Annotated in this window: 53 protein-coding genes, 1 pseudogene and 1 riboswitch (1 of these 55 cut by a window edge); of the genes and pseudogenes, 27 read left to right on the top strand and 27 right to left on the bottom strand. The window is 70.5% G+C overall.

Annotated elements, in window-relative coordinates; genetic code table 11:
* A protein-coding gene (gene fxsT / locus ABT342_RS28625; protein WP_351579993.1) for an FxSxx-COOH system tetratricopeptide repeat protein crosses the window boundary here: on the bottom strand, positions 1-2,584 show its 5' portion. The gene continues 1,253 nt to the left of window position 1, outside the view; the window shows 2,584 of its 3,837 coding nt (coding positions 1-2,584); it begins with the start codon at positions 2,582-2,584; its stop codon lies off the left edge, out of view.
* A 321-nt stretch (positions 2,585-2,905) separates the two neighbouring features.
* Between fxsT and ABT342_RS28620 the strand changes: the two genes are divergently transcribed.
* The 3 genes from ABT342_RS28620 (at position 2,906) to ABT342_RS28610 (ending at position 5,001) form a co-directional block, all read left to right on the top strand.
* Complete coding sequence (locus ABT342_RS28620) at positions 2,906-3,088, top strand: DUF6104 family protein (RefSeq protein WP_003961784.1); 183 nt, start codon at positions 2,906-2,908, stop codon at positions 3,086-3,088.
* A gap of 142 nt (positions 3,089-3,230) precedes the next feature.
* Positions 3,231-4,082 carry a DUF4097 family beta strand repeat-containing protein gene (locus ABT342_RS28615; protein WP_351579990.1) on the top strand — a complete coding sequence of 284 codons (852 nt, stop codon included), beginning with the start codon at positions 3,231-3,233 and terminating at the stop codon, positions 4,080-4,082.
* Between the two features lies 1 nt (position 4,083).
* Positions 4,084-5,001: a PadR family transcriptional regulator gene (locus ABT342_RS28610; RefSeq protein ID WP_351579987.1), complete on the top strand. Its 918-nt coding sequence runs from the start codon at positions 4,084-4,086 to the stop codon at positions 4,999-5,001.
* Positions 5,002-5,078: 77 nt separating this feature from the next.
* Here the strand turns inward: ABT342_RS28610 and ABT342_RS28605 are convergent, their stop codons facing one another.
* The 5 genes from ABT342_RS28605 to ABT342_RS28585 form a co-directional block, all read right to left on the bottom strand.
* Positions 5,079-6,458: a glycoside hydrolase family 5 protein gene (locus tag ABT342_RS28605; protein ID WP_351579984.1), complete on the bottom strand. Its 1,380-nt coding sequence runs from the start codon at positions 6,456-6,458 to the stop codon at positions 5,079-5,081.
* 64 nt (positions 6,459-6,522) lie between these two features.
* Positions 6,523-7,488, bottom strand: coding sequence for a zinc-binding dehydrogenase (locus ABT342_RS28600; protein WP_351579981.1), 966 nt, complete (start codon positions 7,486-7,488; stop codon positions 6,523-6,525).
* Positions 7,489-7,692: 204 nt separating this feature from the next.
* Positions 7,693-9,258: an alkaline phosphatase D family protein gene (locus ABT342_RS28595; protein WP_351579978.1), complete on the bottom strand. Its 1,566-nt coding sequence runs from the start codon at positions 9,256-9,258 to the stop codon at positions 7,693-7,695.
* Complete coding sequence (locus ABT342_RS28590) at positions 9,255-9,833, bottom strand: phosphoesterase (protein ID WP_351579975.1); 579 nt, start codon at positions 9,831-9,833, stop codon at positions 9,255-9,257. Before ABT342_RS28590 ends, ABT342_RS28595 begins: the two co-directional genes overlap by 4 nt.
* A gap of 106 nt (positions 9,834-9,939) precedes the next feature.
* Positions 9,940-10,539 carry a TetR/AcrR family transcriptional regulator gene (locus ABT342_RS28585; protein ID WP_351579972.1) on the bottom strand — a complete coding sequence of 200 codons (600 nt, stop codon included), beginning with the start codon at positions 10,537-10,539 and terminating at the stop codon, positions 9,940-9,942.
* 182 nt (positions 10,540-10,721) lie between these two features.
* Between ABT342_RS28585 and ABT342_RS28580 the strand changes: the two genes are divergently transcribed.
* Together ABT342_RS28580 and ABT342_RS28575 are read left to right on the top strand one after the other, a co-directional pair.
* The gene (locus tag ABT342_RS28580; RefSeq protein WP_351579969.1) at positions 10,722-12,071 is read left to right on the top strand and encodes a hypothetical protein; all 1,350 of its coding nucleotides are present in this window, start codon (positions 10,722-10,724) and stop codon (positions 12,069-12,071) included.
* A gap of 285 nt (positions 12,072-12,356) precedes the next feature.
* On the top strand, positions 12,357-13,292 hold the full coding sequence (locus tag ABT342_RS28575) for a hypothetical protein (RefSeq protein WP_351579967.1): 936 nt from the start codon (positions 12,357-12,359) through the stop codon (positions 13,290-13,292).
* Between the two features lie 87 nt (positions 13,293-13,379).
* Here ABT342_RS28575 and ABT342_RS28570 read toward each other — a convergent pair whose 3' ends face one another.
* A complete protein-coding gene (locus ABT342_RS28570) occupies positions 13,380-14,582 on the bottom strand; it encodes an NAD(P)-dependent malic enzyme (RefSeq protein WP_351579965.1) in 1,203 nt (400 codons plus the stop codon).
* A 521-nt stretch (positions 14,583-15,103) separates the two neighbouring features.
* Here ABT342_RS28570 and ABT342_RS28565 point away from each other — a divergent pair.
* From ABT342_RS28565 to ABT342_RS28555, 3 genes are read left to right on the top strand one after another with little or no spacing between them, the layout of a single operon-like run.
* A complete protein-coding gene (locus ABT342_RS28565; protein ID WP_351579963.1) occupies positions 15,104-16,075 on the top strand; it encodes an ABC transporter substrate-binding protein in 972 nt (323 codons plus the stop codon).
* Between the two features lie 44 nt (positions 16,076-16,119).
* Complete coding sequence (locus ABT342_RS28560) at positions 16,120-17,064, top strand: amino acid ABC transporter permease (protein WP_351579960.1); 945 nt, start codon at positions 16,120-16,122, stop codon at positions 17,062-17,064.
* A complete protein-coding gene (locus tag ABT342_RS28555; RefSeq protein WP_351579957.1) occupies positions 17,061-17,828 on the top strand; it encodes an amino acid ABC transporter ATP-binding protein in 768 nt (255 codons plus the stop codon). Before ABT342_RS28560 ends, ABT342_RS28555 begins: the two co-directional genes overlap by 4 nt.
* A gap of 102 nt (positions 17,829-17,930) precedes the next feature.
* On the opposite strand, the gene ABT342_RS28550 is transcribed toward ABT342_RS28555, so the two are convergent.
* Positions 17,931-18,740, bottom strand: a complete 810-nt coding sequence (locus ABT342_RS28550; RefSeq protein ID WP_351579954.1) for a class I SAM-dependent methyltransferase — start codon at positions 18,738-18,740, stop codon at positions 17,931-17,933.
* 50 nt (positions 18,741-18,790) lie between these two features.
* Between ABT342_RS28550 and ABT342_RS28545 the strand changes: the two genes are divergently transcribed.
* Complete coding sequence (locus tag ABT342_RS28545; RefSeq protein WP_351579951.1) at positions 18,791-19,420, top strand: CGNR zinc finger domain-containing protein; 630 nt, start codon at positions 18,791-18,793, stop codon at positions 19,418-19,420.
* On the opposite strand, the gene sodX is transcribed toward ABT342_RS28545, so the two are convergent.
* Positions 19,324-19,743, bottom strand: coding sequence for a nickel-type superoxide dismutase maturation protease (gene sodX / locus ABT342_RS28540; protein WP_351579948.1), 420 nt, complete (start codon positions 19,741-19,743; stop codon positions 19,324-19,326). The two genes, ABT342_RS28545 and sodX, sit on opposite strands and share 97 nt — an antisense overlap.
* A 168-nt stretch (positions 19,744-19,911) precedes the next feature.
* On the opposite strand from sodX, the gene sodN reads away from it, so the two are divergent.
* A complete protein-coding gene (sodN, locus tag ABT342_RS28535; RefSeq protein WP_351579945.1) occupies positions 19,912-20,307 on the top strand; it encodes a superoxide dismutase, Ni in 396 nt (131 codons plus the stop codon).
* A gap of 140 nt (positions 20,308-20,447) precedes the next feature.
* Here the strand turns inward: sodN and ABT342_RS28530 are convergent, their stop codons facing one another.
* From ABT342_RS28530 to ABT342_RS28520, 3 genes are all read right to left on the bottom strand, one after another.
* The gene (locus tag ABT342_RS28530; RefSeq protein ID WP_351579942.1) at positions 20,448-21,188 is read right to left on the bottom strand and encodes a class I SAM-dependent methyltransferase; all 741 of its coding nucleotides are present in this window, start codon (positions 21,186-21,188) and stop codon (positions 20,448-20,450) included.
* A 265-nt stretch (positions 21,189-21,453) separates the two neighbouring features.
* Complete coding sequence (locus tag ABT342_RS28525; protein WP_351579940.1) at positions 21,454-21,915, bottom strand: hypothetical protein; 462 nt, start codon at positions 21,913-21,915, stop codon at positions 21,454-21,456.
* Positions 21,916-21,987: 72 nt separating this feature from the next.
* On the bottom strand, positions 21,988-22,887 hold the full coding sequence (locus ABT342_RS28520) for a nitroreductase/quinone reductase family protein (protein ID WP_351579937.1): 900 nt from the start codon (positions 22,885-22,887) through the stop codon (positions 21,988-21,990).
* Between the two features lie 756 nt (positions 22,888-23,643).
* Here ABT342_RS28520 and ABT342_RS28515 point away from each other — a divergent pair.
* On the top strand, positions 23,644-24,099 hold the full coding sequence (locus ABT342_RS28515; protein ID WP_351579934.1) for a group II truncated hemoglobin: 456 nt from the start codon (positions 23,644-23,646) through the stop codon (positions 24,097-24,099).
* A 12-nt stretch (positions 24,100-24,111) separates the two neighbouring features.
* Here the strand turns inward: ABT342_RS28515 and ABT342_RS28510 are convergent, their stop codons facing one another.
* From ABT342_RS28510 to ABT342_RS28500, 3 genes are all read right to left on the bottom strand, one after another.
* A complete protein-coding gene (locus ABT342_RS28510) occupies positions 24,112-24,552 on the bottom strand; it encodes a DUF6304 family protein (protein ID WP_351579931.1) in 441 nt (146 codons plus the stop codon).
* Between the two features lie 62 nt (positions 24,553-24,614).
* On the bottom strand, positions 24,615-24,836 hold the full coding sequence (locus ABT342_RS28505) for a hypothetical protein (protein ID WP_351579928.1): 222 nt from the start codon (positions 24,834-24,836) through the stop codon (positions 24,615-24,617).
* A gap of 51 nt (positions 24,837-24,887) precedes the next feature.
* The gene (locus tag ABT342_RS28500) at positions 24,888-25,472 is read right to left on the bottom strand and encodes a dihydrofolate reductase family protein (protein WP_351579925.1); all 585 of its coding nucleotides are present in this window, start codon (positions 25,470-25,472) and stop codon (positions 24,888-24,890) included.
* 147 nt (positions 25,473-25,619) lie between these two features.
* Here ABT342_RS28500 and ABT342_RS28495 point away from each other — a divergent pair, with 147 nt between their 5' ends.
* On the top strand, positions 25,620-26,195 hold the full coding sequence (locus ABT342_RS28495) for a TetR/AcrR family transcriptional regulator (RefSeq protein ID WP_351579922.1): 576 nt from the start codon (positions 25,620-25,622) through the stop codon (positions 26,193-26,195).
* Here the strand turns inward: ABT342_RS28495 and ABT342_RS28490 are convergent.
* The 3 genes from ABT342_RS28490 to ABT342_RS28480 form a co-directional block, all read right to left on the bottom strand.
* Positions 26,179-26,793, bottom strand: a complete 615-nt coding sequence (locus tag ABT342_RS28490) for a GNAT family N-acetyltransferase (RefSeq protein WP_351579919.1) — start codon at positions 26,791-26,793, stop codon at positions 26,179-26,181. The genes ABT342_RS28495 and ABT342_RS28490 overlap by 17 nt on opposite strands.
* Positions 26,794-26,884: 91 nt before the next feature.
* Positions 26,885-27,928 carry a family 2 encapsulin nanocompartment cargo protein polyprenyl transferase gene (locus ABT342_RS28485; protein WP_351579916.1) on the bottom strand — a complete coding sequence of 348 codons (1,044 nt, stop codon included), beginning with the start codon at positions 27,926-27,928 and terminating at the stop codon, positions 26,885-26,887.
* Positions 27,929-28,024: 96 nt separating this feature from the next.
* Positions 28,025-29,443, bottom strand: a complete 1,419-nt coding sequence (locus ABT342_RS28480; RefSeq protein WP_351579913.1) for a family 2B encapsulin nanocompartment shell protein — start codon at positions 29,441-29,443, stop codon at positions 28,025-28,027.
* A gap of 310 nt (positions 29,444-29,753) precedes the next feature.
* Between ABT342_RS28480 and ABT342_RS28475 the strand changes: the two genes are divergently transcribed.
* Entirely contained in the window at positions 29,754-30,344 is a 591-nt protein-coding gene (locus ABT342_RS28475; RefSeq protein ID WP_351579912.1) for an N-acetylmuramoyl-L-alanine amidase, read from the top strand.
* 54 nt (positions 30,345-30,398) lie between these two features.
* Complete coding sequence (locus ABT342_RS28470) at positions 30,399-31,295, top strand: 1-aminocyclopropane-1-carboxylate deaminase/D-cysteine desulfhydrase (RefSeq protein ID WP_351579909.1); 897 nt, start codon at positions 30,399-30,401, stop codon at positions 31,293-31,295.
* 48 nt (positions 31,296-31,343) lie between these two features.
* On the opposite strand, the gene ABT342_RS28465 is transcribed toward ABT342_RS28470, so the two are convergent.
* On the bottom strand, positions 31,344-32,945 hold the full coding sequence (locus ABT342_RS28465; RefSeq protein ID WP_351579907.1) for a Na+/H+ antiporter: 1,602 nt from the start codon (positions 32,943-32,945) through the stop codon (positions 31,344-31,346).
* Between the two features lie 90 nt (positions 32,946-33,035).
* Here ABT342_RS28465 and ABT342_RS28460 point away from each other — a divergent pair, with 90 nt between their 5' ends.
* The 3 genes from ABT342_RS28460 (at position 33,036) to ABT342_RS28450 (ending at position 34,927) form a co-directional block, all read left to right on the top strand.
* The gene (locus ABT342_RS28460) at positions 33,036-33,296 is read left to right on the top strand and encodes a UBP-type zinc finger domain-containing protein (RefSeq protein ID WP_351579903.1); all 261 of its coding nucleotides are present in this window, start codon (positions 33,036-33,038) and stop codon (positions 33,294-33,296) included.
* Positions 33,297-33,539: 243 nt separating this feature from the next.
* A complete protein-coding gene (locus tag ABT342_RS28455; RefSeq protein ID WP_067163834.1) occupies positions 33,540-33,953 on the top strand; it encodes an ATP-binding protein in 414 nt (137 codons plus the stop codon).
* Entirely contained in the window at positions 33,950-34,927 is a 978-nt protein-coding gene (locus ABT342_RS28450; protein WP_502965632.1) for an RNA polymerase sigma factor SigF, read from the top strand. The genes ABT342_RS28455 and ABT342_RS28450 overlap by 4 nt, the downstream gene beginning before the upstream one ends.
* Before the next feature lie 146 nt (positions 34,928-35,073).
* Here ABT342_RS28450 and ABT342_RS28445 read toward each other — a convergent pair whose 3' ends face one another.
* Positions 35,074-35,517 (bottom strand): hypothetical protein, encoded by a 444-nt coding sequence (locus tag ABT342_RS28445; RefSeq protein ID WP_351579899.1) that lies wholly within the window; start codon positions 35,515-35,517, stop codon positions 35,074-35,076.
* 81 nt (positions 35,518-35,598) lie between these two features.
* Here ABT342_RS28445 and ABT342_RS28440 point away from each other — a divergent pair, with 81 nt between their 5' ends.
* Entirely contained in the window at positions 35,599-36,567 is a 969-nt protein-coding gene (locus ABT342_RS28440) for a diacylglycerol/lipid kinase family protein (RefSeq protein ID WP_351579896.1), read from the top strand.
* Positions 36,568-36,882: 315 nt separating this feature from the next.
* Positions 36,883-37,140 (top strand): WhiB family transcriptional regulator, encoded by a 258-nt coding sequence (locus ABT342_RS28435; protein WP_003953983.1) that lies wholly within the window; start codon positions 36,883-36,885, stop codon positions 37,138-37,140.
* Between the two features lie 212 nt (positions 37,141-37,352).
* Here the strand turns inward: ABT342_RS28435 and ABT342_RS28430 are convergent, their stop codons facing one another.
* Positions 37,353-38,819, bottom strand: a complete 1,467-nt coding sequence (locus ABT342_RS28430) for a sensor histidine kinase (protein ID WP_351579893.1) — start codon at positions 38,817-38,819, stop codon at positions 37,353-37,355.
* A gap of 355 nt (positions 38,820-39,174) precedes the next feature.
* Positions 39,175-39,765 (bottom strand): TetR/AcrR family transcriptional regulator, encoded by a 591-nt coding sequence (locus tag ABT342_RS28425; protein WP_351579890.1) that lies wholly within the window; start codon positions 39,763-39,765, stop codon positions 39,175-39,177.
* A gap of 81 nt (positions 39,766-39,846) precedes the next feature.
* On the opposite strand from ABT342_RS28425, the gene ABT342_RS28420 reads away from it, so the two are divergent.
* Positions 39,847-40,599 carry an SDR family oxidoreductase gene (locus ABT342_RS28420; RefSeq protein ID WP_351579887.1) on the top strand — a complete coding sequence of 251 codons (753 nt, stop codon included), beginning with the start codon at positions 39,847-39,849 and terminating at the stop codon, positions 40,597-40,599.
* Between the two features lie 187 nt (positions 40,600-40,786).
* Here ABT342_RS28420 and ABT342_RS28415 read toward each other — a convergent pair whose 3' ends face one another.
* On the bottom strand, positions 40,787-41,857 hold the full coding sequence (locus ABT342_RS28415; protein WP_351579884.1) for an SIS domain-containing protein: 1,071 nt from the start codon (positions 41,855-41,857) through the stop codon (positions 40,787-40,789).
* A 161-nt stretch (positions 41,858-42,018) separates the two neighbouring features.
* Between ABT342_RS28415 and nagB the strand changes: the two genes are divergently transcribed.
* Positions 42,019-42,804: a glucosamine-6-phosphate deaminase gene (gene nagB / locus ABT342_RS28410; protein WP_351579881.1), complete on the top strand. Its 786-nt coding sequence runs from the start codon at positions 42,019-42,021 to the stop codon at positions 42,802-42,804.
* 404 nt (positions 42,805-43,208) lie between these two features.
* Here nagB and ABT342_RS28405 read toward each other — a convergent pair whose 3' ends face one another.
* From ABT342_RS28405 to ABT342_RS28390, 4 genes are all read right to left on the bottom strand, one after another.
* Positions 43,209-44,720, bottom strand: a complete 1,512-nt coding sequence (locus ABT342_RS28405) for a glycoside hydrolase family 3 protein (protein WP_351579878.1) — start codon at positions 44,718-44,720, stop codon at positions 43,209-43,211.
* A gap of 10 nt (positions 44,721-44,730) precedes the next feature.
* The gene (locus ABT342_RS28400; RefSeq protein WP_351579875.1) at positions 44,731-45,564 is read right to left on the bottom strand and encodes a carbohydrate ABC transporter permease; all 834 of its coding nucleotides are present in this window, start codon (positions 45,562-45,564) and stop codon (positions 44,731-44,733) included.
* Positions 45,561-46,571, bottom strand: coding sequence for a carbohydrate ABC transporter permease (locus tag ABT342_RS28395; RefSeq protein WP_351579872.1), 1,011 nt, complete (start codon positions 46,569-46,571; stop codon positions 45,561-45,563). The genes ABT342_RS28400 and ABT342_RS28395 overlap by 4 nt, the downstream gene beginning before the upstream one ends.
* Before the next feature lie 92 nt (positions 46,572-46,663).
* Positions 46,664-47,947 (bottom strand): extracellular solute-binding protein, encoded by a 1,284-nt coding sequence (locus ABT342_RS28390; RefSeq protein WP_351579869.1) that lies wholly within the window; start codon positions 47,945-47,947, stop codon positions 46,664-46,666.
* A gap of 223 nt (positions 47,948-48,170) precedes the next feature.
* Here ABT342_RS28390 and ABT342_RS28385 point away from each other — a divergent pair, with 223 nt between their 5' ends.
* The 6 genes and pseudogenes from ABT342_RS28385 to ABT342_RS28360 form a co-directional block, all read left to right on the top strand.
* Positions 48,171-48,938, top strand: a complete 768-nt coding sequence (locus ABT342_RS28385) for a GntR family transcriptional regulator (RefSeq protein ID WP_351580038.1) — start codon at positions 48,171-48,173, stop codon at positions 48,936-48,938.
* Between the two features lie 135 nt (positions 48,939-49,073).
* Positions 49,074-49,346 (top strand): DUF3311 domain-containing protein, encoded by a 273-nt coding sequence (locus ABT342_RS28380; protein WP_351579866.1) that lies wholly within the window; start codon positions 49,074-49,076, stop codon positions 49,344-49,346.
* A complete protein-coding gene (mctP, locus tag ABT342_RS28375) occupies positions 49,343-50,968 on the top strand; it encodes a monocarboxylate uptake permease MctP (protein WP_351579863.1) in 1,626 nt (541 codons plus the stop codon). The genes ABT342_RS28380 and mctP overlap by 4 nt, the downstream gene beginning before the upstream one ends.
* Positions 50,969-51,137: 169 nt before the next feature.
* Positions 51,138-51,268: riboswitch (cobalamin riboswitch) on the top strand.
* 132 nt (positions 51,269-51,400) lie between these two features.
* On the top strand, positions 51,401-53,758 hold the full coding sequence (locus ABT342_RS28370; RefSeq protein WP_351579861.1) for a ribonucleoside-diphosphate reductase subunit alpha: 2,358 nt from the start codon (positions 51,401-51,403) through the stop codon (positions 53,756-53,758).
* The gene (locus tag ABT342_RS28365) at positions 53,758-54,774 is read left to right on the top strand and encodes a ribonucleotide-diphosphate reductase subunit beta (RefSeq protein WP_351579859.1); all 1,017 of its coding nucleotides are present in this window, start codon (positions 53,758-53,760) and stop codon (positions 54,772-54,774) included. The genes ABT342_RS28370 and ABT342_RS28365 overlap by 1 nt, the downstream gene beginning before the upstream one ends.
* 213 nt (positions 54,775-54,987) lie before the next feature.
* Positions 54,988-55,149: pseudogene (locus ABT342_RS28360) on the top strand (AraC family transcriptional regulator); the annotation flags it as partial.
* Positions 55,150-55,786: the final 637 nt, after the last annotated feature.

The following is a 55,786-nucleotide window of genomic DNA, read 5'->3' as shown; positions in this document are numbered from 1 at the left end:
TACGGTAGTCGCCGCCGTGGACGCAGTAGCGCAGGCAGTCGAGGACGAGCGCCATCGTGCGTGGTTCGAGGCTCTCCAGAGCCCCCGAGGGCTCCAGATGCGTCAGCAGCTCCGCGTACCGGGGCCATCGCTTGGGCTTCTGCGGCCTGCCCGGGACCGCCGCCACCAGCAGGCGGTTCGCCGTCCGGCGCAGTGCGTGGCCGTCGTCGGCGAGATGGTGGGTGACGAGGCTGTGGACGAACGGGTGCATGGAGACCATGCCGTGGTGCGCGTCCTCCTCGTCGCGTGTGATCAGCGACGAGTCGACGAGGTGGTGCAGCGCCGCCGACCACGCCGCCGAGTCGGTGATCCAGCCCAGCTCGGCCGGGAGTTCGGCCTCCGGAAGGTCACGGAGGCGGCCGAGAGGTATCCGTCCCGGGGCGAAGTCGGTGCACAGCCGCAGCAGCTGCGCGGCGTGCGGGGATGCTTCGTACAGCCGGCCGACGAGGACGAAGTCGGGCCACCTGTCGCCGAGGGCGCGCTCGGACCAGAGGCCGCCCTCCTCCAGTGCGCGCAGGAAGTCCGCCGCGCCCGTCCGCGACTCCGCCAGCCGGTCCACGGCCAGCGCCAGGGCCGCGGGCACGTCGAAGAGTCCGTCGGCCAGCCGCTCGGTCTCATTGGCGGAGAAGTGCGGGAAGGCGCGCCGCAGGACGCCGATGCTTTCGTCACGGTCGAAGACCGGCACCTCGCGCAGGTCGGCGTGGTCCGCCCAGGACCGGTTGCGCGAGGTGATCAGGACGTGGCCGAGGCCCTCGGGGAGGACGGCGGGGTCGATGTCGTCGTCCCAGCCGTCGAAGACGATCAGCCATCTGCTGTACGGGATGCCCCGCCGCAGCGCTTCACGCACCGCCCGGATCTGGTCCCGGTGATCGGCACCGGGCGGCAGCTTCCATGCCTGTGCCAGTTCCCCGAACTCCTGGCGCAGCATGACAGGGCGCCGGGCGTCGACCCACCACACCATGTCGTAGTCGTCGCCGAAGCGGTGCGCGTACTCGGCGGCCAGCTCGGTCTTGCCCACGCCGGGCATCCCGGCGAGGACGCGCACGGGGGTGCCGTCACGGAAGGATCCGCGCAGCTCGTCCAGCAGACTCTCGCGGCCCGTGAAGCGCGGGTTGCGCAGGGGTACCTGTCCGAAGACGGAAGCCCGGCCGGGCGGAACGGCCGGGACCCGGGCGGGCACGACCGGGGCGGGCGCGGCGGGTTCGGCCGGGGCCGGTCCGGCCGTCGTCCAGGATTCCAGCGCCCGCAGCATCCGCACCTTCGCCTCGGCCTCGTCGGCGCCCGCGAGTCCGACCCGCCCGCTCCCGGCCGCGGCCAGGGACAGCCGGCTGTCGTCGAGGCACACCGTCAGGAACCGGTCGGGCCGCCCGCGGACGATGCCGCTCACCGCCGCTTCCCAGCTCAGCTCCTCGGGCCCGTACGCCGCGAGGTTGCGACTGAGCACCAGCACGACCTTGGCGCCGGTCCCGAGGAGGCGGCTGAGTGCTTCCTCGGGCGGCTCCTTCCCGACCGGGGCCCAGCGGTACGCCGTGACCTCGTGGCCGCGGCTCTCGAGCAGCTTGGTGATCCAGCTCGCCGAGGGCCCGTCCGCCCGTGCGTAGACGACGGCGTAGGGCTCGTCGGCGGGAGCCGGGCCGCTGGCCGGACCCGGGGGGAGTCCGGTCAGCACCTCGTGGAGGGGAACCATGTCGGCCACCTCCTCCGCGAGCAGCCTCTCCTCCAGCAGCCGGTCGAGCTCGGCCCGCAGCCGGTCGCGTTCCTCCCGCAGTTCGGCCTCCACGGCGGAGCCGCCGGACCCCGCGTCGGCCGTGACGACCACCTCGGCCGTGCCCTCGTCCTCCTCCGCCTCGACCACCTCCTCCGCCGCGACCAGCTCGCGCTCCAGCTCGTCGCAGCGCCGTTCCGCCGCCTCCACCCGCCGCTGGGCCGCTTCCAGAGCCTGCTCCAGCTGTTCCACACGCTCCCGCAACTGGTCGCGCTCGGTGCGGACGCGGTGTTGCTCGGCATGCAACACCTCCATCGCCGCGTCGCCGTCGGCGCGCTCGGTGATGACGACGGCCTCCAGCCGCTGCCGCTCGGCGTCGGCCTCCACGACGGCCTGTTGCGCGGCCCGCAACGCCATGGCCATCGCGTCCGCGCTCGTCCTGGCCAGCTGGGCCTCCTGGGTGGCCCCGACGAGCCGGTCCTCCAGGTCCTGGATCCTCCAGCCGGTCTCGTTGGTGACGCGCAGCGCGTTGCGTTGCAGTGCGATCACCCGCGCGTGGGCCTCGGCGGACAGCGGCCGGTTCAGCTCGCGGGCGGCGTCGTTCATGAGGGTGACGACGAAGTCGTCCGGCGCCACCCAGCTTCCGCTGAGGTAGCGGCTCACGCTGCCCGCGCTGCGGTGCTTGAGGGCCGCGTAGCGCCGTACGGACATCCTCAGCGCGGCGAAGAGCCGGCGCAGTTCCAGTGCCAGCGCACGGCACTCGTCCCCGACGTCGTCGGGGATCGGTTTCAGCGGATGGCTGCCGTCCCCGCCCTCGTACGGCACCAGCTCGTCGTCCAACGCCCTGCCTCCCCCTGCCGCGACCCGTGTTGCACAGCATCCGCAACGCGTAGCGCTTCGTGCAACACCCTTCGGCACGCCGAGAGTTGGTGACGGACAGTCGTGCCGCACCACCAGCGGGAAGGGACCCCGACCATGAAGCGCAGGATCTCTCCGAAAGTCGCTCTGACCCTGGCCGCCGCCGCGGTCTCCGGGGCCGTCCGGGCCGTCGTGGCCTGGGCCCTGAAGGGGGTCGTATCACCCTTGGACTGAGTGCCCCGGGGCGGCGCATACGCTGGAGTGAAAGCCTCACCGGCACGCACCACCGACCAGGAGCATGTCTTGTACTTCACCGACCGTGGCATCGAGGAGCTGGAGAAGCGGCGCGGCGAGGAGGAGGTCACTTTCGAGTGGCTCGCCGAGCAGCTGCGTACGTTCGTCGATCTCAACCCGGACTTCGAGGTCCCGGTCGAGCGGCTGGCCACGTGGCTGGCCCGGCTCGACGACGAGGACGAGGACGAGTAGGCACACCGACTCGCACCGGGGGCACCGCCGGTGCGCTGTCCGCCGGGCCCCGCGACGCCCTTGACGTGAGCCAGCCGCGATATATCGTGTCCACAAAGGACGCGATATATTGCGTCAGGGCAGGCCCGGGGAGGTCAGCACCATGCCAGACTCGACGTGGACGGTCGCGGAGCCGAAGAAGCTCACCTTCGACGAGCCCGTGACGGCCCTCAGCGTCCGCATCGCCAACGGAACGGTGAACGTCGTCGGTACCGACGAGAGCTCCGCGCGCCTGGAGATCTCCGAGATCGACGGCCCGCCGCTGATCGTGACGCGTACGGGCTCCACGCTGTCCGTCGCGTACGACGACCTCCCCTGGAAGGGCTTCCTCAGCCTGCTCAACCCCAAGAGCTGGAAGCACCACGCCGTGGTGTCCCTCGCCGTCCCCGCCGATGCGGCCGTCGAGGTCGGCGTCGTCGGGGCCGGGGCCGTCGTCTCCGGGATCCGCGGGCGTACGGACGTACGCGGCGTCAGCGGCGACACCACCCTCGTCGGGCTCTCCGGCACGGTCCACGCCGAGACCGTCTCCGGCAGCCTGGAGGCCCAGTCGCTCACCGGTGATCTGCGCTTCGACTCCGTCTCCGGCGATCTGACCGTCATCGAGGGCGCGGGCTCGTCGGTGCGGGCGGAGTCCGTCAGCGGCGCCATGGTGATCGACCTCGACGGGACACCCACGGACATCCGCGTCACCAGCGTCTCCGGCGAGGTCGCGATCCGGCTGCCGCACCCGGCGGACGCGCGCGTCGAGGCCAACACCACCACCGGGGTCGTGTCGAACGCCTTCGAGGACCTGAGGGTCAGAGGCCAGTGGGGCGCCAAGAAGATCACCGGCACGCTCGGCACGGGCAACGGCACGCTCAAGGCCACGACGGTGTCCGGCTCGATCGCCCTGCTGCGCCGCCCGGCGCGGGAGGACGAACCCTACGCGGACGCCCCCACCGGGAAGGTGCTCTGACATGCCACCCGTCTTCGCCCACGGCCGCCTGCGCCTGTATCTGCTCAAGCTCCTCGACGAGGCCCCGCGCCACGGCTACGAGGTGATCCGCCTGCTGGAGGAGCGCTTCCAGGGGCTGTACGCGCCGTCCGCCGGCACCGTCTACCCCCGGCTGGCCAAGCTGGAGGCCGAGGGCCTCGTCACGCACGCCACCGAGGGCGGCCGGAAGGTGTACTCGATCACCGACGCCGGTAGGGAGGAGTTGGCGGGCCGCAGCGGGGAACTCGCCGACCTGGAGCTGGAGATCCGCGAGTCGGTCGCCGAGCTCGCCGCCGAGATCCGCGACGACGTGCGGGGCGCGGCGGGGCAGCTGCGCAGCGAGATGCGGGCCGCGGCCTCGCAGAGCCGCAGCGCCGGGCCCGACGACTCGTGGCAGGCGACGAAGGACGAGTTCCGCCGCGCCAAGCAGGAATGGAAGGAGCAGGCCCGCCGGGCCAAGGACGAGTCGCGCCGGGCCCGGGAGGACGCCCAGGCCGCGCGCCGTCAGGCCAAGGAGGCGCAGGACCGGGCACGCGAGGAGGTCCAGCGGATCGCCCGTCAGGTCCAGGACCAGGTGCAGGGGCACTTCACGCGGGACGGGCTCTCGGATCTGCTCTCGCAGCTGGGCCTGGGGAACATGACGCGGGGTACGACGACGGCCCGGCCGCCCCGGGCCGAACCGGATGCCACGGCCGCCGCCCCGGACTGGGCCGATGACACCGCGGCGACCGGCGACCCGGCCCGCGACCTGGAGCGTCTGCTGGACCGCTTCCGCGACGACATCCGCGACGCGGCCCGCGACCACGGCGTCACGGCGGACCAGCTGTCCGAGGCCCGCCGCCACCTCTCGACGGCGGCGGCCCACATCGCGGCCGTGTTCCACCCGAAGCCCACCGACTGACCGGGAGCGGCCGCGCGAACGCCGCACCCCGAAGCGGTCGACGGCAGCCGGCCCCGCCCGACGCCCCGTCCCCGTTCCTATCCGGCGGCCCGCGTCACCGACACCTCCACGCGGGCCCCCGGCAGGGCGTGGATGCGGACCGGGCCGCTGTCGGTCCAGGTCCGCGGGCGCGGACCGGCGCCCCGCACCGTGACGCGCCAGCCCGTCGGGCTCGGCGGCAGCGACAGTTCGGTGACGCGCGAGCCGCGGCGGGCGGCGTCGTAGACCAGGCGGTACGCGTCCGCGCTGCCCGCCTCCTCCCGTACCACTCCCGCGACCGCCGACGCGTACGGCGCCGCCGTCTGCTCCTTGTTCGTACGGAAGCGGCCCTCCGCGTCCACCGCGCAGTACCCGCCCCCGTAACACCACACATAGCCCGCCCACCCCGAGCTGTAGCGCCCCAGCGAGACGAGCGCGTCCCGGTAGAAGCGGCCCATGTTGGGCAGGGAGTTGTTCAGCGGCCCCCACTCCCCCACGACCACCGGCACCCGGTACTCCTTCGGATACGCGGTGACCGCGGCCTCGTACGACTCGACCCAGCCGGCGGCGGGGTCGTAGTCGGCTCCCGCCTCCATCGCGGTGTTGTAGAAGTGCGGGGCGTAGACGATCTTCGGGTCCTTGATCTTCCCGAGCCCGGTCGGCACGCCCTCGCCGACGATCGGGGTCGGTTCGACGAAGATCCAGTTGTCCCGGTCCACCGAGCGCACCGCGTCCGCGAGCCGGTTGTACATCGCGGTCAGCTGCTCGCGCTCGATGCGGCGGGCGGCCGTCGGGAGGTCCTCGCCCTCCCGCAGCTCGCCCATCGGTTCGTTGATCAGGTCGTATCCGAGGACGGCCGGATGGTCCTCGAACCGGTCGGCGAGCACGCGCCACATCCGCGCCTGGGCGCGCCTCAGGTCCTCGTCCTCGTAGAGATGGGTGAACGCTCGCTGCACGGCGGGCTCGAAGTACTCGGCGAACCAGTCGTCCGGATGCGGGGTGAAGGGCAGCCCGTCCGTCCGTGTCGCCCACCGCGGGATGCCGCGGTGCCCGAAGGCCGGCCCGAAGACGTCCTGGTGGGCGTCGATGAGGACCTGGACGTCGTACTTCTCGGCCCAGTCCAGCACGCGCTCGATCTTGCGCAGGTACGCCTCGCTGTAGCGGCCGCGCACCGGCTCCAGGTCGTCCCAGAAGACCAGCAGCCGGGCGAAGTTGAACCCCTGGGCGCGCATGTCCCGGAAGTGCCGCTCGGTGATCGCGGACAGGGCCTGTTCACCGCGGTGGGTCTTGTCCTCGACGTTCCAGCCGCGCAGGGTGAGGACCCGCCCACGGTCGTCGGTCAGCCGGGGTATGTGCTCCGGCGGCCCCTCGGCGGCGTGGGTGGGCGTACCCACGGCGAGTACGGCGGAACAGGCGACAACAGCGAGAACGCGGCGCATCGGTGACCTCCGGCACGATCGTCTGACCAGTGCCGGAGATCCCATCAGCGGACCTGACGGTCCATCAAGAGTTCGTCAGGACAATCTTTCCGAAGAGGTCCCCGGACTCCATCTTCTCGAAGCCCTCCCGCGCCCGCTCCAGCGGCAGCACCTCGTCGATCACCGGCCGTACGCCCGTCGCCGCGCAGAAGGCGAGCAGGTCCTCCAGCTCGTCCTTCGTCCCCATCGTCGATCCGACGACCTTCAGCTCCAGGAAGAAAATCCGGGTCAGCTCGGCGTGCGAGGGCCGGTCGCCGCTCGTCGCGCCCGAGATCACCAGCGTGCCGCCGGGGCGCAGCGACTTCACCGAGTGCGACCAGGTGGCCGCGCCGACCGTCTCGATGACGGCGTCCACACGCTCCGGCAGTCGCGCCCCGGGCTCGAATGCGTCGACCGCGCCCAGCTCGACCGCCCGCTTGCGCTTGGCCTCGTCGCGGCTGGTGGCGTACACCCGCAGCCCCGCCGCCCTGCCGAGGACGATGGCCGCGGTCGCGACGCCACCGCCCGCACCCTGCACGAGCACCGAATCCCCGGGGCGTACGCCCGCGTTGGTGAACAGCATCCGGTACGCCGTGAGCCATGCGGTCGGCAGGCAGGCGGCCTCCGCGAACGACAGCTCCTTGGGCTTGCGCAGCACGTTCCACGCCGGGACGGCGACCTGCTCGGCGAAGGTGCCCTGGTACTTCTCGGTGAGGATCGAGCGGGGCTCGCGCGGACCGACGCCGTGCCCGGTCTGTCCGATGACCGAGTGGAGCACCACCTCGTTCCCGTCCGCGTCGATCCCGGCGGCGTCACAGCCGAGGATCATCGGGAGCTTGTCCTCGGACAGGCCCACACCCCGCAGCGACCACAGGTCGTGGTGGTTGAGGGAGGCGGCCTTGACGTTGACGACCGTCCAGCCGGGGGGTGCCTCCGGGGCCGGGCGTTCGCCCAGTTCGAGGCCGGTCAGCGGCTGGTCGCGATCGATGCGTGCGGCGTATGCGGCGAACATGACCTTGACGATAGGGCGGCACCGGTGCGCGGCGGAACCACGCACCGGTGTGACACACGACCCCTTTTCTTTGGCGTGCCCGGTTCTCCTCCGGGGCGCCTCAGCCTGTGCCGACGGTCGATCGTGCTCGGCCGCTCGCTCCTCGCTGCCTCCGCGCGGTCTCCCTTTCGGCACAGTCGCGCCCCTTCGGCTCACTCGCAGCTGCTAGTCCCGCCGGTACTGCGCCGGGGAGCCCTTCGTCGCCGGGTCCTCGTACGAGCCGGCCTTGCCGCGGTCCACGTGGAACGTGGTCAGCGTCGTCACGGGCGAGAGGGGATCGCGGCGGTCGGCGATGACCCGCATGTGCGCGCTGAAGCGCTGCGGCGTGACCTCGTAGACGTCGTAGCCGTAGCGGTTGCCCTCGAAGTACTTCAGGTGCGGGTTGGCCGCGCCCATGACCGGGCCGTTGGTGGCGTTCCAGCTCGCGGAGTACGCGCCCGAGGTGACGGAGTGCGCGGTGAACTCCGTGCCGATGACCGGCGACGAGGTGTCGTCGTAGTCGGGGCGGATGTCGTCGACGAAGGCGGAGTGCCAGTCGCCGGTGATGACGACGAGGTCCTCCATGCCGGTGCTGTGGACATGGCCCAGGACCTCCTTGCGCTCGGCGAGGAAGCCGTCCCACTGGTCGGTGAACATGTACGAGCCACCGGGGCGGCCGCGCAGCTGGCTGAGCATGATCGAGTTGGCCCAGACGTGCCAGGTGTCCGGTGCGCGGTCGATGTTCTGCTTCAGCCATGCCTTCTGGCCGGCGCCGAGGATCGTCCCCTGGCTGAGATTCTGGGCCGAGCGGTAGGAGCGCAGGTCGAGGACCGTGAGTTCCAGCAGATCGCCCCAGCGGCGGGTCCGGTGGATCTCGGGGTCGGGCAGCGCGGAGGCTCCGGCGTCGCGGTGCGGCATGTTCTCGTACCAGGCCTGGTACGCGGCCGCGCGGCGCTGCATGAAGGGGGCGCCGCCGCCGGTGCCGGAGTAGTCGTTGACGACCTCGTGGTCGTCCCAGGTGAGGAACCAGGGGTGGGCGGCGTGGGCCTCGCGCAGGGAGGCGTCGCCCTTGTAGAGGGCGTGGCGGCGGCGGTAGTCGGCGACGGTGAAGACCGAGGGGCCTTCGTGGTCGCGTACGTGGTCGGCGGGGACGCCGCCGACCTGGCCGTGCTCGTAGATGTAGTCGCCGAGGTGGACGACGAAGTCGACGTCCTCGCGGGCGATGCCGCGGTGGGCGGCGTAGAAGCCGTCGTGGAAGGCCTGGCAGTTGGCGGCGGCGAACCGGACCGCGCCGATGGTGCCGACGGGCGCGGTCTTCGTCCGCCCGACGCGGCTGGTCCTGCCCAGGGCCGTGAAGGCGTACCAGTACCGGGTGTTCGCACTCAGCCCGGAGACGGGGACGTGCACGCTGTGGCCGAGCGTGGCGGAGGCGGGGGCGGTGCCGCGGGCGACGACGCGCCGCAGCTGGGGGTCGGTGGCGACGACCCAGTCGACCTCCACGATCTCGGGCAGCTGCTGCTCGGCGGCGAGCGGCTCGGGCGCGAGGCGGGTCCACAGCAGGACGCTGCCGGGCTGCGGGTCGCCGGAGGCCACGCCGAGCGTAAACGGCGCGGGCTCGTAGTCCGCGCCGAGCGCCTCGGCGGCCTCGCGGGCCTGGGCGGGCGAGAGGCCGGCGCTCAGCGGCCAGACGACGTTCAGGGCACCGGCGGCGCCGGCGGCCTTGAGCAGATCGCGTCGGTTGAGCCTGGTCACTTGCGTCCCCCCGGGGCGGTCAGCGTGAGCGATATGGCGTCGGCGTAACCATCGTTGGAGGTCCCGCCACCGCTACGGGTGAACACGAGCAGCAGCCGCGCGCTCCGTGCGCCGGGCGGCACGGTGGCGGACGCGGTGCGCTCGACGAGTCCGGTACGGGACTGACGCTCGGCCGCCGTCACCGGGCCGAGCACCGACAGCGCCACTGGGGTGCCCTTGGCGTCCCGGAACTCCACGGACAGCCGGGCGCCGTCCTCCTGTGCGGCGTACCCGCCGAGCCATCCGGCGAGCGTGTACCGCACCCGCCCGGCGTCCACGGCCCGCCGCCCGGTGGTGCCCTGCTCGGGCAGGGCGATGTCCTGGACGAGGGCGGTGCGCGGGCTGTTGCCCCCGGAGAAGAACCGGCTACCTCGCGCGGGCGGACCGGGATCCGCGGGGGTCGGATACCCGCCCCCGTTGCTGTACGCGATCAGGGCGGGCGCCCCTTCCCGTACGTTCCATCCGGTCACACTCCCGACCGGTTCGGCGGACCCACCGGGTCCGGTCTCGGCATCGCCGTTGATGACTAGATTCACGGGGGCATCCCAGCAGCCGCCGATGAACCGGGAAAGACCGCGCGGCAAACACCCACCGGAACAACTCCCGGTCGGTGTCGGCGCTTTACCGGCCGGGACGCGGGGACTACTGGCCGGAGCGCAGGGAGCGCCAGATCCTGTCGGGCAGGGCGCGTGCGGCCTGGTCGAGGTCGAAGTCGTCGCTGTCGGACAGCCAGCGGCGCGCGGTCTCGGCGACGGGCCCCAGCACCAGGGCCTCGATCACGGGGGCGGGGACGGGGGCGATCTCGCCCTTCTCGATGTGGGTGCCCAGCCAGTCGGTGATGATCGCCATCTTGGCGGCCTTGGCGGCGCGGATCTCCTCGGCGTGCGTGGCCAGGTAGCCGGTGTAGGCGGAGGCGTGGAGGAAGAGGGCGATGTCGCGGTGCTCGGCGGTGAAGCGCAGGTAGGCCTGGACGAAGGCGCGCAGACCGCCGCGTGCGGTGCGGGACCGCTTGAGCGCGGCGATCATCGTGTCGCACTCCTGCTCCATACACCGGGTGTACAGGACGGCGGCGAGGCCGTCGAAGCTGCCGAAGTGGTGGTAGAGGCTGCCGAGGCTGACTCCGCTGGCCGCCGTGACGGCACTGACGGTGAAGCCCTGCTGGCCCGACTCGACGAACACCTTCAGTGCGGTGGTCAGGAGCAAGTCGGCGGTCGCTGCACCGCGGTGTTGCTTAGGCGACATGGCCGGACTCCATGTCGCAAGTGTATGGCAGGGCACTGATCTAAAAGGCTTTTCTAGAAATTAACTTCACATCTCAAGCCGTTTGGTCGAGTCCTGGTCGGAACCTGGGCGATCCCTTGCCGTGCACATGACGACATGCCTTACTGCCACGGAGAACCGCCGGCCACCAAGGGGAGCGAGCCATGACCGAACCGGAATTCACGCCACCGAAGCCCTCCTTACCGCCCCAGCCCTCCTTACCGCCCCAGGCCTCCGCCGAGCCGCCGCCCCGCCGCAAGAAGGTCGTGCTGATCGGCGGCATCGGCGCGGTGGTCCTGGCGTTACTGGCCGGCCTCACAGCCGTACTGACCGGGACGGATGCCGACGACTCGGCATCGAAGGCGTCGCAGCAGAACCGGGCACCCTTCGAGCAGGCCCTGAGCGACCTGGCGGCGGCCCAAGGCCTGCGCTACCAGGACAAGGTCGTCGCCGACCTCTGGAGTCGGGACATCACCGTCACTCCGTCCGGCACGCAGTTCGGCAGCACCGATTCGCGCCTCGACATGGAGGTCCTGCGGATCGGAGGCAAGACCTACACGAGGGACACCAAGCCTCCGGCATCCGGCGTGGACGGGAAAAAACCGGAAGGGCCCGGCAGGTGGACCTTCGGGGGGTACTGGAGCAGCTCCCGCCACAAGACACTCCAGCAATTCCTGCCCCCGGCGCAGCTCGCGGCCCAACTCCGCAGCGCCCTCGACGCACAGGCCGAGCTGCCCGGCCCGGGCAGCCCGGACACGCCACCGTCCAGCGTCAACGGGGTGCCCGCACTGCGGGCCGACACCTCCGCCGGCAGCATCCTGGTCACGAAGAAGCCTCCGCACCGGGTGCTGCGCCTGGAGCGGTACGAGCTGGGTGATCTAGCCGAGCGGCTGCGCAACACGGCGGCTCCGCTGCCCGACATCCCCCCGGTGACCACCGGGCCGCTGGCCCAGGGCGACTCCACGGGAATGGACCTGTCGCCGCTCGTGGGCGAGGCGGTCGACAGGATGTACGACACGCTGGAGGCCTACGCCAAGCAGCTCGCCAACGCGGTGGACGACGACGTCAAGTTCTCGCTCGACCTCGGCGGCTCGCTGAACTGCGGCAACGCGGGCTGCACCGTCAGGGAGAACTTCAGGGGAACCCTGACCACCGCCGCCAAGGCCCGCATCACCCAAGGCACGGTCACCGCCGTCATGACGGCCGACGTGACCGTCGACGGACAACCCGCCGGCTCGTGCGTCACCCCGCCCAGCGTCGTCCGCTTCAACGGCAACTCCGCGTCCGGAAACCTTTCCTGCCGAGTCCCCTCGGCCGGGCCGGTCTTCGCGACGGCGATGGCGACGAAGAAGGCACGGGCCGAGGCCCAGTCCAGGGCCTCCGGCGGCAGTCCGGTCCCCTATCGGGTCTCCACCCGCGCCTGGGCCGAGATCGACGCACAAGCCCTGGCCGTGGGCGAGGTGAACCGGCTCGTCGAGCAGGTCCGGCAGGAACGACGCAGCCCTCATCGATGAGCGGGTGGCCATGGACACGGCCAGGGCGAGGGCCGAGGCCCGGAAGACCGGTAAGTCCGAGGCCGAAGCGGCCGCGGATGCGAAGCGAAGGGGTGCCTCGAGGTGTGCAGGCCTCTGACCAACAGCGCCGGCGGCAAGGTCGACGGGGCGTGATGCCGGGCAAGGGTGCGGGTGTGCGAACCTTCTGGTTCCCGGACGGCGGCGAGTTACCCCCCGGCACTGCGTGAGGGACGGCTCCTACACTGCGCACCCTGGACGTACGCAGGCGGGACGGAGTGACGTGGCGTGAGCGGGGAAATGCCGAAGAGCGTGGAGACCTTTGCCTGCTCGGCGTCCTTCGCCCGGGCCAGAGCATTCGTGGCCGCTTGTGTGGAGCGTACGGCTGGAGTCCTCTTCTGGGCCGCGGCGGAGTCCGGGGCGGAGGCTGCTCCGGAAGCCTGTTTCCAGGCGCTGGACCTGCTGTGGGAAAGCGGCCCGGTGGATGAGGAAAGGGTGAGCGAGCTCTACGACGCCCTGGGGGAACTGCTCGAGGAGGCATCGGAAAGCCCGGTCGAAGGGGCGGAGGCGATTGCCGCCGAAGGCACCGATGTGCTGCGGACAGGCTTGGGATTCCTCTTGTGGGGCAATCCCGAGGGGGCCTCTCAGATCTCCCTGGCGGTACGGGAATTCGTGAGCGAACTCGGCGAGCGCTGCGACGTCGATCTGCTGGAGAGGGAGGACGAGGCGCAGAACCGGGACGTCGTGACGCTCACGTCCTGGGGCGACGGATCCGCGTCGCCCGACGCGCCGTCCTCGCTGCGCGCGGCGGCGTCCGAGGTCGGGCGGGAGTATCTGGCGGCTGCTGTGGCCCGGTACCGGGGCGGTACGGGGAGCGCCGGTGCGCCGGAAGCCTCCCTCAGGGTCTACGCGGTCCTCGACCGGTCGGCCGTCATCGCCAAGCACGCGGCCGCCCCACGGCACTACGGCGTCGTGGGGCGCATCGTCGCGGGCCGGGGCGCGGGACGGTACCTCCGGGTGGACCGGCAGGCGGACCTGGCCGAGACGCCTTATGAGCCCGAGGAGCTCGGGGAGCCGCCCGCGGAGCTCACGGGAGTCTCCATCCGCGTGGCCGACGATCCCGCGATGGAGAGCAACTGCGTCGGGGAGTGGGTCGAGGACTGGGCGGCCGTCGAGGAGACCTTCGAGCGGGACGGCCGTCGGGTGGACTGGCCCTCCCGCTGACGCCCCGCTCCGCCGAACGCGACGGGCCGCGCCCCGCACCCCCGAAGGGTGCGGGGCGCGGCCCGTACACGATCATGGCTCGCGGCGTCAGGCGCGCGCCACGCCCTCCGCACGAGCGGCGGCGGCGACCGCGGCGGTGACCGCCGGGGCCACGCGCTCGTCGAACGGCGACGGGATGACGTAGTCCGCGGCGAGGGCGTCGCCCACCACGTCCGCCAGCGCGTTCGCCGCGGCGATCTTCATGCCCTCGGTGATCCGGGAGGCCCGGACCTGGAAGGCGCCCGCGAAGATGCCCGGGAAGGCCAGCACGTTGTTGATCTGGTTCGGGTAGTCGCTGCGACCCGTGGCCACGACCGCGGCGTACTTGTGCGCCACGTCCGGGTGGACCTCCGGGTTCGGGTTGGCCATGGCGAAGACGAACGCGTCCTTCGCCATCGACGCGACCGCCGGCTCCGGCACCGTGCCGCCGGACACTCCGATGAAGACGTCCGCGCCGGCCAGCGCGCTCTCCAGCGAGCCGGTGAGCCCGGCACGGTTGGTGAGCTCGGCGAGCTCCCGCTTGACCGCCGTGAGGTCCTCACGGTCCCGGCTCACGATGCCCTTGCGGTCGGCGACCGCGACATCGCCGATGCCGGCCTCCAGCAGGAACTTCGCGATGGCGACACCCGCCGCGCCCGCGCCCGAGATGACCGCGCGCAGGTCACCGAGACCCCGCCCGGTCAGCTTGGCCGCGTTGCGCAGGGCCGCCAGCGTCACCACGGCCGTGCCGTGCTGGTCGTCGTGGAACACCGGAATGTCCAGGCGCTCCTGGAGCTTGCGCTCGATCTCGAAGCACCGCGGCGCCGAGATGTCCTCCAGGTTCACTCCACCGAAGGACGGGGCGAGCCGCACGACGGTGTCCACGATCTCGTCCGTGTCCGTCGTCGCGAGCGCGATCGGCACCGCGTCCACGCCGCCGAACTGCTTGAACAGGATCGCCTTGCCCTCCATCACGGGGAGCGAGGCCTCCGGGCCGATGTCGCCGAGGCCGAGCACGGCCGTACCGTCCGTGACGACGGCGACGACCTTCGATTTCCAGGTGTAGTCGTGGACGAGCTCCGGCTGCTCCGCGATCGCGGTGCACACCTTGGCGACGCCGGGCGTGTACGCGAGGGACAGGTCGTCCTTGTCCCGCACCGGCACGGTGGCCTGCACAGCCATCTTGCCGCCGCGGTGCAGCGCGAAGGCCGGGTCCAAGTCCAGACCGGACTCCCCGACGTCGCTGCGAGGATTGACGATCTCCGCTGCCATTTTCGTTTGACCCCTTAGGTCTTCATCAGTTGAGGGTGGCCACTCCTGGTTGAGGAGGGGTGGGCGGGCACCGCGTCCGTTACGTACTCGACGTCCGTTACGTCCGCGCGGGCGCGCCGCACAACGCGCCCTGAGCCCCGGATGAGGGGTGTAAGGATCCTTCTTACCGGACAGACGGCACCGCCGACGAGTCGATATCCGCACGGTGACGCGACTCATAGCGGACTATGGGGACAAGTCCGCACGACATCGCATCGCACTCGTCCACGGTACGAAACCGTCCACATCGCGAGAGTCACCGAAGATTTTCCGGCTGGAGGAAGGTGTCTCCACAGAAGGTCCGGTCTCGGTGGACCGGATGGTTGAGGTTCGGGGGTCACCCGTTATCCGATTTTGACATGCGCGGCCCCCTGATTGCGCCCGTCCGAATGGCAAGATGCCGTAATCACACAAGGTCGCGGCACCCGAAGAGGTGTGCACGGCCCACTGGCAACTCCCACACCCGCCGGAGGAACCCGACCATGACCGCAAGCACCACCCACCGCCCCACCGCCGCGCGGACCCGGACGTCCCGCCTCGCCGCGGCCGGCGCGATCGCGGTCGCCGGCGCCCTGCTGCTGACCGCCTGCGGCGACCAGACCGCGGGCAACGGCGCCGCGCGGACGCCCGACGCGGCCGGCGCCCCGCTCGCCGAGATGCTCCCCCAGGCGATCCGCGACAAGGGCGAGATCAAGGTCGGCTCCGACATCGCGTACCCGCCGGTCGAGTTCAAGGACGGCTCCGGCAAGACCGTGGGTATCGACCCGGACATCGCGGACGCGCTCGGCAAGCAGCTCGGTGTGACGTTCAAGTTCGAGAACGGCACCTTCGACACGCTGATCACGGGCCTGCGCTCCAAGCGGTACGACATCGCCATGTCGGCCATGACGGACACCAAGGACCGCCAGGAGGGTGTCGACTCCGAGACCGGCAAGAAGGTCGGTGAGGGCGTCGACTTCGTCGACTACTTCACGGCCGGTGTCTCGATCTACACCAAGAAGGGCGACGACAAGGGCATCAAGACCTGGGCCGACCTGTGCGGCAAGAAGATCGTCGTGCAGCGCGGCACGGTCTCCGAGGACCTCGCCAAGGCCGAGAGCACCAAGTGTGAGAAGGCCAAGAAGGGCAAGATCACGATCGAGGCCTTCGACAACGACCAGCAGGCCCAGACCCGGCTGCGCGCCGGTGGCGCGGACGCCGGCTCCTCCGACTTCCCGGTCGCGGCCTACGCCGTGAAGACCTCGGGCGGCGGCAACGACTTCCAGATCGTCGGCGAGCAGGTCGAGGCCGCTCCGTACGGCATCGCCGTCGCCAAGAACAACACCGAGCTGCGCGACGCGCTCAAGGCCGCGCTCGACGCGATCATCAAGAACGGCGAGTACAAGAAGATCGTCGACAAGTGGGGCGTCGACGCCGGCGCGGTGACCGAGGCCAAGATCAACGGCGGCTCCTGACCACACACGGTCAGGACTCCGACTCGGGCACTGAAAGGCTCATTGTGACTGTCGACATCGAAAAGACGGGCCCGGAGGACGCACCGCCGCCGCCACCCGCCGGACCTGAGGCCATCAAGGCCATCCCGGTCCGGCACTACGGCCGGTACGTCGCCGCCGTCGTCGCGATCGCGCTGTTCGCCGCGATCGTCTACGCCTTCTCACAGGGCAAGATCAACTGGGGCGTCGTCCCGGACTTCTTCTTCGACCAGCGCATCCTCGACGGCGTCGGCCAGACGCTGCTGCTGACCGTCCTGTCGATGGCCATCGGCATCGTCGGCGGCGTGCTCCTCGCGGTGATGCGGCTCTCGCACAACCCGGTGACCTCGTCGATCGCCTGGTTCTACATCTGGTTCTTCCGCGGTACCCCGGTCCTGGTCCAGCTGTTCGTCTGGTTCAACCTCGGCCTGGTCTTCGAGTACATCAACCTCGGACCGTTCTACAAGGACGAGTGGTCCGACTTCATGACGCCGTTCCTGACGGCGCTGCTGGGTCTGGGCCTGAACGAGGCCGCCTACATGGCGGAGATCTGCCGGGCCGGTCTGCTCGCGGTCGACGAGGGCCAGACCGAGGCCTCCCACGCCCTCGGCATGAGCCACGGCAAGACCCTGCGCCGGATCGTGATCCCGCAGGCGATGCGCGTGATCGTGCCGCCCACGGGCAACGAGGTCATCAACATGCTGAAGACGACCTCGCTGGTGGCCGCGGTGCAGTACCCCGAGCTGCTGCGCTACGCCCAGGACATCGGCCAGACCTCCGGCGCACCGGTCGAGATGCTGTTCCTCGCCGCCGCCTGGTACCTGATCCTGACCTCGGTCCTGAGCGTCGGCCAGTACTACCTTGAGCGGTACTACGCACGCGGCAGCAGCCGTAGCCTGCCGCCCACCCCCTGGCAGAAGGTCAAGGCAAGCGTGTTCTCGGTGCGTCGCCCGAAGGGAGTCACGGCATGACCGCCATCCCCATGGTCAAGGCCGAGGGCGTCCACAAGTCCTTCGGCCACGTCGATGTCCTCAAGGGCATCGACCTGGAGGTCGCCCCGCGCGAGGTGTTCTGCCTCATCGGGCCCTCCGGTTCCGGTAAGTCGACCTTCCTGCGGTGCATCAACCACCTGGAGAAGATCAACGCCGGCCGGCTGTACGTCGACGGCGATCTCGTCGGCTACCGCCAGAAGGGCGACAAGCTGTACGAGCTCAAGGACAGCGAGGTGGCCCTCAAGCGCCGGGACATCGGCATGGTCTTCCAGCGCTTCAACCTGTTCCCGCACATGACGGCCATAGAGAACGTCATGGAGGCCCCGATCCAGGTCAAGAGCGAGGCCAAGGCCGTGGCGCGCGAGCGGGCCGCCCGTCTGCTGGACCGGGTGGGCCTGGCCGACAAGGCCGGGAACTACCCCTCCCAGCTCTCCGGCGGTCAGCAGCAGCGCGTCGCCATCGCCCGCGCGCTGGCGATGGAGCCGAAGCTGATGCTCTTCGACGAGCCGACGTCGGCCCTCGACCCGGAGCTGGTCGGCGACGTCCTCGACGTCATGCGCGGCCTCGCCGAGGACGGCATGACGATGGTCGTCGTCACGCACGAGATGGGCTTCGCCCGTGAGGTCGGCGACTCGCTGGTCTTCATGGACGGCGGCGTGGTGGTCGAGTCCGGGAATCCGCGTGATGTCCTGACGAACCCGCAGCACGACCGTACGAAGTCGTTCCTGTCGAAGGTGCTGTAGCCAAAACCCGAACAGGGCGGGTGCGGGGCGCGTCACGGGCCCCGCACCCGCCCTGTTCGTATGCCGGAGACACGGCGGGTGCGGCAGGTGCGGAGGGTGCGGCTACTTCACCGCGAGTACGAGGGAGTCGCTCGGGGACGCCCAGACGGCCCGCGACTCGGCGAAGCCGGCGGCGCGCAGGGTGCGGATGTGCCAGTCGGCGGAGGGGGTGTCGCCGTCGGCGTGCTCGCCGTAGATCTCGAAGCGGCGGGCGGTCGGCTCGGCCAGGACCGGGTCCTTGGCGGCCAGGGCCCACCAGTCGACCCAGTCGAGCACTCCGGCGGCGCGGGCCCGGTCCATGGCGGCGTGCCGGTGGGCGCGCTCGGCGGCGTTGATGCGGGGCGTGGTCTCGTCGATCATGTGGTCGGCGTTCAGGAAGACCCCACCGTCCGCGACGAGCCCGGCGAGCTGTCCGTACAGCGTCGCGAGCGGTTCGCTGTGCAGCCAGTGCAGCGCGGTGGAGGTGAGGACGGCGTCGTACGTCGCGTGCGGGAGGACCGAGGTCCAGTCGGGGTCCTTGAGGTCGGCGGTGACGAAGGTGACGCGGTCGTCCCCGGCGAAGTACCCCTCGGCGATCGTCAGCAGGGCGGGGTCGAGATCCACACCGACGCTCACCGCCTTCGGGAACCGCTTGAGCGCCCGGTCCGTAATACTTCCCGTACCGCACGCGAGATCCAGGATCCTCGGCTCGGGGCCCACGACGGCCTCGACCATGTCCAGCATCACCCGGAACCGCTCCTCGCGATCGGGCATGTACCACTCCTGCTGGCGGTCCCAGCTCTCCTGCCAGGCCTGCCAGTCGGTTCCGGTCGCAGCGGTCTCCGTCACGGGATTCCCTCCAGTCCGTAATACCCTCGTAGGTAGGGCGTCCATTACCCGCCCCATCCGCCGACGACACTAGACCTCATCCGTAAGGACTACAAGTGGAACTGGCCTATTACTCGGACTACGCCGTCCGCCTGGTCAACACCGAAGAGCCCGCGCGCAACAAGGACTCCCTCACGTCGGTCGACGCGGTTCGCGAGCTCTTCGGTGAGTCCACCCAGATGGCGCGCCGCGCGACCGACGCCGACGTCACCCGGTTCCGTTCCGTACGGGCCCGGCTCCGCGCGGTCTTCACCGCGGCCGACTCCGGCAACCAGTCCCAGGCCGTCGACCTGCTCAACTCACTGCTGCTGGAATTCCCGGTCAGCCCGCAGATCTCGGGCCACGACTACCTCGACGACGAGGGCCGGCCACGCTGGCACATGCACCTCGCCGATCACCCCTCCAACGCGACCGCCGGCTACGCGGCGATCGCCGCGATGGGCCTCGCGTTCCACCTCACCGAGTTCGGCGCCGACCGGCTCGGCCTCTGCCAGGCCGCCCCCTGCCGCAACGCCTACCTCGACACCTCCACCAACCGCTCCCGCCGCTACTGCTCCGACCGCTGCGCGACCCGCGCCAACGTCGCCGCCTACCGGGCCCGCAAGCGCCTGGAGGCCGAGCGGTCCGAGAGCACGGGCCGCAGCGCCGACAGTGCCCAGGCCAGCGCTCCGCGCGCCGACGCCTGATCCGCCCTGCGCGGGCGGTACCGGACCCGTACGCGCCCCAGCAGCAGCTCATCGGGCACCGCCCCGAACACCCGGCTGTCCCCTTCCGCGTACGGGTTGTCCCCCAGCACCCACCAGCCGCCCTCGCGCCGCTCGGCGATCCGCTTCACGATCAGCAGATCCTGCTGCAACGGATGCCGCATCACGGCCACGTCCCCGGGCCTGACCCCGGCGCCGTAATGCACCAGCACCTGGTCCCCGTGCGCCAGCGTCGGATACATGGAGGGCCCCGTCACCTCGGCGATACCGAAGGGCACCGTCGCCTCCCGCCCCTGTTCCGTCATCGTCCACCTCCCCGGCCTCTGACCGGTCGCGCTCCCACGGTACGTTCCGCCAGCGGTCGTATCCGCACCCTGGACTTTTGGCCTAAGCCCCAGGGGCCACTCGCGAAAAGCCGTCCCTCACGGAGTAATGTCCCACCTGAGAAGACGATCACGAGGAAGGACAGCTCAATGCTCTCCCGCCTGTTTGCCCCCAAGGTGAAGGTCAGCGCCCACTGCGACCTCCCTTGCGGCGTGTACGACCCGGCCCAGGCCCGCATCGAGGCCGAGTCGGTCAAGGCCGTCCAGGAGAAGATGGCCGCCAACGACGACCCGCACTTCCAGGCCCGCGCCACGGTCATCAAGGAGCAGCGCGCGGAGCTCGCGAAGCACCACGTGTCGGTGCTGTGGAGCGACTACTTCAAGCCGCCGCACTTCGAGAAGTACCCGGAGCTCCACCAGCTCGTCAACGACGCCCTGAAGGCGCTCTCCGCGGCCAAGGCCTCGTCGGACCCGAAGACCGGCGAGAAGGCCCTGGAGCTCATCGCCGAGATCGACCGGATCTTCTGGGAGACCAAGAAGGCCTGACCCGTCGCCGCCCCCTACAGGGGTCGCGCCGCAGGTCGACGGCGAACGAGCGGCCCGATCATCCACGATGATCGGGCCGCTCCGTCGTTCACTGCCGCCTTCCGGTGCCCCGCTCGGGCCGCCGGGGCGTCCGGGGGGCGTCAGGCGCGGCAGCGCAGCATCTCCAGCGGGGGGTTGGCGTGGAAGTCCGCCCAGTGGTCCGCGCCGAACTCGCGCACGCCGGCCTCCGACACCGTCAGCGGGACCCAGGTCAGCTCGCTGAATCCGGCCGCCTGCAGGGACGTCTCGTAGACGTCGCGGCGCGGGCGGTTGGCGGTGAACGAGACCGGCTGGTCGAGCAGCGCCGTGGTCCGGACCTTCGGTCCGGTCCCGCCCTCCTCGCCCGTGAGCTCGGTGCGGAAACCGTACTTCTCCGGGGTCGGCCCGTCGAAGCGGTAGTCGGGCGACTGGTTGAGCAGGAAGATCTCGCCGCCGGGCTTCAGGCTCCGGTGGATGTTGCGGCACATCCGCTCCGCGGTGGCGGTGTCCGGCGCGTAGTTGAGCAGCTGGACCGCCAGGACGATGTCGAACTGCCGCTCGAAGGACCGCAGCTCGGACACATCGCCCACCTCGTAGCTGATGCCCAGCGGGTCGGCCTTCTCGATCGCCTCCGACACGGCGACCATTTCGCTGGAGATGTCGATGCCGAGCACCTCCGAGGCGCCGCGCCGCTTGAACTCCCGGCTGTAGAAGCCGGTGCCCGAAGCCAGGTCGAGGACCGACTTGCCGCGCACGTCCCCGACCAGGTTCAGGAAGCTGGGCACCACTACGTACTGCTCCAGCGGCAGGGCCTTGAAGCCCTCGTACGCCTCACCGATCTCGTCGTACTGCTGCGCGCTCATCGTGCTGTTCTCCCCTGCGTGTGGTCGTACCCTTGGCCTCGGCGCCCGTCCCCGGTGCACGCCGCGGCCTCTGCTCGGCAGTCTCTACGAGCCCTGACGGATCGTCGTACTGGCAGAAGCCACAAAAATCCGGACATCCTCCCGGCCGCATGTACGGGTACCCGGCTCGGCGCACAGCGGGCCATCGGACGGCCAACGCACCTGCATGCCGCCGTATGTGACGAGAAATCAGGAGCGGCGGGGCCGCGACGGCACCGCTGAACCGCTAACGACTCCCGCTGACACTCCGGCGACGCTCCCGAGGGGCTTCCGCCGCCAACAGGATCCCCGCCAGCACAGCGGTGGAGACCGCGGATGCCGCCGCCGTCACCCGGACCCTTTGCGGTACGTCGTCGACCGCTCTGCGCTCTCCGCCCTCCAGCACGCACACGGTGCGCAGGGTGAGGAATTCGACGTCGTAGTCCACCGCCCCCTTCAGCTGGCTCCTGCACGGGTGGTTGTAGGGAAACGGAGCCGAGTCCGCCCCGCCGTCCTGCGCCACGGCGACGGTCGACATCAGGGTGAGCGCGCCCCATGAGTAGGAGGCCGTGGCCGTCGCGGCACAGGCATAGGCGACAACGAGGAGCACACGGCGCCATCCGGACCGGTGCCCGTCTCCCGGCAGGGCGGCTCCGAGGCACCGGAGCAGGAAGAAGACGACCAGCGCGAGGGCGGCAAGGAATGCCACCGGTATAAAAAGGATCACGCTGGCCCCTTCCGTCGAGCTCGGCTGTTCACGGTAACTCCGCTTGTTGCCCGCTCAGTTCCCCGGCAGCGGAATCGCCGACAGGGCGGGCAGGAGCGACTCCTCCTCGTAGTCGAGGTGCGCTCGCAGCTCCCCGGACAGCCGGTCCAGCTCGGCGCGGAAGCGCGTGGGATCGGCCGTGCGGATGTCCGCCAGGAGGGCGAGCAGCTCGCCGTTGAGGCGGGCGATCGTGTGGTGTTCGGCCGCGAGGCGGTCGAACACCTCGGACAGGTGGGGGTTCCGGCTCGCGAGGGCGGGGAAGAGGTGGGCGTCCTCGCTGGTGTGGTGGAACTCCAGGGACTGGCAGAACGCCAGGCAGTGCTGCCGGAGCTGAAGCCCGAGGCCCGGCGCGGGCGGCTCGCCGGGGCCCTGGTGGGTCGCGCGGGCGGCGAGGTGGGCTTCGGACTCGGCGCGGATGTGGTCCAGTTGGGCGCGCAGCCAGGTGTGGACCTCCATGAGTTTGTCGGCGACGTTGGCGGCGGGGCGCGGTGCGTCCCCCTCGGCCGGGCCGGAGCGCTCAAGGATCACGACCGGCAGGGTGCGCGTGGTGCGGGTCTGGTAGTCCGCGTAGCCGGGCTCCGCGCGCGTCACGTGCGCGAAGAGCTGGTCGCGCCGGGCGCCCTCGGCGGGGACGGCGACGGCTTCGTACGCGTCGGTGCCGATCTCGACGCGTACGAGCGGGTGGGCGAGCAGGTTGTGGAACCAGGCGGGATGGCGGGGCGCGCCGGCCGCGGACGCCACGATCAGGAGCAGGTCGCCGTGGCGGACGTAGCCGAGGGGGACGGTGTGCTCCTTGCCCGAGCGGGCGCCGGTGGTGGTCAGCAGGAGCAGGTCGCCGCCCTCGAAGGGCCCGCCGACCTTTCCTCCGTTGGCGCGGAACTCTTCGATGATCGCGTGGTTGAAGGACTGGGGCATGCGGTGTCGGTCTCCGGAGGGTATGTCCGCAGTACGTGCGGTGAAGGGGAAAGGGGAGGAGAGATGCGCGCATCGAGTCGATACGGCGGCACGCGACACGGGCGTACAGATGTACGGGGGTGTACGGGTGTGAACAGCCGCGGGACGACGCGCGCGAAAGGGCGCTGACGTCAGGCGGCGCAGGGTGCGGAGTGTGAACTCATGGCATCGTCCCTGGTGAAGGTGCTCGCCCGGCTGCCGACCTGCCCACTGCTCTTTGGTCGGCGCCACGCGGCACGCTGATCATTAGAACCACCTGGCAGCCGTCTGTCAACGCCCGCCCGCGCCCCCTTGCAAGCATTCGGCCACCGCCCCCGGGCATGGCTGCACACGCCACGACGGAAGCACGGAAGCACGGAAGCCACGACGGGGGACGTCATGTCAGGAGAACGGCTGCGCGACCTGCTGCCGTGGAGCGAGGCGGTAGCACCGAGTTCGACCTCGCGCCGGCCGTCGGCTCACAGGGAGTGGAGCAGCTGCGCGCCTCACTGATCCGGCTGCCGCACGGCGCGGGCCACATGAAACTGTCGCGGAGGAACGACGACCGCGTGCCGGGGGCGCCCCGCAGCGTCGGCGGAATGGGACGTCAGCCCCGCCGGCCGGGCTCGCCACCAGCGCGCCCGGCCGGCGTCGCCCAATCCGGGGACAGACCCGCACCCGCTCGGGTTGAATCCAGAGCGACCGCGTAATGGCTTGATCCGTCCCCGGGAGGACACCATGACCGAGCGCCCCGACACCCTGTACGAGGCCGTGGGCGGCGACGACGCCCTGCAGCGGCTGGCCGACTCGTTCTACGAGGCCGTGCTCGCCGATGCCCTGCTCGCGCCGGTCTTCGCGCACTTCACCCCGGCCCACAAGGACCATGTCGCGGTCTGGCTCGCCGAAGTCTTTGACGGACCCGCCCGGTTCACCGAGGAGCTCGGTGGCCACCAGGCACTGCTGCGGGCCCATCTGGGGCTGGCCATCACCGAGGAGCAGCGGCTGCGGTGGATGGAGCTGATGACGGTGGCGGTGGAGAAGGAGCTCCCGGACGACGAGCCGCTGCGCCGCCGGGTGCTGGAGTACTTCGACTGGGGGACGCGCATCGCGCTCGAGGTCTCGGCCGGGCCGGTGGGCCAGGATCTCGGGGATCCCGGCCCGACGCCGCGCTGGCGCTGGGACGGCCACAGCTGAGTGGCCGCCCGGTCAGGCCGTTTCGAGGAGCCTGCCGTCGATCGTCGTGCCCGGCGGCAGCTGGCGCCGGATGCGGCCGAGCGCCTCGTCGAAGTCGCCGCCCGCGATCCCGGACTCGTACGCCGCACCGCCGAAGTGCAGCGTCAGGTTCAGGTCCACCCGCTCGGGTCGGCCGTCGGGCGCGCGATCGCCGAGGGTCAGCAGGCAGCTGAGGGTGGCCGGCTGCGCCGAGACGGCCATCCCCATGTCCCATTCCAGTACGGAGCCGGCGAGGGCCTCCCCCGAGCCCGCCACGCCCAGGGCGGCGAAGCTCGGGCCCTCGTACTCAACTCCCCTGATACGGGTGCGCACTTCGCGGGTTTCCCCGGCGACCGCGACCGTGAGCGCGATCGCTTCCGCACCCCGGCGGTCCCGGTACCAGCCGGTCCAGACTTCCGTCGACTCCGATGACATGGCGCGGACTGTAGCGGTATGACTGGCTCCGCCGTACAGCAGGCCACCCCTCGAACACTCCGCTAGACGGCCGAACCCGCGGTCGAACCCGCCGAGGTCTCCCCGTCCGGCTTCTCGGTACTCGACACACAGTCGGGGTTGCGGCAGGGTTCCGGGACCCATTCGGGGACGAATGCCCCGAGGACCTTGCGCCGTTTGATGACGGTACCGACAGGCTGCCCGCAGGCCGGGCACACGTACTCGCCGTGCGGGCGGCGGCCGGTCCGACGACCTTCGCTGCCCATAGGTCCAGGATAGGACGGCATGCCCACGACGGACAGCGCTCGGAGCCGCCGCTACCGCTTCCGGGTGTACTGCCGTACGACGACGCCGTTGCCGAAGCTGCGCACCCAGTCCAGCGTGAAATCGGTGACGGCGAAGTCCGTGCCGAACATGGGCATGCCCGCGCCGTACACCTGCGGATATGTCTTGATCACCAGCTCGTCGATCTCGTCGAGCAGTTCGCCGGCGACCTGTGAGCCGCCGCAGAGGTAGATGTCGAGCTCGCCGTCCTCCGCCTTGAGCTCGCGGACCTTGCCGACCAGGTCCTCGGAGATGATCTCGACGTTCGGATCCGGGGACTTGTCGAGGGTGCGCGAGGCGACGTACTCACGCAGCTGGGCGTACGGGCTGGTGACGCCGGTGTCCAGCGCCAGCTGGTAGCTGGCCCGGCCCTGGATCAGCGTGTCGAAACGCTTGTTCTCGGCGTCGCCGATGCCCATCGCCGCGCGCCCCTGGGCCGGGATGGTGTCCGGGTACTCGGCCACCATGAACTCCAGGAAGTCCGCCTCCACGAAGCTGAACATGGAGGTGGCATCGCCGTTCGGGTCGCCGATGAAGCCGTCGATCGAGCAGGCGATGAAGTAGGTGAGCTTGCGCAAGTCGGTCCTCTTGATTCTGTCGGGTATGTCTGTCGCGTGCTTCTGCCGGGCGCCGCGCTCAGAACCACTTCGGTTATAGTGCTCCAGATGTAGTGGTTACGCAAGAGCCTTTTTCGGAAGGCATGGTGTGAGGAGGTACGACGGGACGTGGCCAGGAACCCTGAGCGCAGGATCGCCCTCGTCGACGCCGCGATCGAGGTGCTCGCCCACGAAGGGGCCCGAGGCCTCACGTTTCGTGCCGTCGACAGCAAGGCCGGGGTACCGGCGGGGACGGCGTCCAACTACTTCGCGAGCCGCGACGATCTGTTCACTCAGACGGGCGCGCGGATCTATGTGCGTATGACGCCGAAGCCGGAGGAGGTCGACGACGCGATGCGGCCCGCGCCGACGCGCGAGCTGTACGTGGAACTGATGCGCTGGCTGGTGCGGCGCATGACCGTCGAGCGCACCGGTTATCTCGCACTGCTGGAGCTTCGGCTGGAGGCCACGCGGCGCCCGGCGCTGCAGGCCGAGCTCAACCGGGCGATCCGAGCCGATCTGGAGACGAACCGCCGCTTCCATCTCGACTCCGGGCTGCCGGGCGACGCGGATGCCTTCCTCGTGATCTATCTCGCCATGACGGGCCTGCTGCTGGAGCACTTCACCCTGCCGCAGGTGCTGGCCGACCGGGACCTGGACGACCTCGTCGAGACCGTCGTCACCCGGATCATCCCCGAGAAGTGACCTGACCGGCGCCGGGCTCCCGCCACATGGGGTACATGTGCGGGCCGTCGGGAAGATCGACCGTACGGCCCGTGAAGGCGAAGCCGAGGCGCTCGTACAGCCGGCTGCTGCGCTCGCTGCTCGCCTCCAGATAGGCGGGCACCCCGTCGCGGTCGCAGCGCTCCAGGACCGGGAGGATGAGCGCGGTGCCGAGCCCCCGGCCCTGGTGCCGCGGGGACACGGCGATCAACATCAGATACGCGTGCGCCCGGTCGTGCGGATGCGCCTCGCCGGTCAGCCTGCCCACGAGCTCGGCCCGTTCGTTCTCCGGGCCGGCGATCTCGCGCATCCGTACCGGTGTGTCGTCGTCCTCCTCGGGCGGGCCGGCCGGTACGTGGAGCCAGAGCGCCGCGGCCGTACCGTCCTCCGTCATATCGACCCAGCCCCCGGCCAGCGCGCTGTCGAGGAAGACTCCGAGGAAGGCGCCGTGCACCTTGCGGCGGTCGTCCTCGTCCGGGAAGACCCAGCTGCTCACCGGGTCGTGCATGAAGGCCTCGTCGAGCAGCCCCACCACGGTGTCGCGGTCGCCCCGCCCCGCCTGCCGTATCCGTACGCCCACGTCCGGGCCCCTCTCTCAGATCGTCGGCAGGTCATCAACCCGCCGTGGAGATCTTAGAGTTGGAGCCCGGCTCGCGGCTTGTCCGGAGGGCTCAGCGGGCGCGGCGTGTGACGAATTCCGCCAGGGACAGCAGGTCCCCCGCCGCGGCGAGGTCCGGCACCGCGCGGGACAGCTGCTGAACGGCGCGTGCCATCCGGTCGGCCGCCTGGAGCTGCGCCCAGTCCCGGCCGCCCGCGCGCTCCACGGCCGCGGCGGCCCGGTCCACTGCCTGCTCGTCCATCGGCTTGCGGTAGAGCTCGGCCAGCTCCGCGCCCGCCGCCGTGCCCGAGTTCAGCGCGGCCACCACCGGCAGCGACTTCTTGTGCGCGGCCAGATCCGCACCGGCCGGTTTGCCCGTGCGGTCCGGGTCGCCGAAGATCCCGATCAGGTCGTCGATGAGCTGGAAGGCCAGCCCGGCCTCCCGGCCGAAGGCGTCCATCGCGGCGATCTCGTCCTCACCCGCGCCCGCGTACAGCGCGCCGAGCGCGCAGGCGCAGCCCAGCAGCGCCCCCGTCTTGGCCGTGGCCATCGCGAGGCACTCGTCGAGCGACACGTCCTCCGGGCCGCGCTGCTCGAAGGCGCAGTCCGCCTGCTGGCCGGCGCACAGCTCGATCACACAGGCCGCGAGCCGGGCCGAGGCCGCGGGGGATGCCGGGTGCCGGTCCTCCGCGAGCAGCCGCAGCGCCAGGGCGAGCATGGCGTCGCCCGCGATGATGGCGTCCGGAGTGCCGAACACCGTCCACGCGGTGGGCCGGTACCGGCGGGTCGTGTCCTCGTCGATGACGTCGTCGTGGAGCAGGGTGAAGTTGTGCGCGAGCTCCACCGCGACCGCGGCCCGGACGGCGTCCTGCGGATCCCCGCACAGCGCTCGCGTGGCGGCGAGCACCAGGGCGGGGCGGATCGCCTTGCCCGCCGATCCGGCGGCAGGGGTGCCGTCGGCGTGCTCCCAGCCGAAGTGGTACATCGCCACACGTCGTAGGGAACCGGGCAGCGATTCGACGGTGTCCCGCAGCCGGGGATTGACGGCGCTGCGGGTGCGCTCCAGGAGCACCGCCGCCTCGTGGCCCTCGGCGGCGGCGGCATCCGTGCTGGTCATGGTCACGGTCACGTCCTCTGTGCAGGGGGCGGGGGCGGCGCCGGGCCACCCCCGCCGGATCAGTGAGCCGGCGGAACCGGAGAGCTCACGAAGGGGTCAGCGCCAGCGGCTGACCTCGACGTTCTCCAGCACGCCGAGGGCGTCGGGCACGAGGATCGCCGCCGAGTAGTAGGCGGTGACCAGGTAGGAGATGATCGCCTGCTCGTCGATGCCCATGAAGCGGACCGACAGGCTCGGCTCGATCTCGTCCGGGATGCCGCTCTGCTGCAGGCCGATCACGCCCTGGTCGTCCTCGCCCGTACGCATGCACAGGATCGAGGTCGTCCTGGCGTCCGAGATCGGGATCTTGTTGCAGGGGAAGATGGGCACTCCACGCCAGGTGGGAATGCGGTTCCCGCCGATTTCCACGCTCTCCGGGACGAGACCGCGCTTGTTGCACTCGCGGCCGAAGGCGGCGATGGCGCGGGGATGGGCGAGGAAGAGCTTGGAGCCGCGCCGCCGGGACAGCAGCTCGTCCATGTCGTCCGGGCTGGGCGCACCGTCGTGCGGCTGGAGCCGCTGCCCGTAGTCGCAGTTGGCCAGGAGCCCGAACTCCCGGTTGTTGATGAGCTCGTCCTCCTGGCGCTCGCGCAGCGCCTCGACCGTCAGCCGCAACTGCTGCTCGGTCTGGTTCATCGGCTGGTTGTAGAGGTCCGCCACCCGGCTGTGGACCTTCAGCACGGTCTGGGCGACGCTCAGTTCGTACTCGCGCGGGGCCGCCTCGTAGTCGACGAACGTATGCGGAATGACCGCTTCGCCGACATGGCCCGCGGAGAGGTCGATGGCGGCCTCGCCGAATTTGTTGGTCCGCTGGCTGGGAAGCGCCAGCTGTGCGAGGAGATGGGCGCCGAGCCCCTCCGCCCGCTCCGCCAGGTTCAGCACATCCGGCCGGGTCAGCTCCAGCGCGACGCACGCGGTGGCCGCACGGGCTGTCCATCCCCATACCGCGTCGCCGTCGATCAGCGACTCGTCACCGAAGTGGGCTCCGTCGGCGAGGACGCCGAGCACCGCCTCGTCGCCGTACGGACCCGTGCCGATCTGTTCCACACGGCCGTGCGCGAGCAGGAACACCCGGTCCGCCGATTCCCCCTTCGTGGCCAGCACGTCGCCGGGCGCGAACTCCACCTGCCGGCAGCGCTGTGCCAGCTCGGCGAGCACCGCCTCGTCGCCGAACCCGCGCAGCGTCGGCAGCTCTCCGAGCTCGGCCGGGATGACCTGGACCCGGTCCCCGGTCTGGATGAAGGTGACGCGCCCGTCTCCGACCGAATAGCTGAGACGCCGGTTCACCCGGTACGTACCGCCCTGCACCTGGACCCAGGGCAGCATGCGCAGCAGCCACCTGGAGGTGATCTCCTGCATCTGCGGCGCCGACTTGGTGGTGGTCGCCAGGTTCCGCGCGGCGGCCGTGCCGAGACTCTGCTGTGCCGGCAACGCCTGATCCCCGCGTACCTCGTCGCCAACCGAACCAACCGACATGAGACTCCCTCGCAATCATGGACTGACCTGCCGGAAAAAGCTTTCCACCACGGAGAGTCGGCTCGCCATTACACAAATGAGTGGGACTAGTCGGGGACGCGCGGGGAATGACACACGTTTTCCACTCCGTCGGAGCACGGCAGGGCCGGGCTCTCGCGCTGTCCGGATCGGCTCGTACTTTGTGCGAACGGAGCGCCCGGCCCGTCCGGTTGGGGTACAAGCGCGGTAACAGCGCGGAACGAGCGGCGGATTCCGCTTGTCGGCCTGTCCGCTCGCCCCGCTCCCTACCGCGATTCCGAAGGAGTCGGTCATGGCCCCACCCATGTCCGCCGGCAGGTTTCTCGACGTACTGCTCGACGAGGGGCTCACGGTCGTCCAGGTCGGCGACTGGCGCACCCACAACCGCAACCACAAGGGCCCCTGGGGGCCGGTGCACGGTGTGATGATCCATCACACCGTCACCAAGGGCACCGCGAACACCGTCCGTATCTGCCGGGACGGCTACGAGGCCCTGCCGGGACCGCTCTGTCACGGCGTCATCGCCAAGGACGGCAAAGTCCATCTGGTCGGCTACGGCAGAGCCAACCACGCCGGCCTCGGCGACGACGACGTCCTGCGCGCCGTCATCGCCGAGAGGGCGCTGCCGCGGGACAACGAGGCGAACACCGACGGGAACCGTCACTTCTACGGCTTCGAGTGCGAGAACCTCGGCGACGGCGAGGACCCGTGGCCCGCGGCCCAGCTGGAGGCCATCGAGAAGGCCGCGGCGGCGGTCTGCCGCCACCACGGCTGGACGGCACGGTCGGTGATCGGCCATCTGGAGTGGCAGCCGGGAAAGATCGACCCGCGGGGCTTCACCATGGCGTCGATGCGCGCCCGCATCGAGGAGCGGCTGAAGTGACACGGCCCGGCCGCCGAGGGGCGGCCGGGACGGCACGCACGTGACAATGACCAGGTGAACGCGTTCGACCTCAGCACTCTGCGCCCCCTGCTCCCCTCGCCCCTGGAGCGGGTCGAGGACGAACGCTTCACCCGGTTCGGCGTCCGTCTGCTGCTCAAGCGCGATGATCTGATTCACGCCGATCTTCCCGGCAACAAATGGCGCAAGCTGGCGCCCAATCTGCTCGCCGCGGCCGGCCGCCCCATGCTCACGTTCGGCGGCGCCTACTCCAACCATCTGCGCGCCACCGCCGCCGCGGGCCGGCTGCTCGGCTTCCGCACCATCGGGGTCGTACGCGGGGACGAACTGGCGGGCCGCCCCCTCAACCCGTCGCTCGCCCGGTGCGCGGCGGACGGCATGGTGCTGCGCTTCGTGGACCGGGCCACATACCGCCGCAAGGCCCGGCCGGAGGTGCTGAGCGCCCTCCTCGACCGCTTCGGCGACTGCTACGTCGTCCCGGAGGGCGGCAGCAACGCGCTGGCCGCACGCGGCTGTACCGGCCTCGGCCGGGAGCTGCGCGGCGTGGCGGACGTGGCCGCCGTGGCGTGCGGCACGGGCGGGACGCTCGCCGGGCTCGCGGCCGGGCTGGCGCCGGGGCAGCGGGCGATCGGCATCCCCGTACTCAAGGGCGGCTTCCTGGCCGAGGAGATACGCGGCCTGCAGCAGGACGCGTTCGGCGGCCCGGCGGGCGAGTGGTCGCTGGACGAGCGCTTCCACTTCGGCGGTTACGCCCGGAGCACCCCCGTGCTCGACGCGTTCGCCGATGACTTCGAGGCGCGGCACGGGCTGCCCGTCGAACGGCTCTATGTCGCCAAGATGCTCTATGGCCTTGTCGCCCTTGCCGAGGAGGGCGCGTTCGCGCCCGGAACGGCCGTCGCGGCCGTGATCACGGGCCACCCCGAGCCGTCCTGAGCCCCGGCCTTTCGGACCGCAGCCTTGCGGCCCTCGGTCTTGCCGCCCTCAGTCCTCCTGGCCCTCGCGGTAGGCCGCCGCCTCCTCCAGGTCGAGCCGGCGCAGCAGCGTACGCATCATCTCGTCGTCGATGCGCCGCTCGTCGCGCAGTCGTACGAAGACCTCGCGCTCGGACGCGATCACCTCCCGGGTGAGCCGCCGGTAGGTGTCGTCCGCGGACTCCCCGGTGACCGGGTCGACCGCTCCCAGCCGCTCCCAGACCGCGTTCCTGCGGCGCTCGATGACAGCGCGCAGCCGGTCCGCGAGCGGCTGCGGCAGGGTGTTGTGCTCGTCGGCGAGCAGCGCTTCGAGACGCTCCTCCGCCGCCCGGGACGCCTCGCTCTGGGCCTGGGCCTCCGCCAGTGTGAGCGCGTGCGGGTCACGCCGGGGCAGCCCCAGCGCCCGGATCAGCGGGGGCAGGGTCAGCCCCTGCACGACCAGCGTGCCGATCACGGTCGTGAAGGTCAGGAACAGCACCAGATTGCGGGCCGGGAAGGGCTCCCCGCCCTCCACGGTGAGCGGGATGGAGAAGGCGATGGCCAGGGAGACGACGCCGCGCATGCCCGCCCAGCCGACGATCACGGGCGCCCTCCAGTCCACGCCCGGCTCGCGCTCCCTGATCCGGCTCGACAGCTTGCGCGGTACGAACGTCGAGGGAAAGACCCAGACGAAGCGGGCCACGACGACGGCGACGAAGACCACCAGGGCGTACCAGAGGGCTTCGCCGACCTCGTAGCCGCCGAGCTCCCGGACGACGTACGCCAGCTGCAGTCCGATCAGCGCGAAGACGACGGATTCGAGGATGAAGGAGACCATCCGCCAGACGGCCTCCTCCTGGAGCCGGGTGGCGAAGTCGACCTGCCAGGCGCGATGGCCGAGGAAGAGGGCGACGACCACGACCGCGAGCACCCCAGACGCGTGGAACTGCTCGGCGACCGCGTAGGCGACGAAGGGGATGAGCAGGGAGAGGGTGTTCTGCAGCAGGGGTTCCCTCAGATGCGTACGCAGCCAGTGGATCGGCACCATCAGGACGAGGCCGACGCCGATGCCGCCGACCGCCGCGAGGGCGAATTCCCCGATGGCGCCGGACCAGCTCACACCCTCGCCGATGGCCGCGGCCAGCGCCACTTTGAACGCGGTGATCGCGGTGGCGTCGTTCACCAGGGACTCGCCCTGGAGGATCGTCGTGATGCGGTTCGGCAGGCCGAGGCGGCGGGCGATCGCGGTGGCCGCGACGGCGTCCGGCGGTGCCACGACCGCGCCGAGCACGAGCGCGGCGGTCAGCGGCAGGTCGGGCACCAGCAGATAGGCGAGGTAACCGACCGTGACGGTCGCGAAGAGCACATAGCCGACCGAGAGCAGCGCGACGGGCCGGATGTTGGCCCGCAGATCGAGATACGAGCTGTCCACGGCGGCCGTGTGCAGCAGCGGGGGCAGGATCAGCGGCAGCACGATGTGCGGGTCGAGGGTGTAGTCCGGCACCCCGGGGATGTAGGAGGCCAGCAGCCCCGCGGCCACCAGCAGCAGGGGCGCCGGCACCGGCGTCCTGCGGGCCGCCCCGGCGACCGCGGCGCTCACCGCGATCAGCGCCACCAGGGGCACTGCGTCCATCTCACCGGCCTCCTCACCGATCTGCCCACCAACCTGCTGACCGACCTGCTCACCGGCCTCATGCCCGACCCACGTCGTAACCTGGCAATCATGAGCGAGTGCCCGCACGTTCTCGACCTGCCGCGCCCCGAGCCCGCACAGTTGAGCGATACTTGTCCCGAATGTCTGAAGGACGGGACGCATCCGGTGCAGTTGCGGATCTGCCTGACCTGCGGACACGTGGGGTGCTGCGACTCATCGGCGGGCCGCCATGCGACGCGGCACTCGGAGGCGTCGGGGCATCCGGTGATCCGGACCCTGGAGCCGGGAGAGAGCTGGCGTTGGTGCTTCGCGGACGGTTCGATCGTCTGACGTGTGGGTACGTCAACCCTCCGCCGGTTGTTCGTAATTGGATGCCGCAGACCTCTAGCCACTGTCCGTACTCGTGTGCTTACCATGAGTGACAGCGTCGGGTAGGGGTCCCGGCGACACGGCACCATGGATCGCGATAGCGTCGCCAGTCCAGGTACTGGCTACGCACCGACGCGTGACCACACGGCTCCGGGATCGTCCTCCCGGGGCCTCGATCGACCTAGTGCCACCTTGGAGGTGAGGGTGTCCCAGATCGCAGGCGAGCCCGGCAATCAGGACTTCGTGGAAGTCCGGCTGCCCGCTGCGGGTGCCTATCTGTCCGTGCTGCGTACGGCCACGGCCGGTCTCGCGGCGCGCTTGGACTTCACCCTCGACGAGATCGAGGACCTGCGCATCGCGGTCGACGAGGCCTGCGCGATCCTGCTCCAGCAGGCCGTCCCGGGATCCGTCCTCAGCTGCGTGTTCCGGCTCGTCGACGATTCCCTGGAGGTCACGGTCTCGGCCCCGACGACCGACGGGCGCGCGCCGGAGCGCGACACCTTCGCCTGGACAGTGCTCTCGGCACTGGCCGGCAAGGTCGACTCCTCCGTCGCGGACGACCGTACGGTCTCCATCAGCCTGTACAAACAGCGCGGCGCGGGACCCGGGCCGGCGTGAAGGACGGAGGCGGTCCGGTGCGGGACGAGGAGCGCGGGCGTGCGGCTCCGGCAGAGCCGGTATCCGCACCGGTAGGCATCCCGGAGCAGCAGGCCAGGCCGCATCCGGTGGTGGACGGACGTGACGGCCTGGACGACTTGGACGGCCTTTCAAGCGTGGCGGAGCAGGCGCAGGCAGAGCGGGCGGCCCATATGAGCGAGCAGCACGTGCAACACGATCCGAACGACCGGAGCGAGGCGCGGTCGATGTTCGTCGCGCTGCGCAAACTCCCGGAGGGCTCCTCCGAGCGCGCCGAGCTGCGCAATCAGCTCGTCCGGATGCATCTGCCGCTGGTCGAGCACCTGGCCCGCCGGTTCCGCAACCGCGGCGAGCCGCTGGACGACCTCACCCAGGTCGCCACGATCGGCCTGATCAAGTCGGTGGACCGGTTCGATCCGGAGCGTGGGGTCGAGTTCTCGACGTACGCGACGCCCACGGTCGTCGGCGAGATCAAGCGCCACTTCCGGGACAAGGGCTGGGCGGTGCGGGTGCCGCGGCGCCTCCAGGAGCTGCGGCTGTCCCTGACCACGGCCACGGCGGAGCTCTCCCAGCAGCACGGCCGCTCCCCGACGGTCCACGAGCTGGCCGAGCGCCTCGGCATCTCCGAGGAGGAGGTCCTGGAGGGCCTCGAGTCGGCGAACGCGTACTCGACCCTGTCCCTGGACGTCCCGGACACGGACGACGAGTCCCCGGCCGTGGCGGACACGCTGGGTGCGGAGGACGAGGCGCTGGAGGGCGTGGAGTACCGGGAGTCGCTGAAGCCGCTGCTGGAGGATCTGCCGCCGCGCGAGAAGCGCATCCTGCTGCTGCGCTTCTTCGGGAACATGACACAGTCGCAGATCGCGCAGGAGGTGGGCATCTCCCAGATGCACGTGTCGCGGCTGCTGGCCCGGACGCTCGCCCAGCTCCGGGAGAAGCTCCTCGTCGAGGAGTAGGTCGGGCCACTGCCCCTGACCGCGGGCCTCGGCCATGACCGGGACGCGGGAGTACGAGGTCGACGACGGGCGGACGGGAGAAGCCCGCCCGCCGGGCCCTAGGGCCTGTCTTTTGGATCAGCCAGGCAAGATCCGAAAGACAGGCCCTACGCGTCCGTCGTCCGGCCCCGGATGCCCAGGGCCTGCGTCGTCGCCGGGTTGATCAGCAGGACCAGGCCCGTCACCGCCACCACCGCCAGGGCGATGCCCGCCGGAATCAGGGCGCCCGAGGCGCGCAGGAGGGTCCAGGCGACGGGGAGGGCCATGAGCTGGGTGACGATCGCGGGCCCCCGGCTCCAGGAGCGGCGCAGCAGGAGGCCGCGGGCCGCGAGCAGAGGGATGACACCGAGCGCGATCAAGGTCACGCCGCCGGTCTCCGCCTGGGAGGTGCTCTCGGGGGCTCCTGTGAAGCCGGTCACCAGCATGTAGAGGCCGCCGGCGAACAGGGCCAGGGCCTCCAGCCCGCAGACGGCCGCCGCGGCGGCCAGCCGGGGCGGGCGCGGCCCGGGGGCGTCGCCGGACGTTTCGGGGGTCTCCTCGGTGCTGCTCACCCCAGCAGGGTAGCCCCGCAGGGCGCCCGCACTCCGGACCGGGGCTGGGCCCGGTACCACCCGGTAGGTACCCTGGCGCCCATGCGTGCACTCCTTGTGGTCAATCCGGCGGCAACCACTACCAGTGCCCGCACACGCGACGTACTGATCCACGCACTCGCCAGCGAGATGAAGCTGGAGGCCGTCACCACGGAGTACCGCGGCCACGCCCGCGACCTCGGCCGCCGCGCGGCCGACTCCGACGACATCGACCTGGTCGTCGCGCTCGGCGGCGACGGCACGGTGAACGAGGTCGTGAACGGTCTGCTGCACTCGGGCCCGGACCCCGACGCGCTGCCCCGCCTCGCGGTGGTGCCCGGCGGCTCCACCAATGTGTTCGCCCGCGCCCTCGGCCTGCCGAACGACGCCGTGGAGGCGACCGGCGCGATCCTGGACGCCCTGAGCACCCGGAGCGAACGGACGGTCGGTCTGGGACTGGCGTCCGGCACCCCCGGGTCGGACGACGAGGCGGCCCCGCCCCGCTGGTTCACGTTCTGCGCGGGACTCGGCTTCGACGCGGGCGTCGTCGGCCGGGTCGAACAGCAGCGCGAGCGAGGAAAGAAGTCGACGCACGCCCTTTACATACGCCAGGCGGCCCGCCAGTTCCTCGAGGACCCGCATCGCCGGCACGGCTCGATCACCCTGGAACGCCCCGGCGCGGCCCCCCTGAAGGACCTGGTGCTGTCCATAGTCTGCAACACCTCCCCCTGGACCTACCTGGGCAATCGCCCGGTGTACGCGTCCCCGGAGGCGTCGTTCGACACCGCCCTGGATGTCCTGGGGCTGAGCCGGCTCTCCCCCGTCGCGATGGCCCGTTACGCGACCCAGCTGCTCACCTCGACCCCCGAGCGGGGCCCGCACGGCAAGCACGCCGTCTCACTCCATGACCTCACCGACTTCACCTTGCATTCAAAGGCCCCACTCCCCTTCCAGATGGACGGAGACCACCTCGGCCTGCGTACGAGCGTGACGTTCACAGGCGTACGCCGTGCACTGCGTGTGATTGTGTGAGTAGAAGGGGCAAAGTTCCTTCTACTCGAACGTTTAGGCGCCGGTCCACCCCATGGAAGTACGGCTGTGACCTAGTCGACACCGAGGAATCAAAAAAAACTTTCCGGAAGGGGTTGTATCCGCCGCCGAGGTTTGCGAATCTCTTCATGGCGATCGGGACGGCCCGCAACACCGGCCTCCGAGAGTCAGAACCCCTCCTCATTCCAAGGACCACAACCAGTTCAACTGGGAGTCGGCCCTTCCCTTGCGGGGGGATTCGTGAAAGCGTTCACATTCACAAGCAACCTGCACGTAATACCAAGAGAGGTAGCAGCCATGGACTGGCGTCACAACGCCGTTTGCCGCGAGGAAGACCCCGAGCTGTTCTTCCCCATCGGCAACACCGGTCCTGCGCTGCTGCAGATCGAGGAAGCCAAGGCCGTCTGCCGCCGCTGCCCCGTCATGGAGCAGTGTCTGCAGTGGGCGCTCGAGTCCGGTCAGGACTCCGGCGTCTGGGGTGGCCTCAGCGAGGACGAGCGCCGCGCGATGAAGCGCCGCGCCGCTCGCAACCGGGCGCGCAACGCCAGCGCCTGACACCCCTGTGACGAGCCTGAGCCCGGCGGCGCGTACGGCGAGTACGCACTCACCGCCCCCGAGCCGCAGCGCGCAGCAGTAACTCACAGCATTCGAGCCCCGGACCGCATCCGAACGGTCCGGGGCTCGCTGCTGTGCCGGGCGGCAAGGCCCGCAGCCGAGGCGACGACCCGAGCCGGAGCCAGAACCCCGGACCGTACCGCGGCCCCGGGCTACTTCTGGCTGCGGACGGGGATGTCGAGGACCACGCGCGTGCCGCGCTCGGCTCCCCGCACCATGTCGAAGCTTCCACCCAGCTCCCCCTCCACCAGGGTCCGGACGATCTGCAGGCCCAGATTTCCGGCCCGCTGCGGGTCGAAGCCCTCGGGCAGCCCGCGGCCGTCGTCCTGAACGGTTATCAGAAGCCGCTCGTCATCCCGCGGCCCGCCGCGCATCGCCGCGACCTCGACCGTGCCGTGCTCGCCCGGCGCGAAGGCGTGCTCCAGCGCGTTCTGCAGAACCTCCGTCAGCACCATGGAGAGCGGGGTCGCGACCTCGGCGTCGAGGATTCCGCACCGACCACTGCGGCGGCAGGCGACCTTCCCCGGTGAGATCTCGGCCACCATCGCGAGGACCCGGTCGGCGATCTCGTCGAACTCGACGCGCTCGTCCAGGTTCTGCGAGAGCGTCTCGTGCACGATGGCGATGGAGCCGACCCGGCGGACCGCCTCGTTCAGCGCCTCCCGGCCGCGCTCCGAGTCCATCCGGCGGGCCTGGAGGCGCAGCAGCGCGGCGACCGTCTGGAGGTTGTTCTTCACCCGGTGGTGGATCTCCCGGATGGTGGCGTCCTTCGTGATCAACTCGCGCTCGCGTCGGCGCAGTTCGGTGACGTCGCGCAGCAGCACGAGGGAACCGATCCGCGGGCCCTTCGGCTTGAGCGGGATGGCCCGCAGCTGGATGACGCCGCCGTTGCCCTCGACCTCGGCCTCGCGGGGCGCGTAGCCGCTGGCAAGTTTGACCAGGGCCTCGTCGACAGGGCCGCGGGAGGGTGCGAGTTCGGCGGTGATCTGGCCGAGGTGCTGGCCGACGAGATCGGCGGCCAGGCCGAGGCGGTGGTACGCGGACAGCGCGTTCGGCGACGCGTACTGGACGACGCCGTCCGCGTCGAGGCGGATCAGCCCGTCGCCGGCGCGCGGCGAGGCGTCCATGTCGACCTGCTGCCCGGGGAACGGGAACGCTCCCGCGGCGATCATCTGGGCGAGGTCGGACGCGGACTGGAGGTAGGTCAGCTCCAGCCGGCTCGGGGTGCGGACCGTGAGCAGGTTGGTGTTGCGGGCGATGACCCCGAGGACGCGGCCCTCACGGCGTACGGGGATGGACTCGACCCGTACGGGAACCTCCTCGCGCCACTCCGGGTCGCCCTCGCGCACGATCCGGCCCTCGTCGAGGGCCGCGTCGAGCAGCGGACGGCGGCCACGGGGAACGAGATGGCCGACCATGTCGTCCTGATAGGAGGTGGGGCCGGTGTTCGGCCGCATCTGGGCGACCGAGACGTAGCGGGTACCGTCGAGCGTCGGGACCCACAGCACGAGGTCGGCGAAGGACAGGTCGGAGAGCAGTTGCCACTCCGAGACCAGCAGATGAAGCCACTCGAGGTCGGACTCACTCAGGGCGGTGTGCTGGCGTACGAGGTCGTTCATGGAGGGCACCTTGTGAGCGTACCTTCGGTATGAACCTTCCGATGCCGGGCTTCGTGTTGGAGGATAGGCCCGGAAGCCGTCCATACTTATGGATGGACAGACCATAATGGTCTAGTCCACAATGGAACGGAATAGGCCTCCGCCCTCCCCGCACAGGAGGGTGGACCGAGGTAACCGGCGCTCTCTGCCCTGACTGCGCCGCTGCCTCCCAAACGGTCGACGGGACCGCACACCCGCCGGCCGAGCAACTCCGGGCTGCGGTGCCGGACGGGCTGAGGGTCCCGTCGCGGCGCCGCGGCCCGCGGGTGTTTTCGGGGCCGGGCGCTGTTTTCGGGGCCGGGTGCGGGTGCCCCCGTCACGGCCACGCGCGCATCGCCGCCTCCGCCACCGCCTCCAGCTCCTGCCGCGTCGCGCCGTCGCGCGCCTGCTGCGACATGCCCTGGAGTACGACTCCGCTGAAGCGGGCGAGCACGGCGGCGTCGGCGGACGGCGGGAGGGCGCCGATGTCGATGTCGGCCTGGATGCGGGCTTCGAGGGCGGCGAGATTGGCGTTGCGCCGGTCCCGTAGCGCCTGGACCACCTCGGCGGCGGCGCAGTTGGTCGCCGCGCTGATCACCAGGCAGCCGGGGGGATGCGCCGGGTCGGTGTACTCGGCGGCGGCCTCGCGGAGCATGCGCGCGATACCGGCGCGGGCGGTGGGCTCCTTGGCCAGCGCGCGGCCCGAGAACGCGCCGTGGGTCCGCGCGTACACGTCCACGACCTCCGCGAACAGCGCCTGCTTGTCGCCGAACGCGGCGTACAGGCTGGGCGCGCCGATGCCCATCGCACGGGTCAGGTCGGCGACCGACGTCGCCTCGTACCCCTGCCCCCAGAAGGCCAGCGTGGCCTGCTCCAGGGCTGCCGCACGGTCGAAGGAGCGGGGTCTGCCGCGAAGTTTCGTCGCCATGCCGACAATTTTATAGCGCTCGTTAGAGAATGTGTTACGGTCATTTCTGTAGCGACCACTAGAGAACTGGAGGGCGGGGCCATGGGCACGCTCGAAGGCAAGACGGCACTGGTCACCGGCGGCAGCAGGGGCATCGGGCGCGGCATCGCGGAGCGGCTCGGCCGGGACGGCGCACGGGTCGCCGTGCACTACGGCACCAACGAGACCGCCGCGAAGGAGACCGTCGCGGCGATCGAGGCGGCGGGCGGGTCCGCCTTCGCGATCGGCCAGGAGCTGGGGGTGCCGGGGGACGCGGCTGCGCTGTGGGCGGAGTTCGACAAGCACGCCGACGGGCTGGACATTCTGGTCAACAACGCGGGAATCGCCGCGTCGCGAGGGTTCGCGGAGATCGACGAGCCCGAGTACGACCGGCTCTTCGCGGTCAACACGAAGGCCCCGTTCTTCCTGACCCAGCTGGGGGCCAAGCGGCTGCGGGACGGGGGACGCGTCATCAGCATCTCGACGGGCCTGTCGCGTGCGGCCGTGATGCCGGAGCTGATCGCCTACTCCATGACCAAGGGCGCGCTGGACGTCTTCACCCGGACCCTGTCGAAGGTGCTGGGATCCCGGGGCATCACGGTCAACGCGGTGGCACCGGGGATCGTGGACACGGACATCAACGCGGGCTGGCTGCGCACGAGCGAGGAGGCGCGGGCGGGGGCGGCCGCGATGTCCGCGCTGGGGCGGGTCGGCATGCCGTCCGACATCGCCGACGTGGTGGCGTTCCTGGCGTCGGAGGACGGCCGGTGGGTGACGGGTCAGTGGATCGACGCGACGGGTGGGTCGCTGGCCTGAGTGGGGGGCGGGCGCGCTGCCCCTGGGGGGGCGGGGCTCTGTGGGGCGGGGCTCTGTGGGCCCGCGCTCTGCGGGGCGAGGCTCTGTGGGCCCGCCCCGCGCTCTGGTGGGCTGATGCCCTGGGGGCCGGCGCTCCGCAGGGGGCTGGGGGGCGTGGGCCGCGACCGGCCCGGCGGGGGGCAGCGGGTCAGCGGGTTTCCGTGACCTTGGCCAAGGCCCTCGGGGCGTCCGGGTCCTGGCCCCGGGCGATCGTGACCTCGTAGGCCATCAGCTGGAGCGGCAGGATCTCCAGGACCGGCTGAAGCTCTTCCGGTACGCCCTCGGTCGGCAGGACGAAGCCCGCCGACGCCGCGTCGACCTGGGGCTTCGGGCCGACGACGAAGAGGTCGGCGCCACGGCCGCGGAGGCGGTCGAGGACGGGCTGGAGGGCCTCGCCACCACGCCCGTCCGTGACGACCGCGATCACCGGGGAGATGTTGTCGACCATGGCGAGCGGGCCGTGCAGGAGATCGGCCCCGGAGTAGGAGAGAGCCGGGATGTAGCTCGTCTCCATCAGCTTGAGGGCCGCCTCCTTGGCGGTCGGGTAGCCGTACCCGCGCGAGGTGATGACCATGCGCCCGGCGAAGCGGTAGCGGGCGGCGAGGGTTCTGACCTCGTCCTGGCGGGCCAGGATCCGCTCGGCCAGTGCGGGCAGGACCCGCGCCGCCGCGCCGTCGCCGCCGCGCAGGCCCTCGACGAAGAGGTAGAGGGCGAGCAGGGACGCCGTGTACGTCTTGGTGGCGGGGAGCGCCCGCTCCGGGCCGGCCAGGATGTCGATGGCGAACTCGGACACCGCGGCGAGCGGCGAGTCCGGGTTGTTCGTCACCGCGAGGGTGATCGCGCCCGCGTCCCGGGCGGCCTGCGTGGAGGCCACGAGGTCCGGTGAGCCGCCCGACTGGCTGACGGTGACGGCCAGGACGTCGGTGAGGTCGGGCTTCGCCCCGTACGCGGTGATGGTGGACATGGACGTCAGGCCGCAGGGCAGACCGAGTTCGATCTCCAGCAGGTACTTCGCGTAGAGCGCCGCGTTGTCTGACGTACCGCGGGCGGTCAGCAGGACGAAGCGCGGCCCGCGCCCGGCGATCGCGGCGGCGACCTCGCGGATGCGCGGTGCGCCCCGGTCGAGGATCCGGCGCAGCACGTCGGGCTGCTCCGCCATCTCGCCGGACATGATCCGGCCCGGCTGCTCGCTGTGCTCGGCGGACGTCATGGCGGACATGGCTGGTGCCTCCCATACGTTCCGGGCGTACGTTCCGGGCACCGTACGGCTCAGTCGACCACGCGGGACCACGCCCTCGCCAGCCGGGATTCACCGGGGTGCCATCGCGTTCTGTTAGATTGGTCTATACCACATATCGTCGACCGATCGGCAGGCCCAGCGTGGAAGTTGTCATCGTTCCGGACGCCAAGGCTGGCGGAGAGCTCATCGCCCAGGGCATCGCGGACCTGCTCCGCCGCAAGCCCGACGCGCTGCTGGGAGTGGCCACCGGGTCGACCCCGCTGCCCATCTACGAAGCGCTGGCGAGGCTGGTGCGGGCAAGGGCCGTGGACGCGTCGCGAGCCCGGATAGCGCAGCTCGACGAGTACGTCGGGCTGCCGGCCGGGCACCCGGAGTCGTACCGCTCGGTGGTGCTGCGCGAGGTCGTCGAGCCGCTCGGGCTGAACGCGGACCGCTTCATGGGCCCCGACGGGTCGGCCGAGGACGTGCCGGGCGCGTGCGCGGCGTACGACGCGGCGCTGGCGGCGGCGGGTGGGGTGGACCTGCAGATCCTCGGGATCGGGACGGACGGGCACATCGGGTTCAACGAGCCGTGTTCGTCGCTCGCGTCGCGTACGCGGATCAAGACGCTGACGGAGCAGACGCGGGTGGACAACGCGCGGTTCTTCGGCGGGGATGCTGAACAGGTGCCGCATCACGTGATCACGCAGGGGATCGGAACGATCCTGGAGGCGCGGCATCTGGTGCTGCTGGCCACCGGCGAGGGGAAGGCGGAGGCGGTGGCGGCCACGGTCGAGGGGCCGGTGGCGGCGGTCGTGCCGGGGTCGGCGCTGCAGCTGCATGCGCATGCGACGGTGGTGGTGGATGAGGCTGCGGCGACGAAGCTGAAGCTTGCGGGCTACTTCCGGCACACGTACGCGAACAAGCCGGTGTGGCAGGGGCTCTAGACCGCCCCCTGCCGCATCCGAGGCCCGGCCCGCCTCCCCTGCACGGGGTACGGGCCGTGCCTCGCTCGTGGCGCGGGGGCGGGCGTGGGCGTGGGCCGGACGTCGGGCGCCGGCCGTTGCGCGGGTGCGGCCAGTGGGGCGGGCGTGGGCCGGACGTCGGGCGCCGGCCGTTGCGCGGGTGCGGCCGGTGGGGCGGGCGGCGGCGGCGGGAGCGGGCGCCTGCGGCGGGCCTTGTCCCCTACCCGCCCCTTCCCGAAACTGGGGCTCCGCCCCAGCCCCCGATTGCGGGGGCTCCGCCCCCGAACCCCCGCGCCTCAAACGCCGGCGAGGCTGCTTGTGGGGGTCTCCGCCGCAGGCGCCCAGAGCGCCCACGCGCGCCCGGGGCCCAGGTCCGCCGGAGGCGGCTACGCCCCCGTCAGGGCTTCCGCCGCTGCCGTCGCGCAGACTCTCGCCGCGCCGTGGGTCGCCACGTGGAGCGCGCCGCGGGGTGGGGACTCGTTGAGGCCCATTTCGATGACGATCGTGTCGGGGCGGGCCGCCAGGAGTGCGTCCAGGGCCTCGGTCATCCAGGCGTGGCGGTGGGCGTCGCGGACGACCGCGACGAGGGGGCGGTGCGCCGCCGCGCGGAGGATCTCGTCCGCCGAGGGGGTCGAGAAGGTGCCCGTCGTGGTGCCCGGCAACAGGCGGGTCAGTTCCGCCGCGACGCCCCAGGGGGTCTCGTCGCCGACGGCGATGTTGGCGACGGGCGTGAAGGCCGCGACGTACGGGGCGGCGGCCAGGCGCTCGGGCGCCCCCTCCCCCGCCGTGACCCGGATCGCCCGCCGGGCGGCGACGAGACCGATGTCGGTGCCGGGCGCGGTCCCCTCCTGTGAAGCCGCGCCCGGCTCCGTCACGGCCCCCCTCGCCCCCCTGGTCCAGTCGGCGAGCGCGCGCACGCGCGCGGCCGCGTCGGCCAGTCGTTCCTCGGGCAGCTCACCCTCGCGGACCGCCGCGACCAGCGCGTCGCGCAGCCGCAGGACAGTCGCCTCGTCGGCCAGGCCGCCGCCGACGCAGATCGCGTCGGCACCGGCGGCGATCGCGAGGACACTGCCGCGCTCGATTCCGTACGCGGCGGCGATGGCCTGCATCTCCATGCCGTCCGTGACGATGAGTCCGTCGAAGCCCAGCTCCTGGCGCAGCAGACCGGTCAGGATCTGCGGGCTCAGGGTTGCCGGGCGGTTCGGGTCGAGCGCGGGTAGCAGGATATGCGCGCTCATGACCGACCTGGAACCCGCCGCGATGGCCTCGCGGAAAGGCAGCAGGTCACGGGCCCCCAACGTGGCCAAGTCCACATCGATGCGGGGCATCGCGTGGTGCGAGTCGACGCCGGTGTCACCATGCCCCGGGAAGTGCTTGGTGCATGCAGCGACTCCTGCGGACTGGAGCCCTTGGACGTACGCCGCGGTGTGCCGGGCGACCAGCTCCGGGTCGGCGCCGAAGGAACGTACCCCGATGACCGGATTGTTCGTGTTCGAGTTGACGTCCGCCGACGGGGCCCAGTTGAGGTCCACCCCGCACGCCGCCAGCCGGCGGCCGAGCTCATGAGCCACCGCCCGCGTCAGCTCGACGTCGTCGACGACCCCGAGCGCGTAGTTGCCGGGGAAGGAGGAGCCGGTACGGACCTCCAGGCGGGTGACGTCCCCGCCCTCCTCGTCGATGGCGACGAGTACGTCGTCGCGCTCGGCCCGCAACCGGGCGGTGAGTGCCGCCAGTTGCTCGGGCGAGGCGATGTTGCGGCCGAACAGGCCCACGGACGAGAGGCCTTCGCCGATCCGGCGCAGCAGCCAGTCGGGGGCGGTGGTGCCGAGGAAACCGGGCTGGAGGACGGCGAGCGCGTCACGCGTGAGCGTGTCGGAGCCGTATACGAGTGTCGTCATGTCGACCGCGTCATCCCTTCACGGCGCCGGCCGTCAGACCCGCGGCCATCTTGCGCTGGACGAGGAGGAAGAGGACCACGATGGGGACGGCCATCATCGTGGCGCCGGCCATCATCGGGGCGTATTCGGTGCCGTGCTTGGTGGTGAAGTTGCCGAGCCAGACGGTGGCCGTCTGGTTCTGCTGGCTCATCAGCATCAGCGCGTAGAGGTACTCGTTCCACGCCTGGATGAACGCGTACACGGAGGTGGCGACCATTCCGGGGGCCAGCAGCGGGAAGACGACGCGGACGAAGGCGCCAGTGCGGGTGCAGCCGTCGACCATGGCCGCCTCCTCCAGCTCCCTGGGGATGTTGACGATGAATCCGCGCAGCGTCCACACCGTGAAGGGGAGGATGAAGGTCAGGTACGTGAGGATCAGGCCGCTGAGCCTGTCGTACTGCCCGAGGTCGTTGAGCAGCAGGAACACCGGGATGATCATGGCGACCAGCGGGACCATCTGAACGGCCAGGATGCCCACGATCACGATCTTGCGGCCCCGGAAGGCGAACCGCGAGATGGCCAGCGCGGCCAGCATGCCGACCGCGATACCGATGACGACCACGACCAGCGAGACGACGAGGCTGCGGCCGACCGGGCCCCAGAAGTCGGCGACATCGAAGGCGCGTTCGAAGTTCTCCAGGGTGAACGTCCTGGGGAAGAAGTGCGGGTCCGGGTCGATGGCGTCCTTGGCCGGCTTGAAGGCCGTGTTGAGCATCCAGTAGACCGGGAAGCCGGCGGTGACGAAGACCAGCAGGCCGAGCAGGTTCCAGCCGGACCTTTTCCCGCGCAGTGTCGCCGTACTCACTCGACTTCTCCGATCTTGAGCATCTGGCGCATGTAGACGGCCACGACACCGAGCAGCAGGACCACGGTGACGAGGGCGATCGCCGAGCCGCCGCCGTAGTCGTTGACGACGAAGGCCTTGTCGTACGAGTACGTCGTCAGCAGCTGGAACTCGGCCTCGGGGTGGCCGTTGCGCATGACGAAGACCTGCGGGAAGACGCCCATGTCCCAGATCACCGAGAGCGTCGTGAGCATCACGATGACGGGCTTGAGGATCGGCAGGGTGACGTACCGGAACACGCCCCACGCACCCGCGCCGTCGAGGCGGGCGGCCTCCTCCAGCTCCTTGGGGACCTGGGAGAGTCCGGCGGTCAGCGTGATGACGACGAAGGGCACGGCGCCCCAGACGACCAGCAGCATGATGACGGCGAGGCCCTGGGGGCCGCTCGCGAACCAGTTGTGCCCGACCATGTCGACCCCGGGCAGCCTGCTGAACAGCCAGTTGAGAACGCCGTAGTCGGTGTCGAAGAGCCACTTGAAGATCGCGGTGGCGACGATGATCGGCATGCCCCAGCTCGCCACGAGCGCGACGTTGACGAGGGTCTTCACCCAGCCCGAGACGCGCTGGAGCAGCAGGGCGATCAGCATGCCGAGGACCATGGTGAGGACGACCGCACCGCCGGCGAAGAGCACCGTGCGCAGGACGACGGCCCAGAATTCGCCGTCGCCAAGGATCTTGGTGAAGTTGGCGAAGCCGGCCGATTCGGGCTCCTTGAAGCCCCACAACTGCGGCTGCCCGAAGTTCTGGAAGGAGAGCGTGACCAGCCGGACCAGCGGATAGCCGAGGACGAGGAGGAGGACGAGCAGGCAGGGCGCGAGCAGCGCCCAGGGCACCGCGGCCCCGTCACCCGTTCCCCGCGGCTTCCCCGGTCTTCCGGCTCTCCCCGGCCCGGCGCCGGTCCCGGCGCCCGGGGTGGGCGATGGCCGCTGCGGCGGCACCTTGGCTGTGGTTGTGTCTGCGGCACTCATCGGGCGCTCCTCAGCGGTCCCTCTCCTGCTCCGGCGTACGGGAGCAGGGCCGCCCGTCCCGGTGGGACGGGCGGCCCTGCCGGAAGGCAAGGTCACTTGGTGTTGATGACCTTGTCGATCGCGGCGTCCGCGTCCTTCGCGGCGGCCTCGACCGACTTCTTGCCGGTGCCGATCTCCTGGAGCATCGTCTTCAGGGTCTGGGCCTTCTCGACCTGGCCCCAGCCCGGTGCCATCGGGACGAACCAGTTGGACTCGGCCGCGGTGGCGGGGACGACCGTCTTCGGGTCGGCCTTCAGGGTCGCGAGGTCGGTCCTATTGTTGGGCAGGTTGCCCTTGGCGAGCAGGCCCTTCTGGCCCTTGGCGCCGGTGAAGGCGTTGATCCACTCGGCCGCGACGCCCTGCGCCTTGGACTTGACCGGGATGGCGAGGTCGGAGCCGCCGAGGAAGACGGGGAGCGGCTTGCCGGACGGGCCGGGCATCACGAAGGACTCGATCTTGTCAGCGAGCTTGCCGACCTTGTCGTTCTTGGGGAGAGCGGCCGTGCCGCCCTCCCAGGCCGCGCTGAAGATGATGGCGGACTTGCCCTGGCCGTAGACGACCGGGCGGTCGGCTTCGTCCTTGGTCTTGTCGCCGTGCATGTACTTGTCGATGATCGACTTGTACTCGTTGAGGCCCTTGAGGGACTCCGGCGAGGAGAGGTTGGCCTTCCACTGGTCGCCGTCCTTCTTGGCGATGGAGCCGCCCGCGTCGTAGACGAAGGACATCGCGGCGTACCAGTCGGGCGAGGGCTGGTACCAGGCGCTGAACTTGTCACCCTTCTTCGCCTGGATCTTGTCGAGGGCCGCGGTCAGCTCGGCGTACGTCTTCGGGGCGGCCTTCACACCGACCTCGGCGGCGATGTCCTTGCGCCAGGTGCCGACGCGGCCACCGGCGTAGTACGGCACACCGTAGGTCTTGCCCTCGTACTGGACGGAGTCCTTGAGGCCGTCCAGCCACGCGTCGGACTGGTCGAACGCGGCCGGGTCGACCTCGGCGAAGGCGCCCTTGACCATGTAGCCGAGCATCTCGGTGTTGCCCATCTCGACCACGTCGGGGGCCTTGTCCGTGGCGAGGACGGCGTCGAGCTTGGCGTTCTTGTCGGGCCAGCCGTAGTACTCGTGCTTGATCTTGATGCCCGGGTGCTTCGCGATCACCGCGTCGTCGGCCGCCTTGACCAGGTCCGGCCAGTTGTTCTGGGCGTCGACCGTCAGCCAGACGGTGAGCTCCTTGGCGTCGCCACCGGCCTTGTCCCCACCCGTGCCGCCGTCGGAACCACACGCGGCAATGCCGACCATCATGCCCGCGACGCCGATCGCCGCGATGAGCTTGCGCTTCACGCCACCCTCCTCAGACCCGGTCTTTAATGGTTTAGACCAGTACCCGGGAGCTTGGCCTAGACCTTTAGGGGTGTCAAGGGTGTATAAGAAGGGCAGTCACGTCCGTTATCGGACCGACATCTGAACGCGAACGACGCCCTGAGGCCGGGCCGTGCCACCATGTGAGCCGCAACAGACGGAGGAGCCGGTGACGGCAGCAGCACACGAGTCGGGAAGGCACGCCATGGCCACGGACGGGGGCGGCACGGAGCCGGAGAACGGGACGGCGACCCGTACCGCGCGCGTGCCCAAGTACTACCGCCTCAAGCGACACTTGCTCGACATGACGGAGACGCTGCCGCCCGGCACGCCCGTACCGCCCGAGCGCACCCTCGCCGCCGAGTTCGACACCTCGCGCACGACCGTGCGGCAGGCCCTGCAGGAGCTGGTCGTCGAGGGCCGGCTGGAGCGCATCCAGGGCAAGGGCACGTTCGTCGCCAAGCCGAAGGTCTCGCAGGCGCTGCAGTTGACGTCGTACACCGAGGACATGCGGGCGCAGGGCCTGGAGCCCACGTCCCAGCTGCTCGACATCGGGTACGTCACCGCCGACGACACGCTCGCCGGACTCCTGGACATCTCGCCCGGCGGGCGAGTGCTGCGGATCGAGCGGCTGCGGCTGGCGAGCGGTGAGCCGATGGCGATCGAGACGACACATCTGTCGGCGAAGAAGTTCCCCGCGCTGCGGCGGTCGCTGGTGAAGTACACCTCGCTGTACACGGCGTTGGCGGAGGTGTACGACGTCCACCTGGCGGAGGCCGAGGAGACCATCGAGACCTCGCTGGCCACCCCGCGCGAGGCAGGGCTGCTCGGTACGGACGTGGGCCTGCCGATGCTGATGCTGTCCCGCCACTCGCTGGACAGGAACGGCGAACCGGTGGAGTGGGTGCGGTCGGTGTACCGGGGCGACAGGTACAAGTTCGTCGCGAGGTTGAAGCGGCCGGACGCGGGCTGACGGCCGGAAGGACGCGGGCTGAGCAGGCGTGCCCAGTCCGTTATCCGGACAGGGGTTCCATACAGGTGAACCGTCCCCTAGATTTCCTGCGCATTACGCATGCGCAGCTGATCAATCAGGGGACGGAGCCGCCGAATGTCCGAAGTGCCCGAAGAGAGAAGACCAGTTGTCACGCCGGTCAGAGTGATCATCGCCCTCTGCCTGGCTGCCCCGTTCGTCGCGATGCTCTGGGTCAGCTCGTACGCGAAGGTCGAACCGGTCGTCGCCGGGATCCCGTTCTTCTACTGGTACCAGATGGCCTGGGTGGTCATCTCGACCGCGCTGACGATGGTCGCGTACAAGCTCTGGCAGCGTGACCAGAACGCCCGCCGGACCCAGCCCGCCCGCACGGAAGGGGCGTCGAAGTGAAGGACGGCGTGAACGGCGTCGCACTCGCCGTCTTCATCTTCTTCTTCCTGGCCGTCACGGTCATGGGCTTCCTGGCCTCGCGCTGGCGCAGGGCCGAGAACGAGAACAGCCTGGACGAATGGGGCCTCGGCGGCCGTTCGTTCGGCACCTGGGTGACCTGGTTCCTGCTCGGCGGTGACCTCTACACGGCGTACACCTTCGTCGCCGTACCCGCCGCCATCTACGCGGCCGGCGCGGCCGGCTTCTTCGCCGTGCCGTACACGATCCTCGTCTACCCGCTGATCTTCACCTTCCTGCCGCGGCTCTGGTCGGTCTCGCACAAGCACGGCTACGTGACGACCTCCGACTTCGTCCGCGGCCGCTTCGGCTCCAAGGGCCTGTCGCTGGCGGTCGCGCTCACCGGCCTCCTCGCGACGATGCCGTACATCGCGCTCCAGCTGGTCGGCATCCAGGCGGTGCTGGACGTGATGGGCGTCGGCGGCGGCGAGAACACGCACTGGTTCATCAAGGACCTGCCGCTGCTGATCGCGTTCGGCGTGCTGGCGGCGTACACGTACTCGTCCGGTCTGCGGGCCCCGGCGCTGATCGCGTTCGTCAAGGACACGCTGATCTACATCGTGATCGCCGTCGCGATCATCTACATCCCGATCAAGCTCGGCGGCTTCGACGAGATCTTCTCGAAGGCGGGCGAGGCGTACGCGCAGATCAACCCGGCGACGGACAAGCCGCGGGGTGCGCTGGTGCCCGGCGAGATGGGCCAGTGGGGTTACGCGACGCTGGCGCTCGGATCCGCTCTGGCGCTGTTCATGTACCCGCACTCGATCACCGCGACGCTGTCCTCGCGCAGCCGTGAGGTGATCCGGCGCAACACGACGATCCTGCCGCTGTACTCGCTGATGCTGGGGCTGCTGGCGCTGCTCGGGTTCATGGCGATAGCGGCCGGGGTCAAGGTGCAGAACGGGCAGCTCGCGATTCCTCAGCTGTTCGAGAACATGTTCCCGGACTGGTTCGCGGGCGTGGCCTTCGCGGCCATCGGCATCGGCGCGCTGGTGCCTGCGGCGATCATGTCGATCGCCGCGGCCAACCTCTTCACGCGCAACATCTACAAGGACTTCCTGAAGCCGGACGCCACGCCGGAGCAGGAGACCAAGGTGTCGAAGCTGGTGTCGCTGCTGGTGAAGGTGGGTGCGCTGGCCTTCGTCCTGACCATGGACAAGACGGTCGCCATCAACTTCCAGCTGCTGGGCGGCATCTGGATCCTGCAGACCTTCCCGGCGCTGGTGGTCGGCCTGTTCACGCGGTGGTTCCACCGGTGGGCGCTGATCGCCGGCTGGGCGGTCGGCATGATCTACGGTACGGCGGCGGCGTACGGGGTCGCGAGCCCGACGCAGAAGCACTTCGGCGGTTCGTCGGCGGAGATCCCCGGGATCGGGGAGATCGGCTACATCGGCCTCACCGCGTTCGTGCTCAACCTCGTCGTGACGGTCGTCCTGACCCTCGTCCTGCGGGCCGTGAAGGCGCCCGACGGCGTCGACGAGACGTCCCCCGAGGACTACACGGCGGACGCGGGTGACGCGGGCGTGGAGAAGGAGCTCCCGAAGGTGGGGGCCGCCACCCACTGAGTCCGGGCACATCCACCGACCGGCGCAGGCTCGACGAGCCTGCGCCGGTCGGCGTTCCGGCAACGGCGCGGAGCCCGCAGAGCCTCCGCGGCCCACAACATGCGCGGAGCCCCCGAACCCCCGCGACACACAACATGTGGGGGTTCATCATCAGGCGGCCACCACATGTATGCTCATGCTCGCTGTCGCCGCAGGGGAATCCGGTGTGAGTCCGGAACTGTCCCGCAACGGTGTACCGGCGCGCGTTCGTAGCGAAGCGCGCCGTGGAGTCCGAGGACCTGCCGACGGCGCACCCGGTCCGTCCGGCCCGGGTGCCGATCCGTCCGGGCCTCGCGGAATGGGCCAGGGACGCGGTGCACCGACCCCTTCGTCGTGCCTCCGTGAGCCCTGCCCCGCCGCAGCGGCCCCGAGCCGAGCGAGGGAGAGCACCCCGTGACCATCGCGCCGCCCGATCCTGCTTCAGCATCCGCGCAGATCGCCGATGGGCCAGGTACCGCACTGCTGCGCACCCTGACCGACCTCACCGCCGATCTCGCGGACACCGACCCCGGCCGGGTCGCCGCCGCGGCGCTCCGGGGCCGGCACGCCGGCTCGGACGAGGCCGAGCTGCGCGAGTTGGCGACCGAGGCGGCCGCGGGGCTGATCTCCGAGGACCCGGCGTACTCGCGGCTCGCGGCCCGGCTGCTCACCCTCACGATCGCGGAGGAGGCGGCCTCACAGGGGGCGGCCGCCTTCTCCGACTCCGTCGCCGTCGGCCACCGCGAGGGCCTGATCGCGGACCGCACAGCCGCGTTCGTACGGACCCACTCGGCCCGGCTCGACTCGCTCATCGACCCCGTGGCCGACGACCGCTTCGGCTACTTCGGCCTGCGCACCCTCTACAGCCGCTACCTGCTGCGCCACCCGATCACCCGCAAGGTCATCGAGACCCCGCAGCACTTCATGCTGCGGGTCGCGGCCGGGCTCGCCGAGGACGATTCGATCCGCGCGCTGGACGAGGTCGCCTCCCTCTACGGGCTGATGAGCCGGCTGGACTACCTGCCGTCCTCCCCCACCCTGTTCAACTCCGGGACACGGCACCCGCAGATGTCGTCCTGCTATCTGCTCGACTCCCCGCTGGACGAGCTGGACTCGATCTACGACCGCTACCACCAGGTGGCGCGGCTGTCGAAGCACGCGGGCGGCATCGGGCTCTCGTACTCCCGCATCCGCTCCCGCGGTTCGCTGATCCGTGGCACCAACGGCCACTCCAACGGCATCGTGCCGTTCCTGCGGACCCTCGACTCCTCCGTCGCCGCCGTGAACCAGGGCGGCCGGCGCAAGGGCGCGGCCTGCGTCTACCTGGAGACCTGGCACGCGGACATCGAGGAGTTCCTGGAGCTGCGCGACAACACGGGCGAGGAGGCGCGGCGTACGCACAACCTCAACCTGGCGCACTGGATCCCCGACGAGTTCATGCGCCGGGTGAACGCGGACGGCGACTGGTCGCTGTTCTCCCCGGCCGACGTGCCCGAGCTGGTCGACCTGTGGGGCGACGACTTCGACGCCGCGTACCGCAGGGCGGAGGCGGACGGGCTCGCCCGCAAGACCGTTCCCGCACGGGACCTGTACGGCCGGATGATGCGGACCCTGGCCCAGACCGGCAACGGCTGGATGACGTTCAAGGACGCCTCCAACCGGACCGCGAACCAGACCGCCGAACCCGGCACGGTCGTCCACTCCTCCAACCTGTGCACCGAGATCATCGAGGTGACGAACGACGGCGAGACGGCCGTCTGCAACCTCGGCTCGGTCAACCTCGGCGCCTTCGTCACCCCGGCGGGCGACATCGACTGGGAGCGGCTCGACGAGACCGTCCGCACGGCCGTGACCTTCCTCGACCGCGTCGTCGACATCAACTTCTACCCGACCGAGCAGGCCGGCCGCTCCAACGCCAAGTGGCGCCCGGTGGGCCTGGGCGCGATGGGCCTCCAGGACGTCTTCTTCAAGCTGCGGCTGCCCTTCGACTCGGCCGGGGCGAAGGCCCTGTCGACGCGTATCGCCGAGCGGATCATGCTGGCGGCGTACGAGGCGTCCTGCGACCTCGCCGAGCGCAGCGGCCCGCTGCCCGCCTGGGACGAGACCCGCACCGCACGCGGCGTACTGCACCCCGACCACTACGACGTGGAGCTGAACTGGCCGGAGCGCTGGGCGGCGCTGCGCGCCCGCGTCGCGGAGACCGGGATGCGCAACTCCCTCCTCCTCGCCATCGCGCCGACCGCGACCATCGCGTCGATCGCGGGCGTGTACGAGTGCATCGAGCCGCAGGTCTCCAACCTCTTCAAGCGCGAGACGCTGTCGGGCGAGTTCCTCCAGGTCAACTCCTACCTGGTGGACGACCTGAAGAAGCTCGGCGTGTGGGACGCGCAGACCCGTGAGGCGCTGCGCGACTCCAGCGGCTCGGTGCAGGGGCTGAACTGGGTTCCGGCCGAGGTGCGGGAGCTGTACCGCACGGCCTGGGAGATCCCGCAGCGCGGACTGATCGACATGGCCGCGGCCCGTACGCCGTTCCTCGACCAGTCGCAGTCGCTGAACCTGTTCATGGAGACGCCGACGATCGGCAAACTCTCCTCGATGTACGCGTACGCGTGGAAGCAGGGCCTGAAGACGACGTACTACCTGCGCTCCCGCCCGGCGACCCGGATCGCCCGTGCGGCTCAGGCCACGCCGGCCATTCCCGTACAGGCGACTCCCGAAGACGCCGTCGCCTGCTCCCTTGAGAACCCCGAGTCCTGCGAGGCCTGCCAGTAATGACCACTTCCGCCGAGAAGAACCTGCTCGACCCGGGCTTCGAGCTGACCCTGCGGCCCATGCGCTACCCGGACTTCTACGACCGCTACCGGGACGCGATCAAGAACACCTGGACGGTCGAGGAGGTCGACCTCCACTCGGACGTGGCCGACCTCGCCAAGCTGTCCCCGGGTGAGCAGCACATGATCGGCCGTCTGGTCGCGTTCTTCGCGACCGGCGACTCGATCGTCGCCAACAACCTGGTGCTCACGCTCTACAAGCACATCAACTCCCCCGAGGCGCGGCTGTACCTCTCGCGGCAGCTCTTCGAGGAGGCCGTGCACGTCCAGTTCTATCTGACGCTGCTGGACACCTACCTCCCCGATCCGGACGACCGGGCGGCCGCGTTCGCGGCGGTCGAGAACATCCCGTCCATCCGGGAGAAGGCCCAGTTCTGCTTCCGCTGGATGGACTCGGTCGAGAAGATCGACCGGCTGGAGACCCAGGCCGACCGCCGCCGCTTCCTGCTGAACCTGATCTGCTTCGCCGCGTGCATCGAGGGGCTGTTCTTCTACGGCGCCTTCGCGTACGTGTACTGGTTCCGCTCGCGCGGTCTGCTGCACGGTCTGGCGACCGGCACCAACTGGGTGTTCCGCGACGAGACGATGCACATGAACTTCGCCTTCGAGGTCGTGGACACCGTCCGCAAGGAGGAGCCCGAGCTGTTCGACGACGCGCTCCAGCAGCAGGTCACCGACATGCTCAAGGAGGCCGTGGAGGCGGAGCTGCAGTTCGGCCGTGACCTGTGCGGCGACGGACTGCCGGGCATGAACACGGAGTCGATGCGCGAGTACCTCCAGTGCGTCGCCGACCAGCGCCTCCAGCGGCTGGGCTTCGCCCCGGTCTACGGCTCGCAGAACCCGTTCTCGTTCATGGAGCTTCAGGGGGTGCAGGAGCTGACGAACTTCTTCGAGCGGCGGCCCTCGGCGTACCAGGTGGCGGTCGAGGGCTCGGTGGACCTGGACGAGGACTTCTGACCCAGGGCCTCCGTCTCCGCCCGCCGCAGCCGGCGGTCGACGGCCCGGTCCCTGGCGTGTCCGACGAGTGAGGGAAGGGCGAGGAGGAGGAACAGTCCGAGAACGGCGAGGTAGTCGAGGAATGTGCTCATGTCCTCGACTCTCGCCGGTCCGGGCGAGAAAAGTCAGTGGCTCGGCTGCCGTCAACCATCGAATAACTGCCACACTGCGGCCATGCTGAACAACGTCGCCGTCGTCCTCCTCGATGATGTCCACCCCTTCGAACTCGGCGTCCTGTGCGAGGTGTTCGGGCTCGACCGCAGTGAGGCGGGGCTTCCCGTGCACGACTTCGCCGCGGTCTCGGCGGAGGGCCCCGTGCTGCGGACGCACGCCGGGCAGCCAAGTGTTGCTTCCGCTGGAGGCCGTTGTCGGTCACTGGTTCACCTGTGTGAGTGATGCGGATTGCCGGGAAGCTGGGCTAGGGTCAGTCCCGATCGTGGTTCCGGGCTCCGGCTGCCATCGCTTAGGTGTGACTGGGCGCGACCAGAGAGATCGCGTCGAGAGAGCTACCCGGCGGGCTTGGGCCAATGGCCACGGCAGGCAGGAATTGTCGGACCTGCGAGGATGCCGCGCACCGCAGCGAGCGGAGAAGACGCGAGTACGCCGAACGGGACTCCGGCCCTGCGCCCCCGAAGACCGTTCGCGGGGCACCAGACCTCCGTGTCTGGGATATGGAGTTTTGGCCGACACCGGCCAACTCTCCTAGTGACCTGGTTTTGAGTCCGTGGGCCGCCACATGAGTCGCTCCCTGTTTCAGATTGCGGTGTTTGCCTGCGGTTGCCGGTGTCCGGGCGCTGTCCTGTGAGGATGGGTGATACCAGGCTGGAACCTGTCGTGTTGTCGGAGGCCGAGCGGCTGACGCTGGAGAACTGGGCCAGGCGCCGCTCGACCGCGCAGGGGCTGGCCGTTCGCGCCCGCATCGTGCTGGCGTGCGCGAACGGCTGGAACAACACCGTGGTCGCCGCGCGGCTCG

Source organism: Streptomyces sp. NPDC000410 (assembly GCF_040300305.1).
GTDB lineage: Bacteria > Actinomycetota > Actinomycetes > Streptomycetales > Streptomycetaceae > Streptomyces.
This window is presented reverse-complemented; position numbering and strand designations above follow the sequence as displayed.

What these genes read in the sequence shown, in the direction of transcription:
- ABT342_RS28615 (WP_351579990.1), top strand. Translation starts at nt 3,231, where the DNA reads ATGCCAGACTCGACGTGGACGGTCGCGGAGCCGAAGAAGCTCACCTTC.
- ABT342_RS28610 (WP_351579987.1), top strand. Translation starts at nt 4,084, where the DNA reads ATGCCACCCGTCTTCGCCCACGGCCGCCTGCGCCTGTATCTGCTCAAG.
- ABT342_RS28605 (WP_351579984.1), bottom strand. Translation starts at nt 6,458, where the DNA reads ATGCGCCGCGTTCTCGCTGTTGTCGCCTGTTCCGCCGTACTCGCCGTG.
- ABT342_RS28600 (WP_351579981.1), bottom strand. Translation starts at nt 7,488, where the DNA reads ATGTTCGCCGCATACGCCGCACGCATCGATCGCGACCAGCCGCTGACC.
- ABT342_RS28585 (WP_351579972.1), bottom strand. Translation starts at nt 10,539, where the DNA reads ATGTCGCCTAAGCAACACCGCGGTGCAGCGACCGCCGACTTGCTCCTG.
- ABT342_RS28580 (WP_351579969.1), top strand. Translation starts at nt 10,722, where the DNA reads ATGACCGAACCGGAATTCACGCCACCGAAGCCCTCCTTACCGCCCCAG.
- ABT342_RS28570 (WP_351579965.1), bottom strand. Translation starts at nt 14,582, where the DNA reads ATGGCAGCGGAGATCGTCAATCCTCGCAGCGACGTCGGGGAGTCCGGT.
- ABT342_RS28565 (WP_351579963.1), top strand. Translation starts at nt 15,104, where the DNA reads ATGACCGCAAGCACCACCCACCGCCCCACCGCCGCGCGGACCCGGACG.
- ABT342_RS28555 (WP_351579957.1), top strand. Translation starts at nt 17,061, where the DNA reads ATGACCGCCATCCCCATGGTCAAGGCCGAGGGCGTCCACAAGTCCTTC.
- ABT342_RS28550 (WP_351579954.1), bottom strand. Translation starts at nt 18,740, where the DNA reads ATGGACGCCCTACCTACGAGGGTATTACGGACTGGAGGGAATCCCGTG.
- sodX (WP_351579948.1), bottom strand. Translation starts at nt 19,743, where the DNA reads ATGACGGAACAGGGGCGGGAGGCGACGGTGCCCTTCGGTATCGCCGAG.
- sodN (WP_351579945.1), top strand. Translation starts at nt 19,912, where the DNA reads ATGCTCTCCCGCCTGTTTGCCCCCAAGGTGAAGGTCAGCGCCCACTGC.
- ABT342_RS28530 (WP_351579942.1), bottom strand. Translation starts at nt 21,188, where the DNA reads ATGAGCGCGCAGCAGTACGACGAGATCGGTGAGGCGTACGAGGGCTTC.
- ABT342_RS28520 (WP_351579937.1), bottom strand. Translation starts at nt 22,887, where the DNA reads ATGCCCCAGTCCTTCAACCACGCGATCATCGAAGAGTTCCGCGCCAAC.
- ABT342_RS28515 (WP_351579934.1), top strand. Translation starts at nt 23,644, where the DNA reads ATGACCGAGCGCCCCGACACCCTGTACGAGGCCGTGGGCGGCGACGAC.
- ABT342_RS28510 (WP_351579931.1), bottom strand. Translation starts at nt 24,552, where the DNA reads ATGTCATCGGAGTCGACGGAAGTCTGGACCGGCTGGTACCGGGACCGC.
- ABT342_RS28505 (WP_351579928.1), bottom strand. Translation starts at nt 24,836, where the DNA reads ATGGGCAGCGAAGGTCGTCGGACCGGCCGCCGCCCGCACGGCGAGTAC.
- ABT342_RS28485 (WP_351579916.1), bottom strand. Translation starts at nt 27,928, where the DNA reads ATGACCAGCACGGATGCCGCCGCCGCCGAGGGCCACGAGGCGGCGGTG.
- ABT342_RS28480 (WP_351579913.1), bottom strand. Translation starts at nt 29,443, where the DNA reads ATGTCGGTTGGTTCGGTTGGCGACGAGGTACGCGGGGATCAGGCGTTG.
- ABT342_RS28475 (WP_351579912.1), top strand. Translation starts at nt 29,754, where the DNA reads ATGGCCCCACCCATGTCCGCCGGCAGGTTTCTCGACGTACTGCTCGAC.
- ABT342_RS28465 (WP_351579907.1), bottom strand. Translation starts at nt 32,945, where the DNA reads ATGGACGCAGTGCCCCTGGTGGCGCTGATCGCGGTGAGCGCCGCGGTC.
- ABT342_RS28460 (WP_351579903.1), top strand. Translation starts at nt 33,036, where the DNA reads ATGAGCGAGTGCCCGCACGTTCTCGACCTGCCGCGCCCCGAGCCCGCA.
- ABT342_RS28440 (WP_351579896.1), top strand. Translation starts at nt 35,599, where the DNA reads ATGCGTGCACTCCTTGTGGTCAATCCGGCGGCAACCACTACCAGTGCC.
- ABT342_RS28435 (WP_003953983.1), top strand. Translation starts at nt 36,883, where the DNA reads ATGGACTGGCGTCACAACGCCGTTTGCCGCGAGGAAGACCCCGAGCTG.
- ABT342_RS28430 (WP_351579893.1), bottom strand. Translation starts at nt 38,819, where the DNA reads ATGAACGACCTCGTACGCCAGCACACCGCCCTGAGTGAGTCCGACCTC.
- ABT342_RS28425 (WP_351579890.1), bottom strand. Translation starts at nt 39,765, where the DNA reads ATGGCGACGAAACTTCGCGGCAGACCCCGCTCCTTCGACCGTGCGGCA.
- ABT342_RS28420 (WP_351579887.1), top strand. Translation starts at nt 39,847, where the DNA reads ATGGGCACGCTCGAAGGCAAGACGGCACTGGTCACCGGCGGCAGCAGG.
- ABT342_RS28415 (WP_351579884.1), bottom strand. Translation starts at nt 41,857, where the DNA reads ATGTCCGCCATGACGTCCGCCGAGCACAGCGAGCAGCCGGGCCGGATC.
- ABT342_RS28405 (WP_351579878.1), bottom strand. Translation starts at nt 44,720, where the DNA reads ATGACGACACTCGTATACGGCTCCGACACGCTCACGCGTGACGCGCTC.
- ABT342_RS28395 (WP_351579872.1), bottom strand. Translation starts at nt 46,571, where the DNA reads ATGAGTGCCGCAGACACAACCACAGCCAAGGTGCCGCCGCAGCGGCCA.
- ABT342_RS28385 (WP_351580038.1), top strand. Translation starts at nt 48,171, where the DNA reads ATGGCCACGGACGGGGGCGGCACGGAGCCGGAGAACGGGACGGCGACC.
- ABT342_RS28380 (WP_351579866.1), top strand. Translation starts at nt 49,074, where the DNA reads ATGTCCGAAGTGCCCGAAGAGAGAAGACCAGTTGTCACGCCGGTCAGA.
- ABT342_RS28365 (WP_351579859.1), top strand. Translation starts at nt 53,758, where the DNA reads ATGACCACTTCCGCCGAGAAGAACCTGCTCGACCCGGGCTTCGAGCTG.